Genomic DNA, 57,671 nt, shown 5'->3' with positions numbered 1-57,671 from the left:
TACTCGGCCGGAAGCTTCCTCACCTTGGTGACTTCGCTGAGCAGTTCGTTGAATTCTACGTATCTGACTACCAGCACCTTGTCCTGATACTGTCTCAGATAGCGCTCGGTGTCGATCCGCATGGAGGATTTTCCGGCTCCTCGGATCGCAAAAATGACGTACGGACTGGGCTTGTCCAGGTTCAGCAACGCCGACCGCAACGACGTGTTCTCTATCATGGCCGCCTGCAGATAAGGATCGCGGTCTGCGTCGAAGATTACGAAGGGATGATGTTCAAACTGCCATACATGCAGCCATTCTTTAATTTCCATCAGGCTCTCGATGAGATCTTATTCGTCGGACTCTGTCGGATAGTTCGCTACCGCCCCGATGCAAATCCCGAAATTAGGAAGGCTCAGATGATCCCGGGATAACCGCACCCTGTGGCTGCCGAACTATAGCACAGTTCGCGTCGATTCCAGCCGCCTCATGTTCTCGGACCGGGTGTTTTACGCTCCACGCCTGACACGCCGAGGGCCAGCCGGATTAGGACGCTGCAAAAATTCAAGACGTTTTCCGTTGGAGCGCCCACACCACCAGTGCTTGAACGGTACGTGAAACGCAGCTACCCTTGCGCAAATCCAGACTAGCCGTCAATAAAACATGAGTGACGTAACAGAGAATTCGAACTCGGACATAGAAAAGTCCGGTACCGATCCCCAACCCGAGCCCAGCTGGAAACCGTTGCTCTGGTTCGGAATCGGCCTGGTCGCCGTGATTGCCTCCGCAGAACTGATCTTCGAATTGATCCTCGACATCCTGGAACTGCTTGGGGACGCTATTTTCATTCTCGTGGAAGGCGGCGAGGAAATCCTCATCGAAGACAAGTTGGAGGACTGGTTCGACCTTTCGCCACGCCACGCAGAACTGATTACCGCCTGGACGATAACTCCACTCAAGATCCTGCTCGGCATCGTCACTGTGAGATGGCTCTGGCGATATAGCCGAACTAGGCTTATTCCAGCCTTGATGCGTTGGATTAAAAAACAGCTAAAAATCTTGCGCCTGTCTTGGTCGGCTCTTTGGTGGCCTTGGAAAGGCGTGGTCTTGAGCATGCTGATAGGCAGTTTGTTTGTCTTGATTTAGAGCGGTGCGTGGAAAACCGATATACCGTCAAACCGAGCCTCCAGGCCGAATTACAATCATAAAGACCAGAAACGCTTCTCCGCGGGAACAGCAACGCTCGTTCGCTTGAACGACGGAACAGTCAAAACCGAGTAGGGTAAATACAATGATAAAACCTGTCGCGATTGCGTCCCTCGCGTACCTATTACCCGCCACAGTCTTTGCTTTCGGAGTGAGTCACCACGGTGGAATCATTCTGGATTGCACGCCACCGATTTTCTTTGACGAATCGCCCGCCAAGGAGACCAGCGTCCCGGCACTCCAAAAGTTCTCTTTCGTCGCCTCGGAAAATACCGACCGTGACACCATCAAAGTCTGGGTCAATAACGAGCCCGTCGCCGTCACGATTTCCGAACAGCGTAGCGGGAGACTAGCGGTCGAAGGCGTGCTCTCTCAACCGATCACGGACGGGCGGGCCTGGATCAAAGTTACTGGATACAGCAACGATGGCTGCGATCAACTGCACGTGTGGAACGTGTACTCGGGCAGTCACCCATGAAGCGATTTACATGCATAGCACAGGAGCCGAAGCCAGTCCCTGAGACGTCTGTCTTCGCACGATAACGTCGGCACTGCCTTGCTGAACGGGCAAGATTCATTCGCTATGTCCTCGTATCGCAAGGACACCATAAATTGTATCCCTTCGCTCACCTTCGCCGATCGCATGCGATAAAATCAATACCGCATCGATTTCGCACTTCCGTTAACACGACTTCCTGGATAAGGTACGATTACGCAAGAAACCGAAGGATCGAGGCACGCAAAGTGCATTTCCGAATTTTGGGCTTACCTGGAAGCATTTTTTAAATAGCGAACGATTCAGAGATTTGTCATGTCCGACAATTTACAGCCGATTACAGTTCTGGCTAACCGAAGCGAGCTTGGAGTACAAGAGCCGTCCGCTTTTTTCCTCGGCGACCGACGCATCGAAGTCGTGGAGGTCATCGACCGGTGGCTCGCGTCGGAATATGGATATTTCAAGCTGCTTACCACGGACGGCATTTATATTCTCCGCCACGACAGCGATCAGGACCGCTGGGCACTGACTCTTTACAAACAGTCCGAATTTTTACCGGTTTTAGATGTCGGCAAAAAACCGAGAATTCACTGACGTTTTCTTTGACGGGCACGCAACTTCGCGCTCGGCTTTGCTGTCCCTCGATCAATTTTCGACGCTTGCCATAAACCGACAAAATGGTCCTACCTCACCCGTCAAATTTCCGACAGGCAGTAGCATCGAACGCTTGAATTTCGGGTGCCGAGGACACTGGCATAAATCTCGCTTTAGAAGAGACCTAAGCCATCAGACACCCTTTCGGCGAGAAGAGAAACTGCGCGATGAAAAATAATAAAGCGGAAAATTTAGCCGCGCTGTCGAGCCAAAAGATCGAGAAAAAAACCGCTCTGGGTGATGGATCCTACTACGAAATGGTCTTAGCTCTTCAGACCACGCTGGACATAGAGCAGCTTCTCGGTTTGTTCAGCACGCACTTGAAGACTATCGTTCCCCATTCCGGCTTGCGCTTTTGCAACGAAAAGCTCGGCATCGAACTTTCGCTGGGCAAGAAAGGACGGCACGTCTGCGCTTACAATCTCGAACTCGAGAACGAGCCGCTCGGCGAATGGCGGATGAGCCGAGACCGGCGCTTCAGTGAACCGGAGTTGGCCCGAGTGGAAGCGCTACTCTGCCGCCTACTCTATCCCTTGCGAAACGGGCTCAAGTATCGCGAAGCCTTGTGTTATGCCCACACGGACCAGTTGACTCAAACCGGGAATCGACCGGCACTGCTCAGTAGTCTGCAGCGGGAACTTGAGCTCGCGCGCCGCTACGGCACCCCCCTTTCGATCATTCTTCTCGACGTCGATCACTTCAAATCGATCAACGACAGTTTCGGGCATGACACAGGCGATGCCGTGTTGCGGTCGGTAGCGCGATCTATCAAGGATTCCGTGCGCGGGAGCGATATCCTGTTCCGTTATGGCGGTGAAGAATTCGTCATTCTGCTTTCCAACACGTCCAAGGACGGCGCGGTAAATCTTGCTGAACGCATTCGTAACACGGTCGAAGGAACATTCTGCGGAGTACGCGATTCGGGCGTCCGCGTTACGTTGAGCTTGGGGGTAGCAACGCTGATTTCCGGAGAAACTCATTTGGACTTGCTGCGCCGCGCCGATCAGGCCATGTATCTGGCAAAACGCGGCGGACGCAATCGGGTTGCGGCTGCAATCGATACGTAGCCAAAAGACCGACGGTTTTAAGAAATCTTGGTTTTTCGGCGGCGGACAGCTTTGTCGCTCGCATGCCGGCGCGCAGGGCGCCGATCCGAAGGCGTTTTTCCGATATCCAGTCCAACCGAACGCATCAATTCGGCGACTTCTTCAGAGGGGAGTTCGTAAGACGCTCCCGCTTTCAATCGGGACGGTAGGGCAATCCCGCCAAACCGCGTCCGCATCAATCGGCTTACCGTAATTCCCTGCGATTCCCAAAGCCTCCGAACGATACGGTTGCGCCCCTCCTTCAAGGTGACGCGAAACCATCGGTTGGCGCCCTCACCGCCCGCCGGTTCTATCGTCTCGAATCGAGCCGGTCCATCTTCCAGCGCAATACCGTTCGACAGCCGAGTCAACATTTCGTCGTTGACGGGGCCAAGAACCCGGACCGCGTACTCCCGCTCCATTTCCCGCGACGGGTGCATGAGACGATTGGCCAGTTCACCATTATTGGTGACCAACAACAGACCTTGGGTATTGATATCGAGACGTCCGACGGCAATCCAGCGCCCGGTCGCCGGTTTGGGCAACCGGGTAAAAATTACCGGACGCCCCTCCGGATCACGCCGGCTGACCACCTCTCCGATCGGCTTGTGATAGATGAGCACACGGGTTGGCGCTTCGGACCTTTTGGCGACATCGACCGGTCGGCCGTTGACGGTGACATGGTCGCCGGTTCTGTAACGATCCCCCAGCTCGGCCGGCTTGCCGTTTATCGATATCCGACCGGCCCTGATCCATTCCTCGATTTCCCGGCGCGAGCCCAGCCCGATCTGAGCGAGAACTTTCTGAATCCGCTCGCCGGCGTCATCCGGTGATGGACGTACATCCGCCGGCGTCTTGGTCTTATTCGATCGATTCGGTATTCGCATTTTCGGTCACTGGCTGGTCTTGCGGCGCCGCTTGCAGCGCCAAGTCGTCTATGAGCTCCTGGAGCGGCGGTAGTTCGCCAAGGCTCTTCAGATTGAAATAGTCCAGGAATTGCTTGGTCGTGGCGAGCAGGGCCGGGCGCCCCGGGACCTCTTTGTGCCCTACCACCTGTACCCATCCCCGTTCCTGAAGCGTTCGCACGATACCCGAACTGACGGCTACGCCGCGAATATCCTCGATTTCACCGCGCGTAACCGGCTGACGGTAAGCAATGATGGCGAGAGTTTCCAAGAAGGCGCGTGAATAACGCCCTGGCCTTTCCTCGAACAGCCGCGAGACCCAGGGGGAAAACGCCTCCCGCACTTGGAGACGGTACCCGCTGGCCACCTGCTTCAATTCGACGGCCCGGCCGCGGCAATCTTCGGCCAACTCCGCCAAAGCGGATTGTATTTCTGCGGGTTCTGGCCGCTCGTTGTCGGCAAACAGATTTTCGAGTTCGGCGAAGGACAACGGTCTGCCGGCAGCTAACAGCGCCGCCTCGATGATCGTCTTCAGTTCCACGTCAATCGACACCGGAAGCCATCAGTGGCCTAACTTGCAATTCGCCCAACGGTTCTTCCTGAATGATCTCGATCAAGCGCTCCTTGCTGAGTTCGAGGATGGCGAGCAACGAAACGACCGCGCCGTGCCGGCCTTCCTTCCGTTCGAACAAGCTGGGAAACGGGATTAATAATTGGGTCCGCAATCGCGCCAGTATACTCGACATGCGCTCGCGCACCGACAATGGCTCGCGCTGGATGTGATGATGCGTCGATCGCTCGGCGCGCCGCAGCACGTCTTGGAAAGCTAAGAGAACTTCTTTCAATTCCACTTCGGGATAAATCTTTTTGACCGTGATGGCACCGGTATCCGCCGACGTTTCGAAAACGTCGCGCTCGCATCGCGGCAAGGCGTCGAGCTCCTGGGCGGCGTGTTTGTAGCGTTCGTACTCCTGGAGGCGGCGCACCAGTTCGGCGCGAGGATCCTCCTCGCCCTGTTCCGGCCCTGTCGGACGCGGCAGCAGCATGCGCGACTTGATCTCGGCGAGAATCGCCGCCATCAGCAGGTATTCGGCGGCAAGCTCGATCCGGAGTTCGCTCATCATCTCGATGTAGGTGATGTACTGGCGCGTGATATCGGCAATGGGGATGTCCACTATGGACAGGTTCTGCCGGCGGATCAAATAAAGCAGAAGATCGAGCGGACCTTCGAACGTTTCCAGGAATACTTCCAGCGCGTCGGGTGGGATGTAGAGGTCTTCCGGCAACTCGGTGAACGGCGCGCCGTTGACGAAAGCCAATGGTGCAGCGGTGACCGCTCCCTCGCTTACAGCTTGCGAATCGACCTGCCGTGCATCTCGGTCCGAATTCGATTCGGTCGCAACGGTCTTTTCACAATCGGCCAGATCAGTCATCTACAGACCGGCAAAACCGAACAACAATTGCAGCATGATATTTAGCGGAAAACCCAAGATTATGGACAGCCATCCTGTGGCAATCAGGGCTAAAAGGATAAAAAAGCCGTAGGGCTCAATTCTGCTGAACTTAATGGAAAGTCTCGTTGGCAACAGGCTAGCGACAATACGCCCGCCGTCTAACGGCAAAATCGGCAGTAGATTTAGCACCATCAACAATATGTTAAATTTTATTCCCGCCTGTCCCATAAACCCGAGAGGCAGGGAGACATACTCCAAATCTAAAGCAACTGCTAAGCGCAAAATAAGAGCCCAACCAATCGCCATGATTAAATTTGCCATTGGCCCTGCAATTGCTACCAGCGCCATATCGCGCCTGGGATGACGTAATTTGCCGAAATCCACCGGCACGGGTTTAGCCCAACCAAAAAGGAAACCCGTCTGTAACATTAGTAAAACCCCTGGCACTAATAAGGTTCCAACTGGATCAACGTGACGCAAGGGGTTCAAGGAAAGCCGGCCGAGACGGGCGGCGGTATTATCACCAAACAACCTGGCAGCCCAGCCGTGGGCTACTTCATGTAAAGTGACTGCAAACAAAACAGGAATTATTGAGCCGGCAATTACCTGAATAAAGTTGAAATTTTCCATTGGAAGATTGTATGGCGGAACGAACAGGATTATTGCAAAGAAGCGACGATGCCCGACCCCTGCCGGACGATCTCCGGCGTGTCTTCGATAAAGCCGATGATAGTGGTCGGCGTATAGGGAACGACTCCGGCATCGATGATCAAATCCACCTCTTTCTCGAGGCGGTCGCGAATGTCTTCGGGGTCGGTCATGGCGTCATCATCGCCGGGGAGAATCAGGGTCGAACTGAACAATGGCTCGTTCAGTTCCGCTACCAGCGCCAGCGTGATCGGATTGTCCGGCAGGCGGATACCGATGGTTTTGCGCTTCGAATGTTGCAGGCGACGCGGCGTTTCGCGGGTCGCTTTGAGAATAAAGGTGAACGGCCCCGGCGTCAGCGATTTGATCAATCGGAATGCTTCGTTGTTGATCTTCGCAAAAGTCGATATCTGCGACAGATCCCTGCAGACCAAGGTGAAATTGTGATCTTCCTCCAACTGGCGAATTCGGCGGATGCGGTCCAGCCCGGATTTATTATCCATCTGACAGCCGAGCGCGTAGGAGGAATCGGTCGGATAAACGATTACGCCCCCTTCGCGAATGATCTCGACGCTTCGGCGAATGAGCCGAGCTTGCGGGTTGTCCGGGTGGATCTGAAAATATTGAGCCATCCCGATAGTTTACTATAGAGGCCCCCTCCTCAGGGATTTTTCCCTTTCTCTGCGTTTTTCGGCGGGACTGCTACAAAGATCGATCTGCCTACGTTCGTGAACCCGGCTTTTTAGCGACGTTGTCGCGCAGATAAACCGGCAGCGCCTGTTCCGGCTCCACGAAGAAACCTCTGCCGAAAGCATCGGCGCCGAGACGAGCCACCATCGCCGCGCGCGGAAAGCGGTCGGGCAGAATCCTTTTTACGTTGCTGCCCAAACGCTCCTGGAGAACCGAACCGTAGGTCTTCCATCCGCTGCCGATACCGACGCCTTCGGCATGATCGGGAAACGAAACGCGTTCGGCCGGCCGTACCGATTCTTCGCCCAAAAGCTCCGCCAGCCCAGATTCTCCCCTACGGTAGACCGCCCAGTAGACTTCGCCCATGCGCGCATCGATGCAGGAAAATGCGATCTTTTCCGGAGACTCGATCAAGGCATCCTGCGCCAGGGCCGCCAGCGTCGAAACCGGAACCACCGGCAGATCAACGGCGAACGAAATCCCCTGAGCCACGCCCGCCGCGATGCGGACGCCGGTAAACGATCCGGGACCCCGTCCGAATGCGAGGGCATCGACTTGCGAAACCTTGATTCCGGCTTCGGCCAGCAAGGAGTCGATCATCGGCAGAATCAGCCGATTATGCTGCTGCGGCGCAAGCTCATAACGTTCGAGAACGGCGTCGTCGATCAGCAAGGCGGCCGAACACGCTTCCGTGGCGGTTTCGATAGCCAGAATCTTCATACCGCGATCTCTTTTTCGAATTCACTGGAGAAAAACCGCTGCACATCGGCGAGCGAACGGGTCCTCGGCATGTCGGGCAGGCTGTTCAGAAAAACCTTCCCGTAGGAGCGGGACAAAATCCGCGGGTCGCACAGCATGAGCACGCCGCGGTCCTCCTGATCCCGTATCAAGCGCCCCACGCCCTGCTTGAGCGCGATGGTCGCGGCCGGAAGCTGATAGGTGGCAAACGGATTCAGTCCGTTGCGGCGGAGCGTTTCGAGCCGGGCATTGAGCACCGGGTCGCTGGGTGAGGCGAACGGCAATTTGTCTATGATGACGCAGGAAAGCGCCGGTCCCGGAACGTCGACCCCCTCCCAAAAGCTCCCGGTCCCCAGAAGAATGCCGTTGCCGGCTTGCTTGAAGGCTTCCAGAAGCACCGCTTTGGGCTGGTTGCCCTGAACGAACAGCGGATAATCGAGATGCTGCGCGATCAAAGCCGCAGCGTCCGACAAGGCCTGATGCGAGGTGAACAACATGAATGCCCTGCCCCGGCTGGCCTTCAAAACCGGCAGCGCGGCTCGCACCACAGCCTGGGTGAAACCGTCGACCGCCGGGTCCGGAAGCCCCGGCGGCAGAAACAACAAGCACCGGTTCCGGTAATCGAACGGGCTTTCCCAAGCCCTGCATTCGGCACCGCCGAGCCCCAGTTGTCCGACGAAATGATCGAACCGGCCGCTCACCGTGAGCGTTGCCGATGCGAAGATCCAGGCGGCCTGACTGTGCTTCCGAAACCGCGCGAATTCGCCGGCGATGGCCAACGGGGTCCGGTTCAGGGAAAAACTGTGCTTATAGACCTCGAACCAGCGTACGGCTTCGCTGCCTTCGTCCTTGTCGAAAGTCTCCAGCCGCACGCCCAAATCCGTACAACGTTTCCAACACGACTCGAGGCCTTTGCTGCGAACGGCGGCTTCTTTCAGGATGGCTTCGAGATCGTGCAAATGCCGGCGCAACTCGGCGAGCTTTTCGGTTACCGCCGAATCGTCCGCCACCTTGTGCCACGCCTCCCGCCGCGAAGGGTCGCCCAAAGCCTGCCGCAGCTCCGCCGTCAATTGCTCGAGCAGTTCCGCTTCTTCGAGCAGCTGCGGCATATCTTTCGCGTCCTTGAGCCGCTCGACCAGGATATCGTCCGCCAACCCGTGGAGCTGGCGGGAGCTGATGCTGAGCCCCAGAAACTGGGCCGCCGATTCGACGAATTGATGAGCCTCGTCCACCACGATCGCTTCGCAGTCGGGCAAAAGCTCGCCGAAGCCGTCGTTCTTCAAGGTCCAGTCGGCCCACAGCAAATGATGATTGATCACCAGAATATCGGCATCCTGAGCACTGCGGCGTGCCTTCACCAAGAAACAGTCTTCGTATTGGGGGCATTCCTGCCCCAGGCAGTTGTCTCCGGTCGAGGTCACCGAAGACCAAAGCACCGAAGATTCCGGCACGTTGACGACTTCGGCGATGTCACCGGTCCGGGTGGTCTTGCTCCAGCGCCGGATCGCCTCCAGGGCGTACGCCTCGCGTGGGCCGTAACCCGCCTTGAGTCCCAGGGTGTTTTGCAGACGGTACGGACACAGATAATTGGCTCGCCCTTTCAGAAGTACCGCCTTGAACGGCACGGCCAGCGCTTGCCGGACCATAGGCAGGTCCTTACGGAAAAGCTGATCCTGGAGAGTCTTGGTGGCGGTCGAAACGATGACTTTCTTGCCGGACAAAGCCGCCGGAACCAAATAGGCCAAGGTCTTGCCCGTGCCGGTACCTGCTTCCGCGACCAGGCAGCTCTTGCCGTCGATTGCTTGTTTGACGGCTTGCGCCATCTCCGCCTGTCCCTGGCGCGGGCGAAACCCCGGCAAGCACCGGGCGAACGGGCCTTCCGCCCCCAAGATCGAAAGCAAATCCGGCAATTCAGTTCCCGGCTTTCTGCTCGGCCATCGCCGCACCGGCCAGGTCGCCTTTCGCCCGGCGCGCCTGCGCAATAATGGACCAGTTCTTTTGGGTCAGCGGCTGGCTTCCCCTCGCAAGCTGGTTCGATTTTTTCGCCAGATCTTCGGCAAGGCCCGGCTGATGCTGCTGGAGCCGAATTTCGGCCAATTGATGCCACAACAGAGGATTGCGCGGCTGAATGCGTATCCCTCTTTCCAGTGCGGAGGCGGCATTGTCCAGTTGCCCGCTTTTGCGGTTGTTTTCGGCCTCGCTCAACAAGGCCAGAACTGCAGGCGATGAAGCGACGGGCTCGCTTCTGACGGGTGGTTTCGCTCTCCATGACGGAGCAGGGGTTTCTCTCGCGCCTGCCTGTGGAGTACCCGGCTGGCGCTCGGCCGTGGACTCGCCCGGTATCTGGCCAGGTTGGTAAATCCCGCGAGGCTGATTCGAAACGCTGACACAGGCGGCTTGCAAAAGAAGCGTTGAAACGAAAATCGGACGATAGGCTTTGCTCATGTTGAAATGAAGACCTCGATACAAGGGGCTGAAACTGCTAATGGTAGAACAAGACGCATAGTCGTAGGTCGGCAATCCTTTGCCGACAGCCACGTCGGGAAGGGATTCCCGACCTACAGCCGGGGCGCTACACCGAACCGGGAAATGCTCTAGCCTCGAAAGATGAGGGAGAATACAGGACATCGTCATTGGGCTCCAGTTCGCCATTCCTTGCTCCATTGGACCAACGACCCGGTGAAATTACTGACAGCCGCACGAGTCATTACTGAAATAAGGTTTCTCGGCTCCGGTGTTAGAATTCAGCCATTGCCCTCAGGAAAACGACCATGCCCCTCATCCGCCCCTTCTCCGCTCTCCGTCCGGCGCCCGGTCGCGCCGCGGAGGTTATCTCACCGCCCTACGACGTGTTGAATACCGAAGAAGCCAGAACGCTGGCGGCGGGCCGTCCGTGGAGCTTTCTGCACATTTCCAAACCGGAAATCGATTTGCCGCCCGGAACCGACGCTTACGCTCCGGAGGTTTATGCCAAGGCCGCGGACAATCTGAAGCGGATGCTGAATTCCGGCATCCTGAAGCGAGACGACCGGCCGCTCTATTATGCCTATCGCCTCGTCATGGGCGACCATACGCAGTTGGGCCTGGTCGCGACCGCCAGTGTCGCCGCTTACGACGCCAACCGCATCCGCAAACACGAGTTCACCCGCCCCGACAAGGAGGACGACCGGGTACGCCAGATCGTGGCGTTGAACGCTCAGACCGGTCCGGTGCTTTTGGCGTATCCCGATGCGCCCGAGATCGACAGCCTGTTGGCGAAAACCGCCGAGCAACCGTCCGAAGCCGACGCGGTAGCGGAGTCCGGCGTGCGGCATACGTTCTGGAGCATTCGCGATGAAGATACCATCGCCCGGCTCACCGAACTTTTCGATGCGCTGCCGGCACTGTATATCGCCGACGGGCATCACCGTTCCGCCGCGGCTTCGCGGGTTGCGGCCTCGCGCCGGCAATCCGATCCCGGCCATACCGGCGATGAAAGCTACGAATACTTTCTGTCGGTGATATTTCCCAAGAGCCAGATGCGGATCATGGATTACAACCGGTTGGTCAAGGATTTGAACGGTTTGAGCGAAGCGGAGTTTCTGAGCCGGGTGTCCGAGCGCTTTGCCATAGAAAAAGCCGACAATCCGGTGAAACCGGAAAATCCCGGCCAGTTCGGCGTGTATCTCGGCGGACACTGGCGCAAGCTGACCATAAGACCCGAGTTGATCCCCGCGGACCCGGTGGCGCGGCTCGACGTCAGTCTCTTGCAGGACAACCTCATTTCGCCGGTCCTCGGCATCTCCGATCCCCGCCGCGACCGGCGGATCGACTTCGTCGGCGGCGTCCGCGGCTTACGCGAACTGGAGCGCCGCGTCGATTCCGGCGAAATGGCCGTGGCGTTTTCGGTGCACCCTACCCGCATGGAAGACTTGATGGCCGTGGCCGATGCGGGAAAGGTCATGCCCCCGAAATCGACCTGGTTCGAGCCCAAGCTGGCGGACGGGTTGGCGTCCCACGTGCTGGATTAGCCCGGATCGACCGAATGGCGGATGCGCGGACCGGCGGCCCTCTATCCGGTTCCGCACGGTACCGCCGCATATCCGGCCGTTCCCTATAAGCTCGGCGAAGTGGCGGCGTGGGTATGCTCGTATCGCTCCTGGCAATCGTGGCACCTCAGCGCCGCGGGATTTACCTTCAGCCGAGGATAGCCGATCTCCCCTTCGCACTCGATACAGATACCGTACTCGTTGTTGGCGATTCTGAGCAGGGCTGCGTCTATCGCCTGAAGCTCCCGAATGTGCCGGTCGATGATGGCCAGGTTGAGGTCCACCAGTAAGTCCGCGACGGATTCCTCCTCCATGTCGTGAACCTGACCGGCGAGATCGATGTATTGCTCGTTATCCGAAGACAAGAGCTCCTGACGGATTTCTTCCCTGAGATCTCGATAGCGGCTCTTGAGCGCCAGTTTCAGCTCGTTGATCTGGGCATCCGATAATTTTACAGTCATGGTCGTTCTCCATCCGTATTCGTTCGATCGATGCGCGTCACGGATTCGCGCTCCGGTTCGATCATCGAGTCTCCTGTGAGCGGCACGAAGGCCACATCCAAAATGCTCCGGGTTTCGATTTGGCGTTGCTCGTCCTTCTCCACCAGCATCAGTTCCTGGTGGCGATAAGGCAGCCCGATAGGGATCACCATCCTGCCTCCGGGCCTGAGCTGATCGAGCAAGGCTTTCGGCAGGTACGGGGCGGCCGCCGTGACGATGATGCCGTCATAGGGCGCATGTTCCGGCCAACCGTGATAGCCGTCGCCGGCACGGACCTCCACGTTGGCGTAGCAGAGGCGCATCAGCCGCTCCCTCGCCTGCTCGGCCAGCTCCGCTATGATTTCCACCGTGTAAACCCGCTTAACCAACAGCGACAGGACCGCCGCCTGATAGCAGGAACCGGTGCCGATTTCCAGAACGATGTCGTCCGGTTCTGGATCGAGGAGATCGGTCATCAAGGCCACGATGTAGGGCTGGGAGATGGTTTGACCGTAACCGATGGGCACGGGCCCGTTCTCATAAGCGTAAGCCTTGGACTCGGAAGGCACGAAACGGTCACGAGGGACTTTTCGCATCGCGTCCAGCACCCTCGGATTCAGCGTGTCTTTGCCGATGAGATGCCGGGTGAGGGTAACCTCCTCCTCGATCTCGCGCATCATTCGAGACAATCTAGTCATAAGACCTCGTTTGGTCCGAGCGGCGGAATAGGCTTATCTTACGCTTTAACCGACGGCTAAGGTTAAACATGATTACCCGATTTATCTGTGCCGGGAGCTTGAACGCGGATCTCACGTTTCCGGTCGAGCGCCTGCCGGAAGAACACGAAAAACTGCGCTGCCGAAAATGCGTTTTGAACTACGGCGGATCGGCCGCCAATACGGCCTATTGGCTGGCGCGGCTCAACCAGTCTGTACGAATGCTCGGGTGCGTGGGCGACGATCCCTTCGGCACGCTTGCCATCGCGGCGCTGGCCGAAGCTGGGACGGATACGAGCCTGATTCAGCGCACCCGCCGGAGCCTTACCGGCATGGCCGCCATTTTCGCGACCCCCGGCAGCAAGCGCATGGTCACTTCGGGCGGGGCGAACGCTTGCTTCGATCCGGCGGAGATCGATGGCCGGATTTTTTACCCTGGCGCGCACTTGCACGTGGCGACCTCTCTGCACGAGCTCGCGCTGCCCTTGATCCGTCTCGCCAAGGAACGGGGCGCCACCGTCTCCTGCGATCTGGATGAAGGGCCTACGGAAGAAATGATCCCCCGGCTGGATTTGATCTTCATGAACCAAACCGAGCTGCGCCGCTGGACCGGTTCGACCGATCCGCGCGAAGCGCGGAAGCGTCTCTCGCCTTCAAGCTTTTTGGTCGTTACCCAGGGCGCCCGAGGGGCGGTGGCGTTGGGACCGAGCGGCGAATACGCCCATCCCGCGTTCCCGGCGACAGAGGCCGATCGAACCGGCGGTGGCGACGCCTTCGACGCCGGCTTTCTGTACGGACTTGCACAAGGGGCCGCCCCCGAAACCTGTCTGCGCTTCGGCTTGCTTCTCGCTGCCCAAGTGATCGCGAGCGAAGGAAGCCGTCCACGGTCGGTCGACGCGGCAAGGGTTCTCCGGGCCTCTCTGCGGACTCCCTGAATGTTCGGCGTTGCGCGAACCCTCGATTCAAAAGGACGCAACGGTGACGGACCAGGAAGCTAAATGGGTGGATTTCTTGCAATGGGCCTTCCCGCGCCTGGAACTGCGCTGGCCGGGGTTCCGCAAAGTCCGGCGTCAGGTGATCAGGCGCATCGCTCGACGTATGGCGGAATTGCAGATGGATGATCTCGACGCTTATCGCCGCCACCTCGAAACTCACGCGGAGGAATGGCCGCGGCTCGATAGTTTCTGCCGAATTACGATCTCCCGCTTTTACCGCGACCGCCGGGTCTTCGATATTCTCGCCCGCGACGGATTGCCGGAGCTGATTCGCCTCTGCCGAACCCGCGGTGAACGCCGTATCCGCGGCTGGAGCGCAGGCTGCGGCGCCGGCGAGGAGGCGTACACGCTGACTTTGATCTGGGCGCTGCAAATCGCGCCGCAGGTTCCGGATATCGCGTTTGAACTGACCGCCACTGATGCCGATCCGGATCAGATTGCCCGAGCCCGGCGCGGCTGCTATCCGCCGAGCAGTCTCAAGGAATTGCCGCCGCCTTGGCGCGACCTAGCCTTCACGGAAAATCAGGGACGGTACTGCATCAAACCGGAATATCGCGGACCGGTGAGCTGGGCCGTGCAGGATCTGCGCAAAACCTTGCCGGACGGCCGCTTCGATCTCATTCTCTGCCGCAACCTCGCATTTACCTACTTCTCGATCGCCCTGCAGCGGGACATCCTGCACGGTCTCGACGCTCGCCTGTCGACCGGAGGGCTTCTCGTGATCGGTGCGCACGAATCGCTGCCCGAAATGCCGCCCGAATGGAATCCTTGGCGACCAGGACTGCCCATCTACCGCAAAGGTCGATAATCCGTTTCGCGATCAAGCATCCGACTGGGGCGGCGCGGCATTCAAATCGGCTCCGAACGCCCGCTGCAAGCGCCACGCTCGCCGCACCAAATACATCCCGACCAGCATCGCCGGAATACTCAGCCATTGGCCCATGGTAATCGTCCAGCCGGACTCGAAAGCGGCCTGGCCCTCCTTGAAGAATTCCAGGACGAAGCGGGTACCGAATACCAGGATGAAAAAGCGACCGAACATATAGCCCTCAGGCACGCTATTCCCGCGCCTGAGATAAAAGCGAAACTGGACCAGAAAAATCAACAAGTAACAGAAAGCCTCGTAAAGCTGTACCGGGTGGCGCGGCAGCAAATCGACCCGGGCGAAGACAATCGCCCAGGGAACGTCGGCGGGGTGGCCCAGGATTTCCGAGTTGAAGAAATTGCCGATGCGGATCAGGCATCCGGACAAAGGTACGGTAACGCCGATGCGATCGCACACCCAGAGGAACGATTGATTGGTCGCCCGACGGGAATATAGCCAGACCGCGATCAGAATGCCGACCACCGCGCCGTGGCTCGCGAGCCCGCCTTCCCACACCGCGAGGATTTTCCACGGATGCGTCAGATAAAAACCCGGATTGTAAAACAGCACGTGGCCCAAGCGGGCTCCGATCACGGTTCCGGCAAGGACGAACAGCACCAGATCGTAAACCTCGTCCTCCGGCCGTCCCTCACGCCGAAACAAGTAACGGAAGACGAACAGACCGTAGACGAAAGTCGACGCGAAGAAAAGTCCGTACCAGTGGACCGGAAGCTGGAAAGCGCCTATGGAAATGGTGAAGGCGACGGGCGAAATATCCCACAGCATGACGAACATGTCCTTCGGTGGTTGCGGTTGATGAAAAGTTCTCTGATCGGCTGACCGTTGAGGTTTAAGAATTTCTTCTGCTATGTGAGCTTTGTCAATTTAGAGCGTTTGCACGCCCGATCGATGATCCGGCGACGGCTCTCGGCCGTTTCGTCCAATTTAAACTTCCATCTGCTTTGCAGACCTAAAGGATGGACAGACTCAATTTCGATTCGGCTAGCTTACCGGCCGAGCGTTCCTTAGGGTATCCGAGCCGCTCGCCGGTAGAACGAGATCTCGGTGTATAAGACGAGGGCATAACGATGAATTCTGAAGCGGATCCTATTGTCGGCAATTGGTACCAACATCTGGACAAGGGTCAAGCCTTCCAGGTCGTCTTCGTGGATGAGGAGGCGGATTTGGTGGAGATCCAGCATTTCGACGGAGATGTGGAAGAGATGGATTTCGATGCCTGGTACCGGCTCGAGATTCAGCCTATCGAGGCGCCGGAAAACTGGAGCGGGCCTCTGGACGTCTCGGAAGTGGACGATCTCACGGGTACCGAAGTCTCCGATACGCCGCCCGAAGATTGGGTCGAGCCTCTGAAGGAAATCGAAAAGTCCCAGGAGCGGCCGACCGGTACAAGCCCGGAAGAAGGCGGAGACGAGTGGGGCGAGGGATTTCCGGAAGAAGAGCCCTTGGAACAGGAACCCTCGGCGGGAACTCCGGAAGAGCCCGGCGAGAAAAAGTCGCGGCAAGGAAGCGGTGAACCTTGGTCGGAGGAATGATCGAGCCTTTTCGAGCAGAAAATTGCTGGCGCTTGGACAGCGGTATGGCTAATCCCCCAAAAGCCTCTAAAATCAAGGCGCTTTATCAAAGGAGGCGCCAAGATGAAAACTATGCCATACCGAAAATGGGTCGATTATGTCATAGGCTTTTTGGGTCTCGTCGCCTGGATCACGCTGTTCGGTTCAGGACTGCTGATTTCGTCACGCCCCTATCGCGACCATCTCGCGGCATCGTTCAATTGGCACGATTTCATCATCGCAGCTTCTCTTTACACCTACACCAACGTCGCCATACTGACATGCCTCTCCGGCGTGATAGGTGGAGTATCGAGCCGGTTGACATTCAAGGGGTATCAAGCAGGGACCGAAGACCAGGATCAACCCGCAGACTCCGACCAGGCATTGGCTCCCGTAAGCATGGCCTACCGGGTAGAATCTCCATTGGCCAGCATGTGCCGCAGCTTTCTGGTTTATCTGCTGTACATCGCCGGTTTGGCCATCGGAATTCCCGGCGGAACGACGGAAGCGATCAGCGAGACCAATGCCGCCCAGTATCTCAGGATGGCGGGACTATTATCCTTGCTGGGATTTGCTGTCGGTTACGATCCGACATTGTTTCACGCATTCTTGGCCAACATACCTTCGCCGATTCGAAAGAAAACAGGCGAACATAGCTAATTCCATTCGGCATTCGAGTGAACATTCATCGTAGGATGGGTAGAGCGAAGCGAAACCCATCGATGGTGGGTTAGCCCCTAGGCTCCGCTCGGGACAGGCCCTTCGACAGGCTCAGGACAGGCTCCGCGTAACCTACCGATCCGAGGTCGCTCTCCCGGTGATCAGCCGGAAATTCTGCTTCTTGTGAACGGAAGAATCGAGATATAAGGATGCACGGCAGCGACTCAGAGAAACGTCTGTTCCGAATCCTTACGCAACTCACCCCAAAGGGCGCCCAGAGGCAGATCGAACAGCGAATAAGCGCGAGGCTTCAAACCGGGCAGCGCACGGGCCGCCGCCAGCATCATTTGAGCGCTCAGGGCGGCCTCGGAAAGGCGCGCTTCGAACATCAGATACTGGTGTTTGGTTTGACCGGCCGAACCGTGGCGTTGCAGCAGTACGCCGTGCTCGTCCTCGAGCGCCGCCATACTCTCGACCTGAAATACGGTGGTGATGTCGCCCCCGAACAGCGGGTCAGCGGCAACGGCCGCTTTCACTTCTTCCAGTCTCGCGCCGTCCGCCAATTCGACATAGACATAGCGCTCCATCTGCCCGTCGGCGTTCCGGTGTTCCGTCGAAAGCGCCCCCTTAACTCCCGGTACGGAGCCGGCCAGCGTGGTGTGATGCAGGCTGATGCCGGGCCTATGACTGATGTCGGTGTGTCCTTTCGGCGTGAGCAGAGCGAACAAATCCCGCATCAAGGACAGCGCCCCAGGGTCCCAGCCGGCGCCCACGACAGCGGGCCGCTCGAAGCGGATCGCCCAGCGATCTATGGCCTGCTTGTGCTCAAGAACAGCCTCGCCATGAAATCTTGCGCACTCGACGACGGGCAGACCCAGTTGGAGCAAATCGTGTACGCAGCCCCTAACCCACTCCGCTGGGATACAGACCAACACCGCATCGAGACCGGACAATTCGCGGATATGGGAAACGACACGAATCCGATCGAAGGGAGCGGGCAGGATCTGCGCCGACTCCGGTCGGCGCACGACACCGGCCAAGACAATCTGTTCGTCGTTCCGTGCCGCTTCGGCACACGCCAAACCGAGTCTGCCGAAACCGACGATGGCAATGTGCAAACGTCGCATGGTTCACTCCCTGAATGATCAAAACCGTCAATCGGCACGGTGCCGTTCCAGGATACAAGGGGGATCGCTCTCGCCGCCGGCGTCTCTTGGAGGGTATGTGGGAAGCCTCGCGGGCAGCCCAAGAGCGTGCCCGTCCTAGGCTCAGTCGAAAGGGCCTCTATGGGACGCGAGTAGCTTCTCGCATAACCTCTTAGCGCGGCTTTCCGATGGGCACCAAATATAGGATCTTCTCCTCCGCTGGAAGGTCCAGAACTTGCGCCGACCACTCGTCATCGAATGCCCCGACCGGCGTACCGCCAAGTCCCAGGGCTACCGCCTGAAGCAAAACGTTCTGCGCCGCATGCCCGGCTTCCGCATGGACGTAGGCGCGGCCGCGGGAGCCGTACTTCGCGGTCGTTCGCTCCTCCACGGCAGCGAATACCAGGATTGCCGCGCTGTCTTTCAGCCAATCCTGATGCATTGCCGCGGCGGCGAGATCGGCCCGAAAATCGCCGCGACGGATCACCTCCAGCCGGTGCCGTTGAGGGAGATACCGGTAAATGCCTGCCGGCAGATTGAGAACGTCGCCGCCCACTAGGTACAGCTCCAACGGATAAAGCGCACCGGCCGAAGGGGCGGTGCGGAGCTGATCGTCATGGGTGATTCCCTGAGCGGCCCATAAGAGCTGAGATACGTCTTCCAACGACATCGGCGTCCCGAGAAACTCCCTAACCGAATCGCGCCTGTGCAAGGCCTCTTCCAATGACATGGAACCCGCGGTATGCGGCGCGGGCAGAACAATGATCTCGGCGGCTATCACGCGGTGTCTCCCGGTATCGACCGATCTCGCGGAGAGTAAAGACGCATAGGCCGTAAGAGCACTTGCCAAGATAATTCGAAGCACGAAAAACCGGGGGGCGCAGCGTCCGTAGAAAGCCTTCCGCATCGTCTATCTCCTTTACTAGAACAATAACCGGCTTTTCGGTCGAAGCCCAAGAATCCGAACAGGTTACAGCCATGCCCGAACACCGGGACAACGACAATCCAGTCGTACATGCCGGCTTCCTACAAGGATACGCTTTAATCTTTGATAGACCATAGTGCGCGGCCTTCGTTTGCGAAAAAATCTTGAAGTCCGCGAATCGTCGACCAACTGCCGTCGGCACGAGACTCACGAGAGCGGTGGTCCAGGCGGAACTAGGCCACGGGCTGTCCGATCGAATATTTCGATGACGGTCGAAATTGGCTCAGGGCCGAGTCGCCTGGTTGTTCAAGTTCGATGGCCGACGCGATTAGTGCTTTCCGGTGCTCGTTATGTCCAACGTTCTCCCGGGGCACACTCGACGATGCGCTTACCGGGCGTTGCTCGTCGGCCTCGAAGCGCAATGATCTGACAATCGGCGTTGGATGACGAGGAAACCCATGAAAAAGCTCTCCGCTTTGTTGACGGCATCGGTTTTTGCATTAACCGCATGGGGATTGCCGGCAGCCGCGAAGACGCCCGCAACCGAAAGCCAGCCGCGCGCCATGGACAGCGCGCATGGCGTCAAGCTACGCAAGCTATTGGAAAGCTTGCAAGAAGGCGGATTGCGGGCGCATGAAAGCTATGAAAACGTGATGCTTCGCCACGTCAACGAGCTCAAGCTCTCCGACGAACAAATCGGCAAGATCGTGCGGATACACCAAGACAATCAGCAAAAGATCAAGGAAATCGGCAAGAAACTTCGTGAAACCCAACGATCGGCCTATCGGCTCTTTCTGAACCCGGCGAGCGACGAGGCGGCTATCCGTATTGCGGCAAAAAATCACACGGCGGCTTTCGACGCATTGGTGAACACGGCTTTGAGTTCCCGCGCGGCGATCAATGCCGTATTGACTCCGGAGCAACTTAATCAATTGAAATCGCTTGGGGCTGAACCGTAGCATCGATCCCCATGCTCAAGAGTCCGACCATTCGCAGGCGTATATCTTTGGGTTTACTGGCAACCGGGGGAGTGCTGTTTCTGCTTGCTCCGGAGAACGCCTGGATTGGCCTGGTTTTTCTAGGATTCGGGGTATTGCTGGAAACCCTCGGGTTCTTGTTGGGACATTCCGGGCACTCATGAACAGTGCCGGAGACATCGGACTTGTGGACCGGCACCGTTCAAGACGTGGTTGACGCGCTGCACGGAATGCGTCCATGCGGCATGCCACTATCGACGGCAAGTCGATTACCCCCCCGACTGGACACGGAAAAATTCAAATCATAAAGTGGCTCGGTGTCGCGGCGGATATCGACGAGCCAAAAGGACTCGGATTGCCGTTCGTAGGATTGATAAGGGAGCCGCCGCATAGTAGCTCGGAAGGCCATTACCACGGAGACTACTCCCCACAAAGCGAACGAAGTTCGCATAACCGGGGTCTCAGTCGCAGCAAAACCCGCTTTTCACCGGAGCAGCAATGATCACCGACACACACGGGCAGTACGACAGACTCGGCCCGGGAGCCTCGCAGGCCGGAGCAAGCGAACTGTTGAAATCCCATTATGCTGAGCGCGGCTTTCTACCAGAACAGGACCCCCTCACGGCCTTCCCTTACGATTCCCGCTACGCCGTAATCGACGAGGTCGGCCGTGATTTGCCGAGCCTTCTGCATGACGTAGGATTTCGCGCTTATGCGCGGGAGCTCGATATCCCGAGCTGGGAGGAACCGGTCACTGCCGAAACGCTGCCGCAGCTTCGGCTGTACTACCTACGGATCGGTTTTCTCGCCTCCGCTTATGTCAATCAGGTCGGGATGGAACCGGCGCGAATGCTGCCGCGCAACATCGCCGTACCGCTGGCAAAAGCCTGCCTGCTGTTGGGGCGTCCGCCGATTTTGAGCTACGACGGCTATGCCTTGTATAACTGGAAGCGCTTCCGCAAAGACCAGCCGATTCGGTTGGGGAACATCGACACGATCCAGAATTTCGTTCACATGTACGATGAACACTGGTTCATTCTGGTACATGTGGAAATCGAGGCGATTGCCGCAGACATTCTGGCCGCCATTGCTTCGGTCAAACGGAAATTCGCCGTCGATCCGAATTCCGACATCGGCACCGAACTGTGGCAAATCGAAAGTGCAGTGCGACGCCAAGTCGAAGTGCTCAAACGGATACCCGAGAAAATGGATGCACGCCTGTATTACAAGACTTTTAGGCCGTATATCCGATTTTTCGACGGCGTGACTTATGAGTGCGTGGACCAAGCGCCTATCCGATTCCGCGGCGAGACCGGCGCGCAGAGCAGTATCATGCCGACTTTGGTTGCGTTCCTGAAGATTCCGCACCAGCGTTCGGCTTTGACCGATCATTTGGCCGACATGCGGAACTACATGCCTATCGAACATCGCCGGCTCATCGAGGAGGTCGAGGCCATGCCGAACGTCCGACACCCCCGCTACAAAGAATCTTTTAATGCCATACTCGAGGCGATTGCCTCTTTCCGCCGTGTCCATTACGGCTGGGCGCAGGAATATATCAATCGCTGGACCGGCGACCCGAGGGGAACCGGCGGAACCCCGTATATGGAATGGCTCCGGCAAATGATTTTGGAGACCGAAGCCTATCAGCAAAGGTAGACCGTCCCTGGTCCGGTTTGGTGCGACACCTGATGCACCAAGATCCTCGGCTTATATCTTCTCGATAAATTGTTTCCGGCTGATGACAAGCTGCGGACGGCCTGTACCACCTGCCGAACTTCAGGCAGTGAAAACAGAGCGGCGTTCACATCGGCGAAAGCGCAGCTATCGGCGAGCCCCGCGTTTAGGACAAACTCAAAGAAACTTCCACCAAATATCGCGTAAGGCTCTAAAATCATGGAAACCAGGACGGGTTTGAATAGGTCAAACCGCGATGAATAACCACACCCCGGTACCGAGACGCGCAGTGCTCCCGCGAATGCATCCCGATAGCAACTCATTCTCGGCGGTCTTTATTGGTCCATCGGTCTCCGATTGCGTCGATGCCATAAGGAGACACTAACGTTCAGGGAGCGGAAGAAGTAAACTCCGCCGTCCCAGCGTGCAGCATCATGAAACAGATCAATCCCTGCTCTTTTGAAACTCTCTGGGATCGCGCGAAGCCCAAGCCGAGCGAAGCAATATCGCCCGAGAATCAAACGCTGTGTCAGGCTCTTTTCGAAGCCTTGCCGGATGCCATCGCGGTCGTCGATTCTCAAGGCCGCATCCGGCAAATCAACGCGGAGCTGGAGCGATTGTTCGGCTACGATCGAGAAGATTTACTGGGTCGACCAATCGAGAGCTTGATTCCGGAGCGTTATAGAGCACGTCATATCGATCACCGGCAGCACTACCGCGCAGCGCCTTATCGGCTCAAGATGAGCCAGCGCCCCGAACTCTACGGCCTGCGACGGGACGGCAGCGAGTTTCCCGTGGACGTCCATCTGGCGCCCATCAAGGCGGAGGAAGGTACCTTAACCATAAGCGTCATACGCGATATCACTCCCCACAAGACTGCCGAGGCCGAAATCCAGGAGCACGCGCACCGCAAGGCTATTCTCGCCGATCTGAGCCAATCGGCCCTGGCCGGCACCAGTCTTGATCGGCTGATGAAGCACGCCGTGGAACAGATCGCCCAGTGTCTCGACATCGAGTACACGAAAATCCTGGAGCTTCTTCCCGATGGTCGGGCCTTACGATTGAAGGCGGGTGTGGGCTGGCGAGAAGGATTGGTTGGAGAAGCAACGGTCAGCGCCGGTTTGGAGTCTCAAGCAGGTTACACGCTGCTAATCTCCAAACCGGCCGACGAGAGCACCCTGATCGCCGGCGAACCGGTCATCGTCGACGACCTTCGCAGCGAGACGCGCTTCAGCGGTCCGCCTCTGCTCTTCGAGCACGGCGTCGTGAGTGGCATGAGCATCACCATTCCCGGGTATGCGCGGCCCTACGGCGTGTTGGGCGTGCATACCAAAAAGCACCGCGCTTTTACCGAGGATGATGCCCAATTCCTGCGCGCCGTTGCCTATACGCTGGCTTTGGCCATCGAGCGCCGGCAAACCGAAGAGGCCTTGCGCGAAAGCGAAATGCGCGCCCGGCGCTTGGTGGAAGCCAATATCATCGGAGTGTTTGAGGGAATCGAAGACCAGATCTGCAATGCCAACCAGATCTTCCTCGATATGTTGGGTTACAGCCGTGAGGATCTGCAGGCGGGAAGATTACGCTGGCCGGAGATGACGCCGCCCGAATACCAAGCCTTGGATGAAGCGGCTCGGAACCAGTTATTGGATCACGGCGCGATCACGCCTTTCGAGAAAGAATTCATCCGTAAGAACGGCACTCGGGTGCCGATCCTGATCTGCGCCACTGCGCTGGAACGCTCACCGTTCACCTGGATCGCGTTCATCGTCGATTTAAGCGAGTACAAGCGGCTGGAAGACTCGTTGCGGCGCCGAGCGGCCGAGCTTGCCGATGCTGACCGCCGCAAAGACGAATTCCTGGCGATGCTGGCCCATGAGCTTCGGAATCCTCTGGCGCCGATCCGTAACGCCGTCCATATCCTGCATCGCCAAGTGCCGCTACTGCCCGAGAGTCAACGGCCGCTCGAAATGATCGAGAGGCAGACCCAGCACCTGGCTCGGCTGGTGGACGACCTTCTCGATGTTTCAAGGGTCACGCGCGGCAAAATCAACCTGCACAAACTGCCCGTGGATCTCGTGGCCTTAACCGCTCGGGTCGTGGAAAACCACCGGCCCAGCGCATCGGCGCATCAGCATACCGTCACGCTGACTTTGCCGCCCTGTCCTCTTTATGTCGAGGGCGATGATGTTCGATTAACGCAGGTACTCGACAATCTTCTCAATAACGCCAACAAGTACACTCCGGACGGCGGACACATCTGGGTGACCGTCAAGGACCGGAAGGACGAAGTCCTCGTCTCGATTCGAGACAGCGGTATCGGAATTGCCGAGAACGATCTGTCCGAAGTCTTCGACCTCTTCGCCCAAGTCGATCCGGGGATCGACCGTGCCCGCGGAGGATTGGGCATCGGGCTCTCACTGGTCAAACGGCTGGTGGAAATGCACGGGGGCTATGTCGAAGCGCGCAGCGACGGACCTGGAAAAGGCAGCGAGTTCATTATCTACCTCCCGCTTTTGTCTGCAAAAACCGAGCTGGTTTCCCACTCTTGGAGCGCTCTACCGGCGTCCGAAGCACCGCCCGTGCTACGGGTTCTGGTGGTGGACGACAATTACGACGCGGCGGAATCGATGGCCCTGCTGGTGAAGCTGTGGGGACATGAAACACGCATCGTCCATGACGGCCGGTCCGCAGTGGATATATGCCAGACGTATAAGCCGGATGTGGTTTTGCTCGATCTCGGTTTGCCGGGAATGAGCGGCTATGAAGTCGCTCAGCACTTACGAAAGGAATACGGAGACTCGATGACGCTTTTCGCCCTGACGGGGTACGGACAAGCCGAAGACCGACAGCGAAGCGCAGCGGCCGGTTTCAATCATCATCTGGTCAAGCCGATCGACCCCGGTATCCTCAGGACCTTGCTCGCCTCACGCGAGGTGCGGCCAGCCCAAAGCTAGCGCATCGCTGCGGCACAGGATTGTCCACCGAAACTGTGGATAGTCAGCCGAAGTGTCTTCAATGGCGAAGCTGCTTCTCCCACTTCGACAGAACCGTCGCGGCCACTGCATTGCCCAGAACATTGGTGGCGGAACGTCCCATGTCCAGGAAATGGTCGATAGGCAAGAGCAGTAGCAGCCCCGCTTCCGGAATATCGAACATCGATAGTGCGCCGGTAATGATGACCAGTGACGCCCGCGGCACGGCCGCGATGCCTTTGCTGGTAAGCATCAGCGTAAGCAGCATGATGATTTGCTGGTGAAGCGATAAATCGATGCCGTACGCCTGGGCGATGAACAAGGTCGCGAAGGTCATGTACATCATCGAGCCATCCAGATTGAAGGAATAACCCAAGGGAAGCACGAAACTGGCAATGCGGTTGGGACAACCGAACCGCTCCAGTTCCTGCAGCGTCTTCGGAAATGCGGCCTCGCTGCTGGCCGTACTGAAAGCCAGCAAGAACGGTCCGCCAAGCCGCGAAAGCAAGTTTTTTATCCGCGTCCCAATCACCAGAAATCCCACGCAAATCAGCATTCCCCAGAGCAGTAACAGCGCCAGATAGAACTCGATCATCAGCGTACCGTAGGTCGAGATAATACCTGTTCCCTTCTGGGCAATAATCCCCGCGGCCGCCCCGAACACGGCTAATGGCGCCAACAGCATGACGTAGCCGGTCACCCGCAGCATCACGTGCCCCAGGGCATCCAGCGCGGCGATAATGGGTTCGCCCCGATCTCCAGTTGTTGCCGCCGCCACCCCAAAAAACGATGCGAACACGACGATTTGCAAGATCTCGTTGTTCCCCATGGCTTCCACTACATTTTGCGGAATCACGTGGTGGAGGAGCGTCTTCAGGTCAAAGTGGTTTGCAGGCAGAGCAGCATGTACGGCGTCCTGAGAGACAGGCAGATGGAGCTGAACGCCCGGTTGTGCCAGATTGACCAGGACCATGCCGAGCGAGAGCGAAGCGAGGCTCGCAACGAAGAAATAGAACAGGGCTTTTCCGCCCAGTCGACCGATCGCCTTGACATCGCCCAGCTTGGCGATTCCGACCACCAGAGTCGAGAACACGAGCGGGGCGATGATCGCTTTGATGAGGCGCATGAAAACCTCGGTCAAGAGCGAGACATTACTGACGAACGTTTTGATTTCGTCCGGATCGGGAACGAAACGGCGGACCAGTTCTCCGCAGGCCACACCCAGCACGAGAGCGGCAAGAATGGAGATCGTCAGAATATTTTTTGGCATCTCGCTGAATCAAGCAATGTTCCGGCAAAGCCCGATGGCCGATCCATCGGGCTAAAAAGCATGTCAACCGGTGTTGAAAGTATAAGGGGACGAATTCAAACGCTGATGTAAGGATCGGCCTTCTTCGTTTTCATGGTATCGGCCGATCGATGAATATGAAAGGCGCCGCCCAATTCGGCTCGCTTTATTCGATGATGCGCTTAAATAGGCACCGTATCGGAACTTAGTATAACTATCAGCCGAGGTCCGAGGCTACTTGCAAACACTTCAAGTAGTAAATCGCGGCCATACCTGAACATGAGCGTGGCCGGAAGCAGAAATGCGAGGGGGGCTGCGCGCCTCAACCGGACAGGCTGGGGAAGAGCAGTCAACCGCTAACGGTTGCGTTCGGAATTATCCGACAACGGCACGCCAGCAGGATTTTCGAGCCTTACCATATTGCCAATCACTTACCAAGGAAAAAGCGGTCCGCGTAGGGTGGCGCTTCGCACTTCCTCGGGTACCAGAATGAACACTACGAAGGCAACGGTGGCCAGCAAAGACGTGGCGGATACCGCAAGGCCCACAAAGAAGAATCTGGCAAAGCAACTGATCTGTTGTTTAGACTCTAGAAGAAACATGCAAAAGACTCTTTTGTCAGTTACGTCGATGGTGATCATAGACCCGCTAGAGCACAAGAGTCGTCAGGAAACGGTCAGTTCTCGGTTACGATTCACCCGCAGTTCTTATCGGTGCAAGCGGCTCGCCGTGGAAAATCTCGGGTCAATAGCGGAAAACCACCTCGGCCGGAAGATCCCGAAGTAAGAATCGGCCATTGGTCAACGTCTGCGCCTTGCCGTTCACTTCGATCCGGCGCGGCGCCTGCGGCAGGGGCAGATCGATGATGATGTTTTCCGGCGGGATCGTCAGACCCTCATCGATCCGGATCCGGGTTTCGCCGGGGGCAGGCACTTCGGCATGATAACTCAGTATTCCATAGGACGTTTTCAGCCCCGCGACTCCCACGCCCCCCGCCGCTTCCACCCAATGGCGCGGCAAACCGGCACCGATCACCAGGCGCCGATCGGTCTCTTCGTAAGCAAACAGGGTCAGGAAAGCCTGGATGAATTCCGCCCCGATCCACGAATGAGGCATATCGCCGATGAAACGCGGCGCGAGGGGATCGCGCCAGACGATCTCGGCCCACTGATTCCACGCAGCCGGGCGTCTTCCTTGGAAAAGAAACTGTAGCGTCCTGAACGCCGCATCCCGTTTTCCGAGCCGAACCAGGGCGCCGACATTGCGGAATTCGTAAGGCGCATAGGCCTGCTCATCGAGCTCGCGTCTTATCCGGGCCTCGACATCGCCGGCATAACGACCGAAAGTCCGCTGAAAAACCGGAGCCAGGGGTCCCGTTGCCTCGCCGCCGATCGAAAGGGCGATCGCCGTGGAGGTCGGATCGTAGTCGCCGAGCTCCGCGGAACCGGGAACAAAGTCGATGCCGAACTTGCGTCGAGTCAAGCCGATCGAGCTGTGGACATCGGCGCGCAGAGCATCCCGCAATTCGGCATAGCGGGCCGCTCGTTCGCGATCGCCGACGGCGGCGGCCAATTGGGCGGCATCGTCGATGCCCCGGATTGCCCAGAAATCATCCCAGTAAGAATGGACCGGACGGGCCACATAGCCTTCGTGACTGGCCGATTCCGGTATGAGGCCGAAGAAACGAAAAGCTTCGCCTTTGGTGTATTCCTCGGTCAAGCGCTGCCGCCGCAGGGCGGCTAGGTAGTCGATGGTCCGCGTTATGCGGGGCCACAAGCTCTTCAGGAACTCGAGGTCGCCGGTGTAGCGGTAGTAATTGGCGATTGTGTAAACGAATTGACCGGCACTGTCATGCTCGATCATGGAGTCCGGACCCCACGGGTCCAGGCAGCAGGGAATCGCTCCGTCCGCCGTCTGATAGCCAGCGTACCAGCGGATAAACTCGCGCACCTCCGCCGCATGGCCGAAGGCCAGAAGCGTAGCGGAGGTAATCGCCCCATCCCGAATCCAGGTGCGGCCGTAGCGTCGCGAACCGGGCCGCAAGGCCTGTCCGTCGCGATGAATCAGGATGTAGGCGAGATTGCTCTTCACGGTGCGGACGAAATCCTCCTCGGCCGGCGGCACCCGAAACGCGACCTGCCCCAGTTCCCTCTCCCACTTTCGAACGATCTCGGCGTATTGCCTTTCCCAGAATTGGCCGGCATCCGCGCCATGTAGAAGTCTTTTCGGGCTGCCCGGCTTGCCTTTTGCGGGAAGCGCAAGATAAACATCCCGCGTTTCGCCAGGGGCGAGAACGAGCGGATAGCGGAGCACGCCGCTGGCCAATCCGTTCGCATCGGTTACTGCTTTCGCAGGCGGAACGGCGTCTCGAGCCAGATCCAGAGTGATCGGATAACCATCTAAGCTCGTGACGCCGGCTTGGGCGGGCGGCGTCAGCGGCACGACGAGACGGTCGTCGCCCCGGAGAACGGCATTTTCGCATCCAAGCCTGTAGATACGCGAAACGCCGCCCATGGTATGCAGGGATTGCCACGGCGGATTCGCCAGGAACGGGCGCACGGCGAGAAAAAGACTTGCTTTCACGGCCGCTCCAGTGTGGTTCTCGACTCGATAACGGGCAAGGATCGAACCTTTCGGATCATCGCTCGCCAGCGCGGTGACCGTGAGATAGAGCGGCCCTCGTTCCAAGCGCACCGAAGGAATCGGCAGATAGCCGCGTTCGAGAGAGGGCTTAGCGGTTCCGTCGGCCCAGCCATGGAGCCGTCCATCGACATAAAGAAAAGGCTCCACGGAAAACGCACCCTCGTCGACCTCGAGCATGCCGTCTTCGTTCAGAAGGGCTTCGCGTTCCGCACCTCGGCGTTCGGTTCCGGAACTGCCTATCACCGTCCAGTAGGTTTGCTCGCCTAAAAAATAACGGGGGTAAGCCCCCCTTTCGGAATCGCGGGCGATGCGTTCGAACATTCGGTTGGACGAAGAACTGAAGTCGATCGGCGCGACCTCGACGCGGCGAATTCCGAAACCCTTCCCGCGCCGGCTTTGCGCCAGGGAAAGCCGCACGAAACGGGACTCCGACTCAGGCATAGGAATGTAGTCGCGCCGGCCGTTGCCTTGGGTTACCGCATAAGCCCTGTGCCAATTTCGGCCGTCGTCGGAACGTTCGACCGAATACGCCGTGGCATAGTCCTCTGGGTGCCAATCGATGATCAATCCGCCGTACTCCCGGCGCTCGCGGAAGTCCAGAAGCAGCCACTGAGGTTCGCGGTTGCTCGCGCTATGCCATGCCGCTTCGGGGTGCTGATCCAGCAACCGCGCCGGTTCCAGCCCCGGAAGCGAACTCGACGCCGTCAAGAACGGCGATCCGGAATAAGCGCGCTGCGGCGGAAGCGGTTCGAGTCGCAGATCGTCGATCCAGAGCGTGCCGCGGCCTCCGGTTCCGCGCGCGATCACGAACTCGATAAGCCCTAGTTCCGCCAATTCTTTTTCGCCCGCCGGCCCCCAGGCAAACTCGAACCGGCGACGCTTGACGCGCAGCGTCTGCCAGGTTTTGGGGAAACGAAATTCGGGATCTCGGAAGCGCCAGACATTTTTGCCCGACCGGTCGACCAATCGGATCTCGAGAACGTTGGGCGGCGCGGTGCCGCGTAGGGCTAAAGTAACGGCGTAATTATCGGGCAGCGCAATCGGAAACGGCTTGTGGACGATGACTTCGCCGCCGCCCTTCCGGAAATCGAAGTCGATGCGCAAGGCCGATCCCTCCCGGCCCCGGTCCGGCGCCAATGATACTCGGGCTCCCTGCCCTGCGACGGTGCTCCAGCCCTCCACCCGTCCGAACCTGTCCAACACCTGTGCGGAATCGGCCGGCGCGGTTCCGGCTGCCGCGACAAGCATCAGAAATGCAATGAGTGCCAATCCGAGTCGGAACATAGCCGCCGAGGACAAATCGCTTCCATATTATTCTTCATCCTGAATCAACCGCCATTTCCATCCACCGTCTCCGGCGAGTTCGAGGACGGCATCGTAGTTCTCCAGCTTCTCATCGGTGCCCCTTCGTCCAGTCGTCCATCGACTGAACGTGACATAAGTGATTTCGCTTTTCGAGAGCATCCTCAACAGCTGGCCGGCCTCGTCGGCCCGCATGGAAGTACTGATGCGATCCAGAAAGGCGAAACGCGGGGCGGCCAGCATGAGACGGGCAAAAGCCAATCGCTGTTGCTCCCGGAGCGAAAGCATGTGGTCCCAATCCCGCTCGACATCGAGCCCGCCGATACGCGCCAATATAGGCTCGAGATCCAAAGCGCGCAGCACGCCCAGTATTCGGTTTTCCGCGATCGATTCCTCTGTCCCGCTGCGAACGAGCAATTCCCGCAGCGTGCCCGGTGGAAGGTAGGGCCGTTCCGGAAGAAAGTAAATCTGATTGGACTCGGGTCGAACGATACGCCCCGTTCCGCTATCCCAGATACCGGCAGTGGCTCGGAACAATGCCACTTTGGCCTCCTCGCTCGGCCCGATGACCAAAACCCTGATTCCGGGCGAAATCGAGACGGTCAAATCCTTGATCAAGGGACGGCCATCGCTCGGCGACAGCACGTTCAGCCCCACATAAGCCACGTGCTCGCCTTCGCTAGTCTCGATGGCCGATCTTTCGGGCGCTCGAGCCCCGCTGATGGCCTCGGCCAACGAACCGAGCCGCGCGATCACCGCAGCGAACGAAGAAATCGATTGGAACTGCGTGACGATCAGCGAGAAGGCGCCCACCAAATGGGCGAAGGCTATCGCCGACTGAGTGATCACGCCGAACTCGACGCGCCCTTGAATGAAAAAAGGCGCCACGACGAGGGCGGGGATGATTTGGATCAGGTAGTTATAGCCCGTGGTAAAGAAATTAAGGTTCCGGTTCACCGTGATGATCCGCCGAAAATTTCCCGTCAAATCGTCAAGATGACGCAAGAGCCGGGCGCCAAGCCGCCGTTCGCGGTGCAGCAGCGCCACCGACGCGGCATTCTCCCGGACATGGATGAGATCGGCCCGGAAATTGGCTTCCTTATCGAGCTGGGCATAGTTCAATTCGACCAGCGTTCGGCCCAACACAATGGTCAGGTATGAACCGCCGGCGGCATACGCGATGGTAACGGCGAACAGGATCGGACTGATCGACCACATGACCCCTGAAAATGCCAATACGGTGAACGTGGCATTGAGGAGCATGAGTACGAAGGACAGCGTGGTTGCGGTAAATACCCTTATATCCTCGGCGATACGCTGGTCCGGATTGGTAATCTTCCCGGTTTCATCCAGACGGAAATAGGCCCTGCGCTCGAGGTAGTGGACGACCGCCAATCGCGTCAGCCACTCTCGCCACAGCAAACCGAGCCTTTCTTCGGTAAACCGGAAAATCGCCGCCACCGCCGAGGCCGCGACAAACACGCCGATCCAGAGAAGGGCCTGGCCAGTGAACGCGGACACGTTACGGTGTTCGATCGCCGTCATGAAATCCCGGCCGACGTAGCTGCTGACCACATTCAGGCCATTGACCGCGAACAGCAGGAGAATGAGCCCCGCGAAGAGCCGCTTGGCCCGCCCGCCGACCTCGGAACCGGCGAAACTCTTGACCGAGCGGATAAATTGATCCCAAGTCTGCCGGTTGATCAGTACTTGTCGTCCATCCATCCGTTACGCTACCTGCTGGGGTTGGCCGCTGCCCCGGCGGCTCGAGCCGTGGGTGCCTCGTGGTTGCCGTTGAGTCGCCATGGTCATCCTTCCTTTGGTTCCGTTCGGTCCGAATCCATCCTGTCCAGGCCGGGTACCGCGACTGGCTTATCTATTAATCAGGCCCGTAAATACCCTCCTGGTATTTACGGGCCGCCGCCCAGGCCGGTACACGCCCGGCCTGGGCTCACGCGGCTTGTCGCCGCGCCGGGGCATCCCTGCCCCGGATTAACCTGGCCTATATTTATAGGCCGGGTTAATAACGCCAGTGTGGAGCAAGGCCTTTTCCGTGGCAAGTTCGGGCAAACGTGCTCCATGTTCTAGCACCGGGACCAAACGGGCGAAGATGGGGTATTCGACGATGCGCCCGCTATTCAATACGCCCAAGCTTCGATCTTGCCGTGTTTCGTGTAGACGGAGCCGGGCGACATCAGCCAGCCGGCGTGGTAAACGTGTCGGATTTCTTCCTCGGCCCCGTCTACCGTATTCTCACTCATCGGCATGCCCCATGAGGCATAAAGAGCGCATCGGCTCATGCCCTTTTGGATTCGCTTCTGCTCCACCAGTACCCATTCTTCCGGAGTAACCAAGTTTCGCCGCTCGATTTCATGCCTGTATTGATCTGCCCGGGAATTGGAAATGAACCAGGTAGCGTAAACCGCGTACCCGCGACAAACATCGAGATCGCTGAGACCGTTCAGACGGGCCGGATCGATCGCGCAACCGGCGGCCCCTATCATGGCCAGCACCAACGGGAGCCAACGAATGCCTATCGCATCGATCGGCCGGGCGCTCACTAGGGGCTCGCCTTCCGAGCTGAACGGTAAGGTAAGCATCTGGACGAATCTACGAGCATGGGTGCCTCGCCCGGAAAACTGAGGAAATTAAAACGACTGGCACTATTGTCTCCCCAATCGCGTCAAAGTTTATGTGTAGCCTTGTCGACGAGTCGCTATACCCGGCCACTGAACGCCCGATGAATTAGACCTTGTTTCAAATCCTCGGTTGCTGCGCGGCACTCGCGCCGCGCTCCGAACTCGCCCAATAGATACGGAACTTAAGCGCCCATGGGTAAGTCTATTGCATTGAAAAACCGACAGAACTTCTATAAAGACGGTCCTCTCCCACGGTACCGCGTTCATTCCGAAAGACTTCCCGGTCTCTTGGAAAAGCAAGATCTAGCCTTATTTAAGGCCTAGCCGACCGAGCGAAGACGCTCACCCGTCGAGATAATCCGGAACGTCGGCAAGCGTGGAACCCGAATTCAATCCAACGGAACCTGTTTACAGATAGTGATCGATATTCGTCGGTTTTCTCAACGATTTCCATAAATAGACAAGTTTGAATTTTTTAGCAACATAGCTAGTACGACTACTCAGTTGATGAATCAAGAACAGCAGCAATTTCAGCTCGAAGAGCTCATCGCCAAGGGCAAAATCCAGGGCTATCTGACCTACACGGAGATCACCGACCATCTGCCCGACGACATGGCCGATCCGGATCAAATCGAAGATATCGTCGGCCTGATCGAGGATATCGGGATCGACGTGTACGAAGAGGCGCCTGACGCCGATCTGATTTCCGTGCCGGCGGTTGTCACCGAGGAGGATGAAGAGGAAACCGCAGCCGTCGCCGCAGTGCTGACCTCGGCGATCGATGCCGAACAAAAACGCACGTCCGATCCGGTACGCATATACATGCGTGAGATGGGGGCCGTGGATTTGCTCACCCGGAATGAGGAGTTGAGCATCGCCAAGCGGATCGAAGAGGGCCTGAACCAGGCGGCGCAGGAATTGGCGCGTTTTTTACCCGCCATGGACCATTTTCTCAAGGCTTTCGAAACCATCGAGCGGGGCGGCGTACGTCTGTCCGATCTGATTTCGGGTTTCGTCAGTCAGGTACCGCAGTCCGAAGAAGTTTCGCTCGACGCGGAATCGGACGCCGAGTTACCCGAGGAAACCGAAAGCAGTCCGGATTCCGTGCAAGTAAAGGAAAGACTGGCGGAATTCGCCAAGCGTTACGACACCGCGCTCAGCATGCTTCAAGAATTCGGCTACCGCCACGAGCACACGGAAAAAGCCTTCCAGGCTTTGACCGAGAGCTTCCTGGAATTCAAGAAAACGCCACAGTTTCTTAAGGAACTGACGGGAGTTTTACATAGCACCGTCGCCAAGATTCGCGAGCAGGAAAGATCGATCCAGGATATCTGCGTACACCAGGCAAAAATGCCTCGCGCGGAGTTTATCGATTCTTTCGTCGGAAACGAGACTTCTCCGGATTGGCTGCCGGAACAGTTGAAAAAGGACGCGCCTTTTGCCGAGCCGCTGGCGGCATTCGCCGACAGAATCGAACGAGCTCAAAACGAACTGGCCCGAATCGAACAAGCGACCGGACTTTCGATGGGTGACATCAAGGAGATGAACAGACGTGTCTCGATCGCTGAGAATCAGGCACAGCAAGCGAAAAAGGAGATGGTCGAGGCGAATCTGCGGCTGGTGATCTCCATTGCCAGGAAGTACACCAACCGGGGCCTACAATTTCCCGACCTGATCCAGGAAGGCAATATCGGCTTGATGAGAGCGGTGGACAAATTCGAATACCGACGCGGTTACAAGTTCTCCACTTATGCCACGTGGTGGATTCGCCAAGCGATCACGCGGGCCATCGCCGACCAGGCGCGTACCATTCGCATCCCGGTCCATATGATCGAAACGATCAACAAGCTGAACCGGATCTCGCGCCAAATGTTGCAAGAGCTGGGCCGCGACCCAACGGTGGAGGAACTGGCGGAGCGCATGGACCTGTCCGAGGACAAAGTGCGGGCGATACTCAAGATCACCCGAGAGCCCGTTTCGATGGCAACCCCCATCGGCGACGACGGGGACACCCATCTGAGCGATCTGATCGAAGACCCTTATGCCACGTCGCCGGTCGAGTCGGCGACGACTTCGGGCTTACGCGAAACAACCCGGAAAGCCTTGGCCGGTCTGCCCGAGCGGGAAGCCGAAGTCCTGCGCATGCGTTTCGGCATCGATATGAGCACCGACCATACCCTCGAGGAAGTCGGGAGACAGTTCGACATCACCCGCGAGCGCATCCGCCAGATCGAGGTGAAAGCACTGCGCAAGCTACGTCAATCCTCGGGTTCCGAACCGCTACGCAGCTTCCTCGATTTGGGCTGATAAGGATAGTTGTCGGCAAGGGACTGCCGCCCTGCCATCGCCCTTTTCATCGGCGAGCGGTGGATTTTATCCTCGTAGCGCCGGGTGCCGGTTACGGGGATCTCCTTACTTGACAGCGTCTCGGGGCTGGCGCATTTTCTATTTTTGCCGATAGAACTTACGCAAATCCGCTGCTTGTCTCCTCTCCTTCCGAGAGAGGGTTAAAGTGAGGGAGTTGAAAATCAGGGAAGGTTTTTTTTTTCGATTCCGCCATGCTCGCCTTCTCTGAACGTCCCTCTTCTTCCAATCGCAAACGTCGCTTCAGTAGCGACTTTTCCCAAAGGGCGAAAGGTTCAAAGGTTCCGTTCTTCTTACGGAAGAAAGAGGCAGGAATCGAAAATGACGAGAGCGATCAAACTGCACAAGCTCTAATCGAAACGCTTTGGATTTTCCAATCTCCAGAGAAGGAGGTATACGATGGCCACTTATGTATTGCTGACCACCTTGACGTCCGAAGGCCGGCAAACCCTGCACAAGAATCCCGACCGGATAGTGGAAGTGAACAAAGAAATCGAGCAATTCGGGTGCAAAGTTCTTACCCAATATGCCCTCCTTGGGGCTCACGATTTCTTGACCATCATAGAGGCGCCAGACAATGAGACTGCCGCTCATCTTGCGGTCGATTTGGGTTCGCGCGGCTCGGTCATTCCCATGACCTTGCCAGCCATGCACATCGACGATTTCATCAAGAAGCTCAAAGGGCCGAAGCAAATGGGGCATGGTTAAGAGCCCACTGAGCAATTCGGACGGCCTGCGCACGTCGATCGGCCCCGCCGCGCCGCCGAAACCCGTTTTGAAGGAAGGACTTCCGAGTTGTCGTGGCGGCGGAGAACCGAATTTTTTCGGCGCCACGATCAACCGAAGATTTCCGGATATTTCCATCGTTCCTAAGGGTCCCAATATAAGTTGGGCACTGTGCAGATCGATCGGCCAATCAAGAACCAGCGAAACAGGCCATTCCGCGTTCATCCGCTTTCGCAAGGCCGATGAACCTACCGGAAAGCATTCAGGCGCGACGATTCCAAATCCCGTTAAGAGGCAAGTCATGAGCACCGAAACCGGCCAATTGCAACCCGCAACCGATGCGCCCAGTTGGGAGCATTTTCCGCACATGGCCGACATGGGCGTGCGCGGCCGAGGCGCTACGATCGAAAAAGCTTTCGCTCACGCCGCTGAAGCGCTGAACGCCGTCATCTGCGATCCCGTCCAGGTCGGAACCACGACGCCGGTCGAAATCCGTTGCGAAGCGCCCGACATAGAATCGCTGCTGGTGGACTGGCTGAATGCACTCGTTTATGAAATGGCGGTGCGCCAGATGGTATTCGGCCGCTTCGACGTCAGTATCGACGGTTCCGCCTTGCACGCCATCGCCTGGGGCGAACCCGTCGAACGGGAACGCCACCACCCCGCGGTGGAGGTCAAGGGCGCCACGTACACCGAGCTCAAAGTCTATCGGGATGAAAACGGCGTTTGGATAGCGCAATGTGTCGTAGACGTGTAAAGCATCAGTCAAGAGAGGGTCGACGATGGATATCAATCGCCTGACGCGGCTATCCGAATTCGCCTGGCGCATCGAGCCGGTGAACGGTATGCGGGTGCCGGTCATCATTTATGCCGATGAAACCTTGATCGGCGACATGGATGAAAAAGTCAGGGAGCAGGCTGTGAACGTTACCATGCTGCCGGGTATCGTCGGCGCGTGCTACGCCATGCCGGACGCCCATTGGGGTTACGGCTTTCCGATCGGCGGCGTGGCCGCGTTCGATGCCGAGCAGGGTGGCGTCGTCTCGGCCGGAGGCGTGGGTTTCGACATCTCATGCGGGGTTAGAACCCTGCATACCGGTCTTAAACGCGAACAAGTGGACCCGCTCAAAAAGGAACTCGTCGATGCTCTGTACGCCACCGTACCGGTCGGCGTCGGCAGCCGCGGCCATATCCGCCTCGATCACGCTCAAATGGACGAAATGCTGTCCGGCGGCGCCGAGTGGGCGGTTCGGCAAGGCTATGGCCGCCCCGAAGATCTGGAGAGGATCGAAGAGCGCGGCCGGATGGCGGGCGCCAAGCCGGACGCCGTGTCCGTTCACGCCAAGGAGCGACAGCGAGCGGAGATGGGGACGCTGGGTTCGGGTAACCATTATCTTGAAGTGCAAGAAGTCAGCGAGATCTACGATCCTGCCATCGCCGCATCGTTCGGCCTGGCGACAGGCGACGTGGTGCTCACCATCCACTGCGGTTCCAGAGGCTTGGGCCACCAGATCGGCACCGACTTTCTCAAGCGCATGCAGGCGGCCGCGGTGCAATACGGCATCGCCCTGCCCGACCGGGAATTAGCCTGCGCTCCGATCGAATCGCCGGTCGGCCGGGAATACCTCGGCGCGATGCGCGCCGCGATCAATTGCGCGCTGGCGAACCGGCAGATCATCACGCATCTGACCCGCAAGGTGTTTGCGGAAATCCTGCCCGAAGCCCGGCTCGATTTGCTTTACGACGTTTCGCACAACACCTGCAAAGTCGAAGAGCACCTGATACAAGGCCGGAAAAAGCGGGTCTACGTGCATCGCAAAGGCGCGACGCGGGCTTTCGGTCCGGGTCATCCGGATTTGCCGAAAGTGTTTCGCGAGACCGGACAGCCGGTTTTGATCGGCGGTTCGATGGGAACGGCGTCCTACATCCTGTCGGGCACCGCGAGCGGAGAAACCTTGTCGTTCGCCTCCGCCTGCCACGGCGCCGGGCGCGCCATGAGCCGCCATCAGGCCGTGCGCACCTGGGGCGGCCGAGAGGTGGTCGACGAACTGGCCGCGCGCGGCATCATCGTGCGCAGCCCCTCGTGGCGCGGAGTCGCCGAAGAAGCGCCGGGCGCCTACAAAGACGTGCATGACGTCGTGATAGCCGCGGATAGAGCCGGGCTCGCGCGCCTGGTGGCCAAGGTCACGCCGATGGCTTGCATCAAGGGGTAACCGGCGCTTCCCTTTTTGCAGCTGGACTAAGAGCCTATCTCAGTAGGCCGTTCGCCCTGAGCCCTTCGACGGGCCTGTCCTGAGCTAAGTCGAAGGGCTCAGGACAGGCCGGTCGAAGGGTTTTGGGGACCTACTGGGATAGGCTCCAGAGCGTTTTTCATCCCGGTGTACGGCTTCGTGTCGGGTGGGAGGAACGTAGGTCGGCAATCCCTTGCCGACTTATCGGCTCGGCAAAGGATTTTGTTGGAAGGGGCGTCCTGGCGCTCCCAGGACGGCCGTTTTGCGATTGGAAGGGTCGCGACTAAAGCGACCGTTTGCGATTGGAAGGGTCATTCGGGCGCTCCAATCGCAAACGACCTGGCCGGGAGCGCCGGCCAGCCCCTTCCCCGGATGACCGTTTGCGATTGGGAAGGGATTGCCGACCTACCTATCGGGCCCTCTGACACCGAATCGGAAAATGCTCTAAGGCTCCACGGCTGGTAACGGCTTGAAAACGGGAGACTCGAATGAAAAACAGCTTCAGCGCCCGCTCGACGCTTCGTATCGGCGGCCGCGAATACGCGATATACCGGCTGGACGCCGCGGGCGACGTGAACCGCCTGCCGTACAGCCTCCGCATTCTGCTGGAAAACCTGCTGCGCAACGAGGACGGTGTGACCGTCACCCGCGAGGATATCGAAGCCCTAGCGGGGTGGAATCCCAAGAATCCGCCGGACCGCGAGATCGCCTTCTCGCCGGCGCGAGCCCTCCTCCAGGACTTCACCGGCGTGCCGGCCCTCGTGGACCTGGCCGCCATGCGCGACGCCATGGCCGAACTGGGCGGCGACCCGGCCAGGATCAATCCGCTCATCCCGGTCGAACTGGTCATCGACCACTCGGTCCAGGTGGACGCCTTCGGCACACCCGAGGCGTTCGAGAAAAACGTCGAGCTCGATTACCGCCGCAACGCCGAGCGCTACGCCTTTCTGCGCTGGGGACAGCAGGCCTTCGACAACTTCAAGGTGGTGCCGCCCAATACCGGCATTTGCCATCAGGTGAACCTCGAATATCTGGCGCGCGTCGTTTTCTCCACCGACGAGAATCCCGAACTCCCTCGCAACGGCGGACTCCCCCTGGCCTATCCCGACACCTGCGTCGGCACCGACTCCCACACGCCCATGGTTAACGGTTTGAGCGTGCTGGCCTGGGGCGTGGGCGGCATCGAAGCCGAGGCCGTCATGCTGGGGCAGCCCGTTTCCATGCTCATTCCCGAAGTGATCGGCTTTCGATTGGAGGGTGAGCTGCCGGCAGGCGTTACCGCGACCGATCTGGTGCTGACCATCGCCGAGATGCTCCGGAAGAAAGGCGTGGTCGGCAAATTCGTCGAATTCTACGGTCCCGGCGTCGCCGCTCTCAGGCTGGAAGACCGCGCCACCATCGGCAATATGACGCCGGAGTACGGGGCGACCTGCGCGATATTCCCGCCCGACGACGAAACCCTCCGCTATCTGCGTTTCACCGGCCGTCCCGAGGAACGGATCGCGCTGGCGGAGGCCTACCTGAAAGAACAAGGGCTCTTCCATAACCCCGACGCGCCCGAGCCCATCTTCACCGATACCCTGGCGCTGGATCTCGGCAAGGTACAGCCCAGCGTCGCGGGCCCCAAGCGTCCGCAGGACCGCATCAGCCTCCCCGACGTGAAGCGGGTCTTCCACGAAACGCTCCCGTCGCTTCTTCCGGCCGCGAAGAAACCTGCGGAATCGCACTCGCCAGAGCCTGAGCTCCGCATCGATCACGGCTCGGTGGTGATCGCCGCCATCACCAGCTGCACCAACACATCCAACCCTTCGGTCATGATCGCGGCGGGGCTTCTGGCCAAGAAGGCCTGCGAATACGGGCTAACGCGAAAACCCTGGGTGAAAACCTCATTGGCGCCGGGCTCCAAGGTCGTGACGGAATATTTCCGCCAGGCCGGTCTGACGAAATACCTCGATCAACTGGGCTTTCAGACCGTCGCCTACGGCTGCACCACCTGCATCGGCAATTCCGGGCCGCTGCCGCCCGAGATTTCGGAGCAGATCCGGGAGCGCGGGCTGGTGGCTTGTTCGGTGCTCTCGGGAAACCGCAATTTCGAGGGGCGCATCAACCCCGAAGTGCGCGCCAATTTCCTGATGTCGCCTCCGCTGGTCGTGGCGTTCGCCATCGCCGGCCGGATCGACTGGGACCCGCACCGGGAGCCGATCGGCACGGGCAAGGACGGCAGTCCCGTTTTTCTCAAGGACATTTGGCCGACCGAGGAGGAAATCGGAGAGACGATACGCACGGCCATCCGTTCCGACATGTACCGCGCGAGCTACGGTCAAGTGTACGAAGGCGACCGGCGCTGGAAATCCATGCCCATTCCTTCGGCAGACCGCTTCGCCTGGGACGAGAACTCCACCTACGTTCGCCAGCCGCCGTACTTCCAGGGAATGCAGGCAGAGGCACCGAAGAGCGTGGAAGATATCCGCGGCGCGAGGGCCATCGCCCTGCTCGGCGATTCGGTCACGACCGACCACATCTCGCCGGCCGGAAGCATCCAGAAGGACTCGCCAGCCGGAAAGTACCTGATCGGGCACGGCGTGGAACCGCAAGACTTCAACTCCTACGGCTCGCGGCGAGGCAACCACGAGGTCATGGTGCGCGGCACCTTCGCCAATGTCCGCATCAAGAACCGTCTCGCGCCGGGAACCGAGGGCGGCTACAGCACCTATTTCCCGGAAAACGCCGTCATGACCATCTACGACGCGGCGGTGCGCTACCAGCAGGACGGCACGCCGCTCTGCATCCTGGCGGGAAAAGAATACGGCTCGGGCTCGTCCCGCGACTGGGCGGCTAAAGGACCTTTTTTGCAGGGGATTCGGTTCGTCCTCGCCGAGAGCTACGAGCGCATTCACCGATCCAATCTGGTCGGGATGGGCATCCTTCCCCTCCAGTTCCGGGACGGCGAGAACGTCGAATCGCTGGGCTTAGGCGGCCGCGAGACCTTCGCCGTGCTCGGGCTCGGAGAGGCCATAGCCACCCGCTTCGCCAACGGCCGCGACGTAACCGTACAGGCCACGGACGAAAACGGCCGGACCAAAAAATTCCACGCAACGATCCGCATCGATACCCCGCAGGAGATGCTGTACTACCTGAACGGCGGCATCCTCCAGTATGTTCTCCGCCAGCTCCTGGCCGGAAAAAAGGCCGAGACCATCTTCGATGCGATGACGACCGCCCCCCGGCCGGCGCCGCAAACGCCGCCGTCCGAGGGTATGGTCGACGAAGGCTCCAAAGACTCCTTCCCGGCGAGCGATCCGCCTGCTTATTGAACCGAATCCGGAGGATGCGGTGAGCAAAGCGAGCCGCCCTTCGACTTCGCTCAGGACAGGCATCATTCGCGGATGCCATCGGTGCGGCTCATGCCGGACCTCCTTGTCCGGCACCCTACGGGCTCCGTGCAAACCGGCTATCCTGCCGGTTTGTCGTTCCTCACCGCGCCCTACAGGTCGTAGGATGCGGTGAGCGAAGCGAACCGCCCTTCGACCGGGCTCAGGACAGGCATCGATCGAGGGCCGACCGGCGCGGTTCGTTCGAAGACTTCGCAAGCTTGCCGAATCTTTCCTAAACTAGGCGAACGGTATGTACTGAACGCCCAGCAACAAAAACAAGAAAGCCTCATGTCCTCCGCCCGCCAACTCCCGTCGCTGCCCCTGGCAGTGTTCCGCTGTCATTTCGAAACCACCGAACCGCTCCGCCTGCCCGCCTACGCCGGCTCCGCCTGGCGCGGCGCCTTCGGCCACGCGCTCAAGCGCACCGTGTGCGTGATTCGGGGGACGGAATGCCCTTCCTGCCTTCTCTACCGAAGCTGCGTCTACCCTTACGTCTTCGAAACCCCGCCGCCGCCCGACAGCGAAAAAATGCGCCGCTACACCACGGCGCCGCATCCCTTCGCGCTGCGCATAGACCCGCGACAAAACGGCTCGCCCTATGCATTGGGCTTGACACTGTTCGGACGCGCCGACCGTCATCTTCCCTACTTCATCCATGCCCTGGACCAAGCTGGAAAAGCAGGACTCAGTCGCGCTTCGCAAGCTTTCGAACTGATCAAAGTGGAGCAGGCCGATGCACCGGAGAATCCGATCGTCTACGAACCCGGCCAGCCCTTGCGGATGACGCCCGGCCGGACGCCGGCCATACCCGCCCTCCCCGAGCGCTTCGAAATCCGGATCGAGACCCCGCTCCGGCTGAAACGCGAGGACCATCTGGTGACGCCCGCGCAGTTCGGTTTCGGCGACCTGTTCGGGCATCTGCTGCGGCGGCTGTCCATGCTGAGCTACTTCCACACCGATACGCCGCTGGAGGTCGACTTCGCCGCCCTCGCACAGGCCTCGCGAAACGTGCCGGTGCATGAGCCCAAGCTCCGCTGGCACGACTGGACCCGCTATTCCTCGCGCCAACAAACCGCGATGCAAATGGGCGGACTGCTCGGCCGGTTCGAGCTGCGCGGCGAAGATGTCGAGACCTTCTGGCCCTATCTCTGGCTCGGCCAATGGACCCACGTCGGCAAGGGCGCCACCATGGGTCTGGGCCGCTACCGGATTCGCGCCGCAAGCTTGCCGGAAACCCTGGCCGACGCTTGACGAAGGCACACTGTAGACCGAAGGACAGGGACGCCAAGGACGGCAGCTCAACCGTTCACCCGACCGACTGCAACACAAATGACTTACCCTCGGCGAATTTTGCTCGTCATCACCGGCTTGACGCCTCAAGTCGTGACCGAAACCCTGTTTGCCTTATGGCAAGAGGCGCCCGAAACGCTTCCGACCGAGATCCACGTCATCTCCACAGCCGAAGGCGTGGAGCGGGCGCGCCTGACACTGTTCAGCGATGAGCCGGGCTGGTTTCATCGTCTGTGCAAGGACTACCGGCTGCCGCCGATCCGGTTCGGCGCGGATAGCCTGCACACCCTGACCGACGGCGACGGACGCCCCCTGACCGACATCCGTAGCGGCGAGGACAACACGGCGGCGGCCGACGGCATCACCGAGTGGGTGCGGCGGCTCACCGAGGACGACGACACCCGGTTGCACGTGTCTCTCGCAGGCGGCCGCAAAACCCTCGGCTTCTTCGCCGGCTACGCGCTGTCGTTGTACGGACGTCCGCAGGATCGTCTGTCGCACGTCCTGGTCGACGCGCCGTTCGAGTCGCACCCCGGCTTTTTCTACCCCACGCCGTATTCCCAGGTGATCTATGCCCTGCCGCCCGACCAGAAGCCGCTCGACACCCAGAACGCCGCCGTCACCCTGGCCGACATTCCCTTCGTGCGCCTCCGCCACGGCCTGCCCGAGGCGCTGCTCAAAGGCCGCAGCAGCTTCTCGGCGGCGGTGCGCGCAGCCCAAATGACCCTGGGACCAGCGCGCCTCGACATCGATCTATCCGCGCGCACCGTAACCGCCGGCGGCATCGCCATCCCCTTTCCACCCGCCGAACTAGCCTTCTATGCCTGGCTCGCCCGGCGCGCGCAGCGGGAACTGCCGCCTCTCCCCTGCCCGCCCGACGGCGCACCGGACCGCGACTACGCCGAAGGTTTCCTGGCCGAATACCGCGCCATCATCGGCGAACTCGGCGACGCCGACCGGGTGTTTGCGGGGCTCAAGCACGGCATGGACAAAAATTACTTCGAGCGGCGCAAGAGCCGGGGCAACCGGATGCTGCGGGACGCCCTGGGGGCGGGTGCCACCGCTTATCAGATCAAAGGTTTCGGCCGACGCCCCAGAACGGCGTATGGCCTGAGCCTGTCGGCCCATCAGATCGGATTTTGTGATTGATTCAGAGGAGACCCGGATGAATTCCGAACGATTGGAAGCCTCGGCCCGCGTGGCCCTGGCAGCGTTTCTGCATGATTTGGGGAAGTTCGCGGAGCGTGCGTCACCGGATGTCGATGGCACCGTGCTGGAAACCCACCTGCAACTCTATTGCCCGCGTCACGAAAGGCCGGGCGGAGGATTCTGGTACAGCCACAAACATGCGGCCTATACCGCCCTCGCGGTCGACTGGCTGGAGAATGAAGGCTTGCCGCCGCTCAAGGGGTGGGCCATGGCGCCGTTCGCCGACTGGAAATCCCGCGACGTCGACGACTCGCTGGTCAACGCCGCCGCAAAGCATCACCAGCCGCAAACCTTCCTGCAATGGATCATCGCCACCGCCGACCGGGTGGCCTCGGGATTCGAGCGGGAGCAATTCGAGAACTACAACCGCGCCGAGGAAAAGACCTCCACCGGCAAGAACCATTACCAGGCGCGCCTGCTGAGCTTGTTCGAGCAGATCCGGCTGGAATCGGACTCCCCCGACCGATTCGCCTATCGCTATCCGTTGCGCCCCCTCAGTCCCGAAAGCCTGTTTCCGGAAAAGCGCGAGACTAGCGAACCGGACAACGATACCGCGGCGCAACGGGAATATGCCGCTCTCTGGGACGGCTTCAGGAAAAGTCTTGACGCCATACCCGAATCGCACCGCCATAGCCTGCCCTTGTGGCTGGATCATTTCGACACCCTTTGGCAGACCTACACCCACGCGATCCCGTCGGCCACGGCTTTCAACGTCAAGCCGGAAGTGCCGCTGTACGATCACTCCAAGACCACGGCAGCCCTGGCCGTGGCGCTATGGCGCTATCACGCCGATCAAGGCCACCCCCCCGCCGAACGCCTGGCGCGGCTGCGCGGCCGGGACGATTGGGACGAACCGAAATTCCTGCTGGTGCAGGGCGATTTCTTCGGCATCCAGAAATTCATCTTTGCCGGCGGCGGCGAGACCAAGAAGAACGCCGCCAAGTTGCTGCGCGGCCGTTCGTTCTATGTCTCGCTGATTACCGAATGCGCGGCGCTCAAGGTGCTGGACGAGTTGCAATTGCCCTCCACCAGCCAGATAACCAACGCTGCCGGAAAGTTCCTCATCGTCGCGCCCAATACCGATGAAACCAGAACCCGTCTCGCCGAAGTCCAGAAAACTTTCGACACGTGGTTCTTGAAACACAGCTACGGAGAAGCCGGACTCGGCCTGGCTTTCGAACCGGCCTGCTGCAACGACTTTCTCGGCGGGAAGGAAGGCGAAAGCCGCTTTGCCGCGCTCATGAAGAAGCTGCATCGAAATCTGGAGCGGACGAAATACGAGCATTTCGGTTTATGCGGCGGGAACGCTCCGAAACCCGTGTTCGAAGACTATCTCGACGATTTCGATAACGAGCTTGGCGCTTGCGCCGTCAACGACCGCGCGCCGGCGAAAGTCGAGAGGAACGACGTTCCTCTTAGCCGGCTCGCGGCGGACCAGATCCGGGCCGGCGAATTGCTGGTGAAGTGCGAAAGGCTGATTCTCAGCATCGCGAAGCTGCAGGACAACCGCACGCTGGACCTGCCGATCTTCGGCTATTACGTACACTTCACCGGCAACGAGGAAGCGTCCGGGCGCTTTGGCGGGGAAGTCAAGAACGGCAATATCCGGCGGCTGTTCGATTTTTCGCTGCCCGATCCGAACCCCGCCCGGCCGCTTTGGAACGGCTACGCGCGGCGCAACATTCGCGGCTACGTGCCGGTATTCGAAGACCTGGAATGGAAAGATCCGCGGTACGACCGGATTCAAAGCAACTTGAAAGACGAGGACGAGCCCGCCGCCGAGGATCTGAAAACCCTGCACCACATCGCCTGCGAAGACCTGGACGAACGCCGGGAATTTCGCGGCGTGACGGCTCTGCATACCCTAAAAGGCGACATCGACGACCTCGGCGCCATTTTCCAGCGAGGATTGAGGCAGCCGACCTTCGCCAAGATGGCGGCACTGTCGCGGCAGGTGAACAATTTCTTCGCCGTCTATCTGCCCTGGCTATGCCGGACGGAATACCGGAACAGCTATACAGTGTTCGCCGGCGGCGACGATTTCTTCCTGATCGGTCCTTGGAAAAGCCAGGTGGAGCTGGCCCATCGGATGCGCCGGGAATTCGGGCGCTACGTCGCGGAAAACCCGGAACTCCATTTCTCGGCCGGCCTCGCCGTGACCAAGCCGGCGGTGCCTATCCATTACCTTGCCGAAGGCAGCGAGGATGCATTGGAAGACGCCAAGAAGCACCGCCGCGGCGACGAAGAAATACCGGGCAAGAACGCCCTCACCTGCTTCGGACAAACCGTCGGATGGGAAGAGATGGACGCTCTGTGGGCATGTTATGAACGGCTGGCCGGGTTGGCGGGGGAATACCGGCTTTCCACCGCCTATCTCTATGGCTTGCTCGGGCTAGCGGATATGGCCGAAGGCATGGCGACGGACCCGTCCAAAACCCGGTGGCGCTCTTATCTGTATTACCGGACGTGGCGCATGGTGAAAAGCGAAAGGAAGCAGAGTGCGGAAGAGCAAACGGCCATGCACAACCGAATCGTCGCCGAAATCGAATCCGGCATTCGTCACTACGGGGCGGCTTACAAGATCGCCCTGCATTTGTATCTGTATCAACAACGTGACTAAAGGGGGGAACCCATGAACTATTACGACAGAAGCAGGCCGCAGCAAGGCGGCGGCAGACAAAATCAGGATACGGGGCCGTCAAGGGAACTGGAAGAAATCCTGAAGCAGATCGACGTCGCGAACCCGAGCGGAGACTTGTTCGACGCGATCGCCGAACGCGCGGCCGAGGAAATCGCGAAATCGGCAAAAGCGGGCAAGAGAGACAAGAACAAATCCACCCAGCTCCGCCGCTTCTACGACGAGATTGTCATGTGGGACCAGCGGATACGCCAGCTGAAGGAGGACGAGCGAACCAGGATTTACGGCACCCAATACCTTCCACTCATCAAGATGCTCAACGCCAAGGCAGCCTATGCGGAGTCCCGCGAACTGATAGACCAGAATTTTCTGACGCTACTGCGGCATGGCCTGCGTCAGCTCGAACCGGATAAGCCCGAAGCATTCAAGAACTTCAAATTGTTCATGGAAGCCTTCATGGGTTTCTACAAGCTATACGGTCCGAAATAACCAGGGGAAACGCTCATGCAACTCAAAGCCATCAACCAGATCAGCGGCGAAATCAAACTCCTGACCGGCCTACGCATCGGCGCCGGCAACGAAGAAATGCACATCGGCGGGATGGACAACCCCGTCATCAAGCATCCCTATACCCAGGAACCCTACATTCCCGGCTCCAGCCTCAAGGGCAAGATGCGCAGCCTGCTGGAATGGCGCGCGGGTATCGTCGCGCTTTGCAAGGACAAGAAAGGCAATCCGGGCAAGCCGGTTTCCGTGGAACATTTGAAGGACATGAACGAGCGTCAGCGCCGAGATGCCGAAGCCATCATCCGTCTTTTCGGCATTTCCGGCGACGCCGGAGACGCGGCGGAAAAATACGGCCCGACCCGCATGGCGTTCTGGGACTGCAATCTGACCGAGGAACATCGGCAATTCGTTCGTGACAATAACTATCTCTACACCGAAGCCAAGAGCGAAAACAGCATCAACCGCATCACCGGCGTGGCCGATAATCCCCGCCAAACGGAGCGTGTTCCGGCGGGAGCGAAATTCACCTTCAGGCTTAACCTGAAGGTGCTGGACGAAAACGATACCGACCTGCTGGACCTGGTGAAAATCGGCCTCAAAATGCTGACGCTCGACGGCATCGGCGGGTCCGGTTCGCGCGGATATGGCAAGATTGAGTTCGACGGTCTAACGCTTAACGGGCAGGCATTCGATTTGCCCGAAACGCTGTTTTGAATTGGAGGCGATCCGAATGAACACCGTACGCCAAATCATCGACGATGCACCGGAAACCGTCCCCGTGCCACCGGAATTTCGGCACAAGCGCGTAGAAATCACTTTTCGTCCATTGGAAGAAGGCCCTGTGGAAAAGGACACCCACGGCTGGCCCGTCGGCTTCTTCGAAGCCACGGCCGGAGCATGGGAAGGCGAACCGTTGACGCGCGAGCCCCAGGGAGAATATGAGAAGCGCCTGGAGTTGGACTAATGTGGCTGCCCGACACCAACGTTTGGATACGCTATCTCAATCCGGCGCCGTCCCCGGTCAAGCAGCGCTTCATCGAGCACCTGCCTCAGTCCATCGTGCTCTGCGATGTCGTCAAGGCGGAACTCTATTTCGGGGCCTACAAGAGTCAAAGGCGGGAAGCCAATTTGAGCCTGCTCGAAACGCTGTTCGTCCAGTTCGTTTCGCTGCCGTTCGACGGCAACGCCGCCCGTCTTTGCGGCGAACTCCGCGCCGATCTCGCCCGAAAAGGCAAGCCTATCGGTCCCTACGACCTGCAGATTGCCGCCGTCGCCCTGGCCAACGATTTGACACTGGTCACTCACAATACCGTCGAATTCGGCCGCATCGACGGTCTTCGACTCGAAGACTGGGAGACTTGACGTGAAGCTTTACCGCATTCTGATACATCCCGGAACCGCCTTCGCCACGCCGCTCAAGGGCGACACCCTGTTCGGCCAGTGCTGCTGGGCGATCCGTAATCTTTGGGGCGAAGCCAGGCTGATCGAACTCCTGCAAGGCTACACCGATAACCAACCGTTTCTGGTGATTTCGGACCCCGTGCCGGAGGGTTTCCTAGCTCGCCCCGCCGCCCCTCCGCATCTGCTCGGTCTCGATACGGAAAACCCCAGGGAACGCAAGCAGATCAAGGCTCGGCGCTGGCTGCCGGAGGACGTGTTGACGAAGCCGGTCGGCGCCTGGGGGCAGGAAGCACTGAGCGAAGCCGACATGATGGACCGGCTGCAACTGAAGGGGCCGTTTCTCCGCCACGAAAACCGCACTCACAACAGCCTGAACCGACTGACCGGCACCACCGGGGCCGGTGAAACCGGGTTCGCGCCGTACGATCGGGCGCTGACCTGGTATCACCCCGAGGTGCGTCTGTCGGTTTACGCGGCGCTGGATGACGACCGCTACTTCACGCTGAAGGACCTGAGCGAAGCTCTCGTGGCCATAGGCCAGCAGGGCTACGGCAAGGAAGCCTCCAGCGGACTCGGCAAGTTCGAGGTTCTGGACGCGGCGCCTTATGATGACCCGCCGCGTCCTGCCGCCCCGAACGCCTGGCTGACCCTGGCGCCCAGCGCTCCCCAAGGGCAGCAATGGAAAGCCGAGCGTTGTTACTACGAAACCTTCACCCGCTTCGGCCGCCACGGCGACCGCGCCGTGCTCGGCGGGAAGCCATTCAAGAACCCGGTGTTGATGGCCGACAGTTTCGCCATCCTCACACCCGCGATCTTCGAGCCCTCCGCCCGTATCACGGGACGGGGCATCGGCGGCGTTTCCAAAGCGATCGGCACCGCGGTCCATCAAGGCTACGCCCCAGTCTTCGGCGTGCAATGGGAGGAAGCACAGTGAGTTCTTTCTTAAACACCCAAACCGTTTACATCTCGACGCTCACCCCGGTGCATGTCGGCAGCGGCGAAGATTATTACCCCACCAATTACGTCATCGACGAGGGTTACCTGCACTATTTCGGGGAGTTGCAGTTGTTGGAAGCCCTGGCGCCGGCGGAACTGCAAACGCTGGCAGGCATTGCCGAGAAGGAACGGGGCCAAGAGAGTCTACGGCAGATTCAGGCATTCATTCACCAAAAAGGTCAAAAGCTCGCGCCCTGGGCTCAGCACCGCGTGCCGGTAACGGACGGCGTGGCGCGTCTGTATCGGGACCGTATCGGCCGAACCGCGCAAAACGAACGGGACGGACGCCGGATTTCCAACCAGCTTATCATCCAGCGGAACAGCTTCAATCCGCATGGCGAGACGCCCTACATTCCCGGCAGCAGCGTCAAGGGGGCACTGAGAACCGCCTTGCTCGACGCGCTGAACAAAGGCGATTCACTCCCGCTGGTGACCGACCACAGCGGAAGAGAGCGGCGCGAGAATAACCAGGAACTCCAGCAGCGATTGCTGGCTTACGATTTCCGTCATCTCGAAAACGATCCTTTGCGCCTGCTCAAGATCGGCGACGCATCCTACCGCCACCCCGAGGGCTTAAACGGCTTAGAGATCCGCTTCGCCGTCAATCGCAAGCGCAAGCGTTCCGACAAGCCGAGCCGCGCCGACCAAGGTCCGCCGATTCTGCTCGAATGTCTGGCCGCCAACCGCAGCCGGAGCTTTACCGCGACTCTCGCCTTGCAAGACGATCCAATACTGCGCCAAGTGCGAAACAAACTGCCGTTCCGCGATTTCCGCGAACTGGCGGCGCGGGTCAATCGTTATGCGCTGCCGCAATTCAAGGCCGAACTGAAACGGCTGGAAGAACTCGGCTATGCGGATCAGCATTGGCTGGCGGATATGAGGGCATTGCTGCGGGACGAGCTGGAGCAGGCATTCCTGGCAAATCAAGCTTTCCTGCTCAGGCTCGGACGATATGGCGGCGCCGAAAGCAAGACCCTCGATGGGGTGCGCAGCATCAAGATCATGCAAGGACCGGGAAAGCCCCCGAAGTATCAGCACGAATCCACCACCGTCTGGCTGGCCGCCGACGATCGGACTCAGCAGGGAGGCATGTTGCCCTTCGGCTGGATACTGGTCGAACTCGACGATGCCGGCCTGCGCGAAACGCACGCCTTCCTCCGACGTAACGCGCAAGCGGCCTACGATCGACTGGAACAGGAACAAAAGCGGAAATCCGAGGCCGAGCGGCTGCGGGCCGAACGATGCCGAGCCGAAGCCGACGCGCGGCGGCAAGCCGCCGAAGAGACCGCAAGAGCGGAAGCCCAAGCCGCCCGTTTCGCGGCCATGTCGGAAAACCAGCAGCGGACCGAAGCCCTGCGTGGCGTAATGACTGCCGCCAATAAGGGCAAAGGTCCCGGCAGCCAGTTGTACGACCGCTTACGGAATCTGATCCAGGAGGCGGCGAGTTGGGACGAATCCGACCGCCAGGCCCTGCACCCCGTAGCCGTCGAGATATTCGACTGGCTCGGCATCCGCAAGGACGACGGCAAGCGCAAGAAACTGTTGCGCAGTCTCATGGCGCCATGATGAGCTTGCACTGAATCCGTCTATCGGTTTCTTCCGTCAGCGGAGAACACGTTATGAACTGGCAAGACATCTGCGATAACCCGTTATTCAAGGACCTTCCCTTCAAATTCGAAACCGACCGCTGGGGGCATATCGTCATGAGTCCGGCCACCGACAAACGTTCCCGGCTCCAAGGCGAGATTTTGAACCTGCTGAGGCAACATCTTCCCCACGGACGGGTATTGTCCGAGTGCAGCGTACAAACCTCCGAGGGCGTAAAAGTGGCCGACGCGGTTTGGGCCAGCGCGGAGTTTTTCGCCCACCGCGGTTTGGCCAATCCTTCCCCGGAAGCCCCTGAAATCGTGGTCGAAGTGCTTTCGCCGTCAAACGGCCGGGCCGAAATGGAGGAAAAGAAGGAACTTTATTTAGCCCGTGGCGTGCGCGAATTCTGGGTGTGCCGGGAAGACGGCGAAATGCTGTTCTACAACAACCACGCCCGGCTCGAACACAGCACCCTGGCGCCCGAATTTCCGACCCGTGTCGAGTTGCCCGCATGACGCTCCGAAAATCGCCATCACTCGACGCTAACTTTTCGGTAAGCCGATTTTTCTGCAAACCCCTTTGTAAACCGTTGACTATGGAGGTGTTTTAGACACGAGCCGTTTGAATCGAGACCTTATGAAGAAGGGATTAAGACACTAGAGTGGCGTTCATTGCCTTCAGGTTTTCGGTTTGAATCGAGACCTTATGAAGAAGGGATTAAGACGGCGTCATGTCCAGCAACCCAAGAGTCATCCGGTGTTTGAATCGAGACCTTATGAAGAAGGGATTAAGACTGTCCCGCCAGCCGTCCGAGGCGTTCAGGAAGGGTTTGAATCGAGACCTTATGAAGAAGGGATTAAGACTGTCTAGCTAAACCTGACCGCCACTACACAGTATGTTTGAATCGAGACCTTATGAAGAAGGGATTAAGACAGGCCAAGAATCACGGATTCCGGTTTGTTTGCCGGTTTGAATCGAGACCTTATGAAGAAGGGATTAAGACGTGTCCCTAAAAATGTCCCTAAAAAATGCGGGTGACGTTTGAATCGAGACCTTATGAAGAAGGGATTAAGACGGGTGATGCAGGTTGCGGTACGCAATCGCATCCGTGTTTGAATCGAGACCTTATGAAGAAGGGATTAAGACGACAGCTTGACGCTGTCCCGGTCGAAGAAAGTAGGTTTGAATCGAGACCTTATGAAGAAGGGATTAAGACACATAGCAGCCAGCAATTTGTTAGCTAAAGTGTTTGAATCGAGACCTTATGAAGAAGGGATATATGCAAACGATGAAAACCACGATTAAAAGAGCAATCATAAGCTCTTTCCAATAACCATTCTTTTTAACCATGACAACTTACTTCGTTACCCGCCATGCGGGCGCCATCGAATGGGCGCGCGAAAGCGGCATCGCGGTGGATCGACAATTGGCGCACATGGACATGGCCGTGGTGAAAGCCGGGGATCGGGTCATCGGCACCCTGCCCGTCCATTTGGCCGCGGAGGTATGTGCCCGAGGCGCCCGCTATCTTCATCTGGCGCTCGAAATACCCCCGGATTGGCGGGGACGCGAGTTGTCGGCTCAGGATCTTAGGCGTTTCGGCGCCCGCATCGTGGAATACCGCGTCATCGCGGCTGAAGGCGAAAACCCATGAGCGCACGTGTCCTGGTCATCCCGCGAGCCGAGTGTCCATCTTTACCGGAGGCTGATGCCTGGGCGCGAACCACCTGGACGTGGCCCCGGAACTGGTCATGGCGGCGTCGCTCCGAGGCCGAGGGCGACGAGCGGTTGTTGCAGATCATTCCTTACGCGCTGCTCCGGAACGCTCGCGGCGAGATCTGGTGTTATGCCCGGAACGGCGGCGATTCGCGGCTGCGGGACCGGCTGAGCGCCGGCGTCGGCGGGCATATCGAGGACATCGACGCGGCGGAATCGATCGAGCGGATGGCTGATCGCGCGCTTCGCCGCGAATTACGGGAAGAGCTGCTTTGGCAGCCGGACACGGCTATCCCGGAACCGGTCGCCTGGATCTACGAGGGTCTTTCGGCAATCGGCCGCGTGCACATCGGCTTGCTGTATCTCCTTTCCTGGCCGGAAGACGCGCCGCCAAAACCGGCCGAGGGCCAAGGCCTGAGCGGTATCGGCTTTATTCCGGCGGGGCGGATCGCGGATGACGCGCGCTTCGAATTGTGGAGCCGTCTCGCCGCCGGATTTTCGATCCGGAATTCCGTATGAAAGCGAATATTCTGCTATGTACGCTCGGCGCCTCCTGGGCAGTAATTCCGGAGGTTTACGGTTTTCTCGCGCCGGACCGTTTGCCGCTCTACCGTTATCATCCACGATGCGCTGATTTCACGCGGCAACGCGAGGACTATCGACTGGAGGCGCCCGACGAAATCTGGGTCTGTACCACGCTGGGAGATCTGCCGCGGCAAGGACTTGCGTATCTCCGCGATTGGCATGCGCGGCTGGAGCATCCGCCGATCCTCCGGATCTGGCAGGCGGCAGGAACCGACCAGCTCGCCAGCCAGCCCGAGTGCGACCGATTCCGCGAACTCCTGCTGCGCGCCTGCCTCCTGGCGCACGAGCGCGCCGGGGACGGTCAGGTGGTTCTGTCGCTGGCCGGCGGGCGGAAAACCATGAGCGCCGATCTCCAATGGGCGGGCTCCGTGCTCGGATGTGACGCGCTGATCCATGTGGTCGGGCAAGACCCCCTGCCGGAGCTTTTGAAAACGGGAACAGCCGAGTTCTTCACCCGCGAATTGCCCGCCGAGGTTGCATCCGCGATCGTGCCGCTCATTGCGGGAGCGGGCCGGCGCAGCGAACTCCTGGATGTCGAGCTCGACGGACGGCGCGCCGTCGCCAGCCGCGATTTTCCGCTTCCCCTGGCCTCACACGGAGCCTCGTTGACATGGACGCCGGCCGCCGGCCACGGGCTTTGCGAGGAGATCCGGTCGCGCGAAAAGGCCGGGAGCCAACTGCTGGGAAATTACCTGAGAGCGCTCGGCGAGACGGAACACCACGAGAACTGGCGCAGCCTTTACCGCCTGCCGCCGCGCGTGATCGAGACCCTGCGGAAGCGGCCGCTGAATGCCGAGTTGCCCGGTTGGCTCGACGATCTGCCAAAAGCGGACTTGCACCGGCACATCGGCGGCTGTCTCGATCTCGACGCCCAGCGCGAGGTCGGCCGCTCGGTTTGGGATGCCTTGAGCCCTCCCGAACGCGAGCACGCCCTCGGCCATATTGCGCCGCTGCTGCGGCAAGCCATCTGGCCCTGGGATTGGCCGGAGCGGCTGAAGACGGCGGCCATTCCGAGGCCGCACTGGACCGCGGCGCTGCTCGTACACGCCGACGCGCCCCAGTTGACCGGCAACCTGTTCGACGCCACCGAGCCGAGATTCGCTCTGAAATCGGGACCCCATGGCTTCAAGGCCTATGAACGGCCGGGCGAACTGTCCGGCTCGGCGATCCTGTCGCATCCTGCCGCCATTCAACCCTATGCGGCTCATCTCGTAGGTCAGGCGCACGACGAAGGGCTGGCCTATGTCGAGCTGCGCGGCAGCCCGCACAAATACGGCGACGGGCTGGCCTTTCTTCATCGGTTGGCCGACGCCCTGCAATCCGCCACGGCAAGCTTGCCGGCCGATTCGCGGGCCTTGTTCCGATTCATACTCATTGCCGACCGGCGCCAGCCCGAACGTCTTGCGGAAGTGATCGATCTCGCGGTTCGGGCGAAGGAGCAATTGCCAGACTTCGTGGTCGGGCTCGACATGGCGGGCGATGAGACGCAACCGATTTCGGCGGATGTCGCACAGGCTTTCGCCCGTGCTTTCGAAATCTGTCTGCCGCTGACGATTCATGCCGGCGAGGGGGAGACGGCGGAAAAGATTTGGACCGCGGCTTATCACCTTCACGCCGACCGGATCGGGCATGGCCTGACGATCGGCGATCATCCGAAACTCGCCCAGCGCTTCCGCGACCGCGGCATCTGTATCGAGCTTTGTCCCAGCTCCAACCGGGAAGTCGTCGGCTATCGCGACGCCGCTTTCCCTGAAACGGCGCACTGCCCCGATTACCCGCTGTGGCGACTCTGGCAAGCCGGGCTCCCTTTGACGCTCTGCACGGATAATCCGGGCATTAGCTGCACCACCATGACCGGCGAATATTTGACCGCCGCGCGCATGGTCGGCGATTGCTTCAGCTGCTGGGATGCCTTGGCCATGATCAAGCAGGCATTCGTCCATGCGTTTCTGCCGAGCCAGGAAAAAGAAGCGTTGCTGAAACGGATGGACGCTTTGGTTTACCGGCATGTCCTCGCCCAATTTTCGCCTTGAAAAGGTTTCAGACAGCTCCATCTCAGTTTTCCAGAACACTCGCTAACGCTATGACGATACAGACCCATGTAATCCTAGTCTCCGGACAGCCGACGCCCAACATCACGCCGGCGCTCGATCCCGAGATCAAACCCAAGCACATCATCATGTTGGTAAGCCCCGACATGGCCCGGCGGGCCGACTGGCTCCGGGCCGTTCTGCAGCCGGCCGGCGTCACGGTGAGCCAGATCAGGATCGAGAATGCCTACGATATCGAGGCCATTCGGGAGCAGCTGCTGGCTTTGGTGTCGGAACACGAGCACGATAAGCTCGCCCTGAACGCCACCGGAGGCACCAAGCCCATGGCCATCGCCGCCTACGAGGTGTTCCGCACGGCCGGTCAACCGATCTTCTACGTCCATCCCGAACAGGACCGGCTGATATGGATGCATCCCGCCGGCCGGCCGCCGAGGGAGCTCGCCAACCGCATCAAGCTCAAGGGATTCTTTCAGGCCCACGGGGCTCAATTGAGCGAACGGCCGGCGAACTTCGGCATGCCCGAGCGCTTGCGGACATTGGCCGAAGGGCTGGTCCGGCACATCGACAAATATCAGAACGCTCTCCGAATTTTGAACTGGGCGGCAATGTCTGCGGAACAGAACGAATCGCTGGTCTCCGACCAACTCAGACCGGGCCAGATCGAGCGCGAAGACTTCGAGGCCCTCCTCGGCTGGTTTGAGAACGCAGATGTCGTTATGGCGAGGCAAGGCCGCCTCCATTTCGCCGACGAGCCGGCCCGCTTCTTCGCCAACGGCGGATGGCTGGAACAGTACGCGTACAGTCTGGTCCAGAGCCTGAAAAGCGAACTCAAAGCGATACAGGACATCGGCCGAGGGCTGGAAGTCGAGCGGCAAAACGGCGCCGAGCGGATTCGCAATGAACTGGACGTTGCCTTTCTCGCGGAAAACCGGCTGTACATCGTCGAGTGCAAAACCCGCCAGTTCAGGGACGATATCGAGACCGGCGGTGCGGGCGCCGATGCAATCTATCGGCTCGACGCGCTTTCCAACCTCCTGGGCGGTCTCCAGGCAAAGGCCATGCTGGTCAGTTATCAGCCCCTGTCCACCGCCATTCAAGATCGCGCCCGCGCCTATGGGATACTGACCTGCGCCGGACCGGAATTGAAAACCTTGAAGGAAACCTTACGCCGATGGATAGGTTGAACCGCCCGGTACCGAATGCTAACTTTTCGGCAAGCCGATTTTTCTGCAACCCCCTTTGTAAACCATTGACTTTGGAGGTGTTTTAGACACGAGCCGTTTGAATCGAGACCTTATGAAGAAGGGATTAAGACGTGTTTTGCAGCTTGCGCTTGCTGTCATCGCTTGTTTGAATCGAGACCTTATGAAGAAGGGATTAAGACTCAGGACCGTTGACCATTTCAGCGTTGAGAATGGCGTTTGAATCGAGACCTTATGAAGAAGGGATTAAGACGCCCGATTCACCCGGCGTTGAGCGTCCGAACGGTGTTTGAATCGAGACCTTATGAAGAAGGGATTAAGACCCGTTTTCGGTGAGGTAGTCATATACCTCACCGATGTTTGAATCGAGACCTTATGAAGAAGGGATTAAGACGTAATCAGCGTCGGTAACTTCTATGATGTCTAAGTTTGAATCGAGACCTTATGAAGAAGGGATTAAGACTTCCTGCTAGCGCTTGCGTTGGACATCCCTAAGTTTGAATCGAGACCTTATGAAGAAGGGATTAAGACTTTTGTCGGTTCCGGGACCGGGAAGCTCGGCATGAACGGCTAGGTTCGCGACAGATGCGCTTCCCTTCGGTCAGCACATCCTACAAACGGATGGGCCGGGCGAAGGGTTGTCGAGCTGCGGAGGGTCCTTCGCCCTTTTGGTGGATTGCGGAAACCGGGATGTCGTAGGGTGGGTTAGGCGCATTCCGGCGCCGGCTGGCCATCGATCGCCGCGCTTCACATGCGCCGTAACCCACCAACGCTCGGCAACCTTGCCGCTCGCTTCGGCGGGTTGCATGCCTTGAGCGGAAGCGCGCCTAATTCACCCAGCACGGATATATGGGCTTCTAACGGGTTGCGCTGGTCACCTCGCCTGCCGCAAACGATCGTTTTAACCTAAAAACGGCAGTTAGACCGTACAAAATCCCGTTCACCCTTCTATACATCAGAACGTAGATACCGTCTTAGAAATCACGATGCAAGCCCATGATTGGGATCGAACGGTCGGCCGGACTTAAGGACGCCGTAGGCCAGGACGAGGAGCTTG

The 57,671-nt window shown here is 59.0% G+C and carries 49 protein-coding genes and 2 CRISPR repeat arrays (1 of these 51 running past the window's edge); of the genes, 31 read left to right on the top strand and 18 right to left on the bottom strand.

Going from position 1 to position 57,671, the window contains the following annotated elements:
- A protein-coding gene (locus tag JOD69_RS03975) for a hypothetical protein (protein ID WP_077729228.1) crosses the window boundary here: on the bottom strand, nt 1–311 show its 5' portion. 988 nt of this gene lie to the left of the window's left edge; only the first 311 of its 1,299 coding nucleotides appear in the window; it begins with the start codon at nt 309–311; its stop codon lies off the left edge, out of view.
- A 331-nt stretch (nt 312–642) separates the two neighbouring features.
- On the opposite strand from JOD69_RS03975, the gene JOD69_RS03970 reads away from it, so the two are divergent.
- From JOD69_RS03970 to JOD69_RS03955, 4 genes are all read left to right on the top strand, one after another.
- Nucleotides 643–1,125, top strand: coding sequence for a hypothetical protein (locus tag JOD69_RS03970; RefSeq protein WP_086135426.1), 483 nt, complete (start codon nt 643–645; stop codon nt 1,123–1,125).
- A 145-nt stretch (nt 1,126–1,270) separates the two neighbouring features.
- Entirely contained in the window at nt 1,271–1,663 is a 393-nt protein-coding gene (locus tag JOD69_RS03965) for a hypothetical protein (RefSeq protein ID WP_086135425.1), read from the top strand.
- 333 nt (nt 1,664–1,996) lie between these two features.
- Nucleotides 1,997–2,275 carry a hypothetical protein gene (locus JOD69_RS03960; RefSeq protein WP_077729231.1) on the top strand — a complete coding sequence of 93 codons (279 nt, stop codon included), beginning with the start codon at nt 1,997–1,999 and terminating at the stop codon, nt 2,273–2,275.
- A 227-nt stretch (nt 2,276–2,502) separates the two neighbouring features.
- A complete protein-coding gene (locus JOD69_RS03955) occupies nt 2,503–3,402 on the top strand; it encodes a GGDEF domain-containing protein (protein ID WP_086135424.1) in 900 nt (299 codons plus the stop codon).
- 17 nt (nt 3,403–3,419) lie between these two features.
- Here the strand turns inward: JOD69_RS03955 and rluB are convergent, their stop codons facing one another.
- The 8 genes from rluB to JOD69_RS03915 all read right to left on the bottom strand — a co-directional run bounded on the left by rluB (nt 3,420) and on the right by JOD69_RS03915 (nt 10,300).
- Entirely contained in the window at nt 3,420–4,307 is an 888-nt protein-coding gene (rluB, locus tag JOD69_RS03950; protein WP_086135423.1) for a 23S rRNA pseudouridine(2605) synthase RluB, read from the bottom strand.
- Entirely contained in the window at nt 4,282–4,866 is a 585-nt protein-coding gene (scpB, locus tag JOD69_RS03945; RefSeq protein ID WP_086135513.1) for an SMC-Scp complex subunit ScpB, read from the bottom strand. Before scpB ends, rluB begins: the two co-directional genes overlap by 26 nt.
- 1 nt (nt 4,867) lies before the next feature.
- Entirely contained in the window at nt 4,868–5,758 is an 891-nt protein-coding gene (locus tag JOD69_RS03940; protein ID WP_086135422.1) for a ScpA family protein, read from the bottom strand.
- Nucleotides 5,759–6,409 (bottom strand): site-2 protease family protein, encoded by a 651-nt coding sequence (locus JOD69_RS03935; protein WP_086135421.1) that lies wholly within the window; start codon nt 6,407–6,409, stop codon nt 5,759–5,761.
- A 29-nt stretch (nt 6,410–6,438) separates the two neighbouring features.
- On the bottom strand, nt 6,439–7,059 hold the full coding sequence (locus JOD69_RS03930) for an L-threonylcarbamoyladenylate synthase (RefSeq protein ID WP_086135420.1): 621 nt from the start codon (nt 7,057–7,059) through the stop codon (nt 6,439–6,441).
- Between the two features lie 88 nt (nt 7,060–7,147).
- Nucleotides 7,148–7,837: a tRNA (adenosine(37)-N6)-threonylcarbamoyltransferase complex dimerization subunit type 1 TsaB gene (tsaB, locus tag JOD69_RS03925; protein ID WP_086135419.1), complete on the bottom strand. Its 690-nt coding sequence runs from the start codon at nt 7,835–7,837 to the stop codon at nt 7,148–7,150.
- Nucleotides 7,834–9,765 carry an ATP-dependent DNA helicase gene (locus JOD69_RS03920; protein ID WP_348529944.1) on the bottom strand — a complete coding sequence of 644 codons (1,932 nt, stop codon included), beginning with the start codon at nt 9,763–9,765 and terminating at the stop codon, nt 7,834–7,836. Before JOD69_RS03920 ends, tsaB begins: the two co-directional genes overlap by 4 nt.
- A gap of 1 nt (nt 9,766) precedes the next feature.
- The gene (locus JOD69_RS03915) at nt 9,767–10,300 is read right to left on the bottom strand and encodes a hypothetical protein (protein WP_086135418.1); all 534 of its coding nucleotides are present in this window, start codon (nt 10,298–10,300) and stop codon (nt 9,767–9,769) included.
- A 326-nt stretch (nt 10,301–10,626) separates the two neighbouring features.
- On the opposite strand from JOD69_RS03915, the gene JOD69_RS03910 reads away from it, so the two are divergent.
- Complete coding sequence (locus tag JOD69_RS03910; protein ID WP_086135417.1) at nt 10,627–11,865, top strand: DUF1015 family protein; 1,239 nt, start codon at nt 10,627–10,629, stop codon at nt 11,863–11,865.
- A gap of 83 nt (nt 11,866–11,948) precedes the next feature.
- On the opposite strand, the gene JOD69_RS03905 is transcribed toward JOD69_RS03910, so the two are convergent.
- Nucleotides 11,949–12,344 carry a TraR/DksA family transcriptional regulator gene (locus tag JOD69_RS03905; RefSeq protein WP_077729240.1) on the bottom strand — a complete coding sequence of 132 codons (396 nt, stop codon included), beginning with the start codon at nt 12,342–12,344 and terminating at the stop codon, nt 11,949–11,951.
- On the bottom strand, nt 12,341–13,060 hold the full coding sequence (locus JOD69_RS03900; RefSeq protein ID WP_205781139.1) for a protein-L-isoaspartate(D-aspartate) O-methyltransferase: 720 nt from the start codon (nt 13,058–13,060) through the stop codon (nt 12,341–12,343). The genes JOD69_RS03905 and JOD69_RS03900 overlap by 4 nt, the downstream gene beginning before the upstream one ends.
- 68 nt (nt 13,061–13,128) lie before the next feature.
- On the opposite strand from JOD69_RS03900, the gene JOD69_RS03895 reads away from it, so the two are divergent.
- Together JOD69_RS03895 and JOD69_RS03890 are read left to right on the top strand one after the other, a co-directional pair.
- A complete protein-coding gene (locus tag JOD69_RS03895) occupies nt 13,129–14,013 on the top strand; it encodes a PfkB family carbohydrate kinase (protein WP_086135416.1) in 885 nt (294 codons plus the stop codon).
- Between the two features lie 43 nt (nt 14,014–14,056).
- Nucleotides 14,057–14,881 carry a CheR family methyltransferase gene (locus tag JOD69_RS03890; protein WP_086135510.1) on the top strand — a complete coding sequence of 275 codons (825 nt, stop codon included), beginning with the start codon at nt 14,057–14,059 and terminating at the stop codon, nt 14,879–14,881.
- Between the two features lie 12 nt (nt 14,882–14,893).
- On the opposite strand, the gene lgt is transcribed toward JOD69_RS03890, so the two are convergent.
- A complete protein-coding gene (gene lgt, locus JOD69_RS03885) occupies nt 14,894–15,733 on the bottom strand; it encodes a prolipoprotein diacylglyceryl transferase (protein WP_077729243.1) in 840 nt (279 codons plus the stop codon).
- A 293-nt stretch (nt 15,734–16,026) separates the two neighbouring features.
- On the opposite strand from lgt, the gene JOD69_RS03880 reads away from it, so the two are divergent.
- Nucleotides 16,027–16,491, top strand: a complete 465-nt coding sequence (locus tag JOD69_RS03880; protein ID WP_086135415.1) for a DUF6763 family protein — start codon at nt 16,027–16,029, stop codon at nt 16,489–16,491.
- Nucleotides 16,492–16,593: 102 nt separating this feature from the next.
- Nucleotides 16,594–17,169 (top strand): hypothetical protein, encoded by a 576-nt coding sequence (locus JOD69_RS03875; protein ID WP_139841163.1) that lies wholly within the window; start codon nt 16,594–16,596, stop codon nt 17,167–17,169.
- Nucleotides 17,170–17,393: 224 nt separating this feature from the next.
- Here the strand turns inward: JOD69_RS03875 and JOD69_RS03870 are convergent, their stop codons facing one another.
- Nucleotides 17,394–18,296 carry a diaminopimelate dehydrogenase gene (locus JOD69_RS03870; protein WP_077729246.1) on the bottom strand — a complete coding sequence of 301 codons (903 nt, stop codon included), beginning with the start codon at nt 18,294–18,296 and terminating at the stop codon, nt 17,394–17,396.
- Nucleotides 18,297–18,486: 190 nt separating this feature from the next.
- Complete coding sequence (locus JOD69_RS03865) at nt 18,487–19,221, bottom strand: SagB/ThcOx family dehydrogenase (RefSeq protein WP_077729247.1); 735 nt, start codon at nt 19,219–19,221, stop codon at nt 18,487–18,489.
- 476 nt (nt 19,222–19,697) lie between these two features.
- Between JOD69_RS03865 and JOD69_RS03860 the strand changes: the two genes are divergently transcribed.
- From JOD69_RS03860 to JOD69_RS03850, 3 genes are all read left to right on the top strand, one after another.
- Nucleotides 19,698–20,198, top strand: coding sequence for a Spy/CpxP family protein refolding chaperone (locus tag JOD69_RS03860; RefSeq protein WP_168183901.1), 501 nt, complete (start codon nt 19,698–19,700; stop codon nt 20,196–20,198).
- Between the two features lie 516 nt (nt 20,199–20,714).
- Nucleotides 20,715–21,875 (top strand): hypothetical protein, encoded by a 1,161-nt coding sequence (locus JOD69_RS03855; RefSeq protein ID WP_086135412.1) that lies wholly within the window; start codon nt 20,715–20,717, stop codon nt 21,873–21,875.
- Nucleotides 21,876–22,327: 452 nt separating this feature from the next.
- Complete coding sequence (locus JOD69_RS03850; RefSeq protein ID WP_086135411.1) at nt 22,328–24,847, top strand: PAS domain S-box protein; 2,520 nt, start codon at nt 22,328–22,330, stop codon at nt 24,845–24,847.
- A gap of 58 nt (nt 24,848–24,905) precedes the next feature.
- On the opposite strand, the gene JOD69_RS03845 is transcribed toward JOD69_RS03850, so the two are convergent.
- The 4 genes from JOD69_RS03845 to JOD69_RS03830 all read right to left on the bottom strand — a co-directional run bounded on the left by JOD69_RS03845 (nt 24,906) and on the right by JOD69_RS03830 (nt 32,698).
- Nucleotides 24,906–26,135 (bottom strand): dicarboxylate/amino acid:cation symporter, encoded by a 1,230-nt coding sequence (locus JOD69_RS03845; protein WP_086135410.1) that lies wholly within the window; start codon nt 26,133–26,135, stop codon nt 24,906–24,908.
- A gap of 762 nt (nt 26,136–26,897) precedes the next feature.
- Entirely contained in the window at nt 26,898–30,080 is a 3,183-nt protein-coding gene (locus JOD69_RS03840) for a discoidin domain-containing protein (protein WP_086135409.1), read from the bottom strand.
- Nucleotides 30,081–30,107: 27 nt separating this feature from the next.
- Nucleotides 30,108–31,823 carry an SbmA/BacA-like family transporter gene (locus tag JOD69_RS03835; protein ID WP_077729254.1) on the bottom strand — a complete coding sequence of 572 codons (1,716 nt, stop codon included), beginning with the start codon at nt 31,821–31,823 and terminating at the stop codon, nt 30,108–30,110.
- 413 nt (nt 31,824–32,236) lie between these two features.
- Nucleotides 32,237–32,698, bottom strand: coding sequence for a hypothetical protein (locus tag JOD69_RS03830; protein ID WP_086135408.1), 462 nt, complete (start codon nt 32,696–32,698; stop codon nt 32,237–32,239).
- 543 nt (nt 32,699–33,241) lie between these two features.
- On the opposite strand from JOD69_RS03830, the gene rpoD reads away from it, so the two are divergent.
- From rpoD to JOD69_RS03735, 19 genes are all read left to right on the top strand, one after another.
- Nucleotides 33,242–35,044 (top strand): RNA polymerase sigma factor RpoD, encoded by a 1,803-nt coding sequence (gene rpoD / locus JOD69_RS03825; RefSeq protein WP_280858449.1) that lies wholly within the window; start codon nt 33,242–33,244, stop codon nt 35,042–35,044.
- A 456-nt stretch (nt 35,045–35,500) separates the two neighbouring features.
- Nucleotides 35,501–35,809, top strand: a complete 309-nt coding sequence (locus JOD69_RS03820) for a GYD domain-containing protein (RefSeq protein WP_077732654.1) — start codon at nt 35,501–35,503, stop codon at nt 35,807–35,809.
- A gap of 319 nt (nt 35,810–36,128) precedes the next feature.
- Nucleotides 36,129–36,584, top strand: a complete 456-nt coding sequence (locus tag JOD69_RS03815; protein ID WP_077732674.1) for an archease — start codon at nt 36,129–36,131, stop codon at nt 36,582–36,584.
- Between the two features lie 25 nt (nt 36,585–36,609).
- Nucleotides 36,610–38,040, top strand: a complete 1,431-nt coding sequence (locus JOD69_RS03810) for an RtcB family protein (protein ID WP_086135406.1) — start codon at nt 36,610–36,612, stop codon at nt 38,038–38,040.
- Between the two features lie 506 nt (nt 38,041–38,546).
- On the top strand, nt 38,547–41,372 hold the full coding sequence (acnA, locus tag JOD69_RS03805; protein ID WP_086135404.1) for an aconitate hydratase AcnA: 2,826 nt from the start codon (nt 38,547–38,549) through the stop codon (nt 41,370–41,372).
- 348 nt (nt 41,373–41,720) lie between these two features.
- Complete coding sequence (gene cas6, locus JOD69_RS03800) at nt 41,721–42,683, top strand: CRISPR system precrRNA processing endoribonuclease RAMP protein Cas6 (RefSeq protein WP_086135403.1); 963 nt, start codon at nt 41,721–41,723, stop codon at nt 42,681–42,683.
- A gap of 78 nt (nt 42,684–42,761) precedes the next feature.
- On the top strand, nt 42,762–43,871 hold the full coding sequence (gene csm6, locus JOD69_RS03795) for a CRISPR-associated ring nuclease Csm6 (protein ID WP_077732658.1): 1,110 nt from the start codon (nt 42,762–42,764) through the stop codon (nt 43,869–43,871).
- Between the two features lie 16 nt (nt 43,872–43,887).
- On the top strand, nt 43,888–46,551 hold the full coding sequence (gene cas10, locus JOD69_RS03790; RefSeq protein WP_210023805.1) for a type III-A CRISPR-associated protein Cas10/Csm1: 2,664 nt from the start codon (nt 43,888–43,890) through the stop codon (nt 46,549–46,551).
- A 12-nt stretch (nt 46,552–46,563) separates the two neighbouring features.
- Entirely contained in the window at nt 46,564–47,058 is a 495-nt protein-coding gene (gene csm2, locus JOD69_RS03785; protein WP_077732660.1) for a type III-A CRISPR-associated protein Csm2, read from the top strand.
- A gap of 15 nt (nt 47,059–47,073) precedes the next feature.
- The gene (csm3, locus tag JOD69_RS03780) at nt 47,074–47,790 is read left to right on the top strand and encodes a type III-A CRISPR-associated RAMP protein Csm3 (protein ID WP_077732661.1); all 717 of its coding nucleotides are present in this window, start codon (nt 47,074–47,076) and stop codon (nt 47,788–47,790) included.
- Between the two features lie 16 nt (nt 47,791–47,806).
- Nucleotides 47,807–48,040, top strand: a complete 234-nt coding sequence (locus JOD69_RS03775) for a hypothetical protein (protein WP_139841161.1) — start codon at nt 47,807–47,809, stop codon at nt 48,038–48,040.
- Entirely contained in the window at nt 48,040–48,438 is a 399-nt protein-coding gene (locus JOD69_RS03770) for a type II toxin-antitoxin system VapC family toxin (protein ID WP_077732663.1), read from the top strand. Before JOD69_RS03775 ends, JOD69_RS03770 begins: the two co-directional genes overlap by 1 nt.
- Nucleotide 48,439: 1 nt before the next feature.
- Nucleotides 48,440–49,411 carry a CRISPR-associated protein Csm4 gene (locus JOD69_RS03765; RefSeq protein WP_168183899.1) on the top strand — a complete coding sequence of 324 codons (972 nt, stop codon included), beginning with the start codon at nt 48,440–48,442 and terminating at the stop codon, nt 49,409–49,411.
- Entirely contained in the window at nt 49,408–51,039 is a 1,632-nt protein-coding gene (gene csm5, locus JOD69_RS03760) for a type III-A CRISPR-associated RAMP protein Csm5 (protein ID WP_168183898.1), read from the top strand. Before JOD69_RS03765 ends, csm5 begins: the two co-directional genes overlap by 4 nt.
- Nucleotides 51,040–51,092: 53 nt before the next feature.
- Complete coding sequence (locus JOD69_RS03755; RefSeq protein ID WP_086135400.1) at nt 51,093–51,575, top strand: Uma2 family endonuclease; 483 nt, start codon at nt 51,093–51,095, stop codon at nt 51,573–51,575.
- Between the two features lie 104 nt (nt 51,576–51,679).
- Nucleotides 51,680–52,343: a CRISPR direct-repeat array (repeat unit 36 nt; unit sequence GTTTGAATCGAGACCTTATGAAGAAGGGATTAAGAC).
- 65 nt (nt 52,344–52,408) lie between these two features.
- A complete protein-coding gene (gene csx16, locus JOD69_RS03750; RefSeq protein ID WP_077732666.1) occupies nt 52,409–52,714 on the top strand; it encodes a CRISPR-associated protein Csx16 in 306 nt (101 codons plus the stop codon).
- Entirely contained in the window at nt 52,711–53,295 is a 585-nt protein-coding gene (locus tag JOD69_RS03745; protein ID WP_077732667.1) for a hypothetical protein, read from the top strand. The genes csx16 and JOD69_RS03745 overlap by 4 nt, the downstream gene beginning before the upstream one ends.
- Nucleotides 53,292–55,394 (top strand): CRISPR-associated ring nuclease, encoded by a 2,103-nt coding sequence (locus JOD69_RS03740; RefSeq protein WP_086135399.1) that lies wholly within the window; start codon nt 53,292–53,294, stop codon nt 55,392–55,394. The genes JOD69_RS03745 and JOD69_RS03740 overlap by 4 nt, the downstream gene beginning before the upstream one ends.
- Before the next feature lie 50 nt (nt 55,395–55,444).
- Complete coding sequence (locus JOD69_RS03735) at nt 55,445–56,596, top strand: DUF1887 family CARF protein (protein WP_086135398.1); 1,152 nt, start codon at nt 55,445–55,447, stop codon at nt 56,594–56,596.
- 95 nt (nt 56,597–56,691) lie between these two features.
- Nucleotides 56,692–57,145: a CRISPR direct-repeat array (repeat unit 36 nt; unit sequence GTTTGAATCGAGACCTTATGAAGAAGGGATTAAGAC).
- Nucleotides 57,146–57,671 lie beyond the last annotated feature (526 nt).

Source organism: Methylocaldum sp. RMAD-M (genome assembly GCF_017832375.1).
Classification (GTDB): domain Bacteria; phylum Pseudomonadota; class Gammaproteobacteria; order Methylococcales; family Methylococcaceae; genus Methylocaldum.
Note: the sequence above shows the minus strand (reverse complement) of the source record. Positions and strands in the feature narration are given on the sequence as shown.

What these genes read in the sequence shown, in the direction of transcription:
- JOD69_RS03970 (WP_086135426.1), top strand. Translation starts at nt 643, where the DNA reads ATGAGTGACGTAACAGAGAATTCGAACTCGGACATAGAAAAGTCCGGT.
- JOD69_RS03965 (WP_086135425.1), top strand. Translation starts at nt 1,271, where the DNA reads ATGATAAAACCTGTCGCGATTGCGTCCCTCGCGTACCTATTACCCGCC.
- JOD69_RS03960 (WP_077729231.1), top strand. Translation starts at nt 1,997, where the DNA reads ATGTCCGACAATTTACAGCCGATTACAGTTCTGGCTAACCGAAGCGAG.
- JOD69_RS03955 (WP_086135424.1), top strand. Translation starts at nt 2,503, where the DNA reads ATGAAAAATAATAAAGCGGAAAATTTAGCCGCGCTGTCGAGCCAAAAG.
- rluB (WP_086135423.1), bottom strand. Translation starts at nt 4,307, where the DNA reads ATGCGAATACCGAATCGATCGAATAAGACCAAGACGCCGGCGGATGTA.
- JOD69_RS03940 (WP_086135422.1), bottom strand. Translation starts at nt 5,758, where the DNA reads ATGACTGATCTGGCCGATTGTGAAAAGACCGTTGCGACCGAATCGAAT.
- JOD69_RS03935 (WP_086135421.1), bottom strand. Translation starts at nt 6,409, where the DNA reads ATGGAAAATTTCAACTTTATTCAGGTAATTGCCGGCTCAATAATTCCT.
- JOD69_RS03930 (WP_086135420.1), bottom strand. Translation starts at nt 7,059, where the DNA reads ATGGCTCAATATTTTCAGATCCACCCGGACAACCCGCAAGCTCGGCTC.
- tsaB (WP_086135419.1), bottom strand. Translation starts at nt 7,837, where the DNA reads ATGAAGATTCTGGCTATCGAAACCGCCACGGAAGCGTGTTCGGCCGCC.
- JOD69_RS03915 (WP_086135418.1), bottom strand. Translation starts at nt 10,300, where the DNA reads ATGAGCAAAGCCTATCGTCCGATTTTCGTTTCAACGCTTCTTTTGCAA.
- JOD69_RS03910 (WP_086135417.1), top strand. Translation starts at nt 10,627, where the DNA reads ATGCCCCTCATCCGCCCCTTCTCCGCTCTCCGTCCGGCGCCCGGTCGC.
- JOD69_RS03905 (WP_077729240.1), bottom strand. Translation starts at nt 12,344, where the DNA reads ATGACTGTAAAATTATCGGATGCCCAGATCAACGAGCTGAAACTGGCG.
- JOD69_RS03900 (WP_205781139.1), bottom strand. Translation starts at nt 13,060, where the DNA reads ATGACTAGATTGTCTCGAATGATGCGCGAGATCGAGGAGGAGGTTACC.
- JOD69_RS03895 (WP_086135416.1), top strand. Translation starts at nt 13,129, where the DNA reads ATGATTACCCGATTTATCTGTGCCGGGAGCTTGAACGCGGATCTCACG.
- lgt (WP_077729243.1), bottom strand. Translation starts at nt 15,733, where the DNA reads ATGTTCGTCATGCTGTGGGATATTTCGCCCGTCGCCTTCACCATTTCC.
- JOD69_RS03880 (WP_086135415.1), top strand. Translation starts at nt 16,027, where the DNA reads ATGAATTCTGAAGCGGATCCTATTGTCGGCAATTGGTACCAACATCTG.
- JOD69_RS03875 (WP_139841163.1), top strand. Translation starts at nt 16,594, where the DNA reads ATGAAAACTATGCCATACCGAAAATGGGTCGATTATGTCATAGGCTTT.
- JOD69_RS03870 (WP_077729246.1), bottom strand. Translation starts at nt 18,296, where the DNA reads ATGCGACGTTTGCACATTGCCATCGTCGGTTTCGGCAGACTCGGTTTG.
- JOD69_RS03865 (WP_077729247.1), bottom strand. Translation starts at nt 19,221, where the DNA reads ATGCGGAAGGCTTTCTACGGACGCTGCGCCCCCCGGTTTTTCGTGCTT.
- JOD69_RS03860 (WP_168183901.1), top strand. Translation starts at nt 19,698, where the DNA reads ATGAAAAAGCTCTCCGCTTTGTTGACGGCATCGGTTTTTGCATTAACC.
- JOD69_RS03855 (WP_086135412.1), top strand. Translation starts at nt 20,715, where the DNA reads ATGATCACCGACACACACGGGCAGTACGACAGACTCGGCCCGGGAGCC.
- JOD69_RS03850 (WP_086135411.1), top strand. Translation starts at nt 22,328, where the DNA reads ATGAAACAGATCAATCCCTGCTCTTTTGAAACTCTCTGGGATCGCGCG.
- JOD69_RS03845 (WP_086135410.1), bottom strand. Translation starts at nt 26,135, where the DNA reads ATGCCAAAAAATATTCTGACGATCTCCATTCTTGCCGCTCTCGTGCTG.
- JOD69_RS03840 (WP_086135409.1), bottom strand. Translation starts at nt 30,080, where the DNA reads ATGTTCCGACTCGGATTGGCACTCATTGCATTTCTGATGCTTGTCGCG.
- JOD69_RS03835 (WP_077729254.1), bottom strand. Translation starts at nt 31,823, where the DNA reads ATGGATGGACGACAAGTACTGATCAACCGGCAGACTTGGGATCAATTT.
- JOD69_RS03830 (WP_086135408.1), bottom strand. Translation starts at nt 32,698, where the DNA reads ATGCTTACCTTACCGTTCAGCTCGGAAGGCGAGCCCCTAGTGAGCGCC.
- JOD69_RS03820 (WP_077732654.1), top strand. Translation starts at nt 35,501, where the DNA reads ATGGCCACTTATGTATTGCTGACCACCTTGACGTCCGAAGGCCGGCAA.
- JOD69_RS03815 (WP_077732674.1), top strand. Translation starts at nt 36,129, where the DNA reads ATGAGCACCGAAACCGGCCAATTGCAACCCGCAACCGATGCGCCCAGT.
- JOD69_RS03810 (WP_086135406.1), top strand. Translation starts at nt 36,610, where the DNA reads ATGGATATCAATCGCCTGACGCGGCTATCCGAATTCGCCTGGCGCATC.
- acnA (WP_086135404.1), top strand. Translation starts at nt 38,547, where the DNA reads ATGAAAAACAGCTTCAGCGCCCGCTCGACGCTTCGTATCGGCGGCCGC.
- cas6 (WP_086135403.1), top strand. Translation starts at nt 41,721, where the DNA reads ATGTCCTCCGCCCGCCAACTCCCGTCGCTGCCCCTGGCAGTGTTCCGC.
- csm6 (WP_077732658.1), top strand. Translation starts at nt 42,762, where the DNA reads ATGACTTACCCTCGGCGAATTTTGCTCGTCATCACCGGCTTGACGCCT.
- cas10 (WP_210023805.1), top strand. Translation starts at nt 43,888, where the DNA reads ATGAATTCCGAACGATTGGAAGCCTCGGCCCGCGTGGCCCTGGCAGCG.
- csm2 (WP_077732660.1), top strand. Translation starts at nt 46,564, where the DNA reads ATGAACTATTACGACAGAAGCAGGCCGCAGCAAGGCGGCGGCAGACAA.
- csm3 (WP_077732661.1), top strand. Translation starts at nt 47,074, where the DNA reads ATGCAACTCAAAGCCATCAACCAGATCAGCGGCGAAATCAAACTCCTG.
- JOD69_RS03775 (WP_139841161.1), top strand. Translation starts at nt 47,807, where the DNA reads ATGAACACCGTACGCCAAATCATCGACGATGCACCGGAAACCGTCCCC.
- JOD69_RS03770 (WP_077732663.1), top strand. Translation starts at nt 48,040, where the DNA reads ATGTGGCTGCCCGACACCAACGTTTGGATACGCTATCTCAATCCGGCG.
- JOD69_RS03755 (WP_086135400.1), top strand. Translation starts at nt 51,093, where the DNA reads ATGAACTGGCAAGACATCTGCGATAACCCGTTATTCAAGGACCTTCCC.
- csx16 (WP_077732666.1), top strand. Translation starts at nt 52,409, where the DNA reads ATGACAACTTACTTCGTTACCCGCCATGCGGGCGCCATCGAATGGGCG.
- JOD69_RS03745 (WP_077732667.1), top strand. Translation starts at nt 52,711, where the DNA reads ATGAGCGCACGTGTCCTGGTCATCCCGCGAGCCGAGTGTCCATCTTTA.
- JOD69_RS03740 (WP_086135399.1), top strand. Translation starts at nt 53,292, where the DNA reads ATGAAAGCGAATATTCTGCTATGTACGCTCGGCGCCTCCTGGGCAGTA.
- JOD69_RS03735 (WP_086135398.1), top strand. Translation starts at nt 55,445, where the DNA reads ATGACGATACAGACCCATGTAATCCTAGTCTCCGGACAGCCGACGCCC.